The organism is Halodurantibacterium flavum (assembly GCF_042681825.1).
Classification (GTDB): Bacteria; Pseudomonadota; Alphaproteobacteria; order Rhodobacterales; family Rhodobacteraceae; genus Halodurantibacterium; species Halodurantibacterium flavum.
Genome location: NZ_JBHUGH010000005.1, coordinates 331,724 through 388,610, shown reverse-complemented (window position 1 = coordinate 388,610; position 56,887 = coordinate 331,724). Strand labels below are relative to the sequence as shown.

The window sequence follows — 56,887 nt, the reverse complement described above, 5'->3', positions numbered from 1 at the left end:
CCGAGATCGAGGCATTGTGCTTGACCAGCCCGCCGATCGCCGCCGCCGTGAGGAGGAAGTCGCCGACCCGTGCCCGGCTTGCCCCCGGCACATGATCGAGCCAGTACCGGATCACCGCCGGCACCACCCCCGCCGCGCCGTTGGTGGGCGCGGTGACGACCTGACCGCCGGCGGCGTTTTCCTCGTTCACCGCCATGGCATAGACGCTCATCCAGTCGTTGATCGTATGCGGCGGCACAAGGTTCAGCCCGGCCTCGCGCCTGAGCGCCTCATGGATGCCCCTCGCGCGGCGTCGCACCTTGAGGCCGCCGGGAAGGATGCCCTCGGCGGCAAGCCCGCGTTCGATGCAGGCGTCCATCACCGACCAGATCCGGGCCAGCCCGTCCTCCAGCGCCCGGGCGGACCGGACGGCCAGTTCGTTTTCCCGCTTCATGCGGGCGATGGTCTTGCCGCTCTCCTGCGCCATGCGCAGCATCTCGGCCGCGTTCCGGAACGGGTAGGGGACAGGCGCGGCGGGGGTCCCGGCCTCGCCTGCTGCAAGCTCCGCCTCGGTCAGGACAAAGCCGCCGCCGACGGAATAATAGGTTTCCTGCAGGATCACGTCGCCCTGCGCATCGGTCGCCCGCAGGATCAGGCCGTTCGCATGGCCGGGCAGGGGCGGGCCATAGTCGAAGGCAAGGTCAGAGGCGGGATCGAAGGCAAGCTGCGGCAGGCCCGGCGGGGCGATCCGGCGCGTCTCGCGGATGTCCGCAAGCGTGGTCTCGGCGGCCTCTGCATCGAAGGTTTCGGGGCTGAACCCGGCGAGCCCCAGGATCACCGCGCGGTCGGTCGCGTGCCCCACCCCGGTAAAGGCGAGCGACCCGTGCAGCGATGCCCGAAGCCCCACCGGATGAAAGGGCGAGCCGCGCAGCAGGTCGAGAAACCGCGCCGCCGCGACCATCGGGCCCATGGTATGGCTGGACGACGGGCCGATGCCGATCTTGAACATATCGAAGACGGAAAGAAACATCCGCATCCTCCTTTTCCCATCATCTAGGCGCTGCGACGCGCCGCGGCACGTCCGAAAGCGACATCTCGTCCCCGGTATGCGGGGCCGATTCCCCTCGCAGCGGCGGCGCAAACTGCCTATAACCGGCGCGACACGGGATCAGGAACGCAGCATGATCACTGAAAACGGTACCCATACGGGCACAGAAGCAGGAACCGGGCAGCCGGGTCTTTCCCCGGCGGATACCGCCAAGAACGCCGCCGCCTGCCGGGCCGTCGACTTTGTCGAGGACGGGATGCGCGTGGGTCTTGGCACGGGCTCGACCGCGGCCTTCATGGTGCGGCGTCTGGGCCAACTGGTGCGCGAGGCGGGGCTGCGCGTCACGGGCGTTCCGACCTCCAGCCGCACGGCGGCACTTGCGCGGGACGAGGGCATCCATGTCGTGACGCTGGCAGAGGCCGGCTGGCTTGATCTCACCATCGACGGGGCGGACGAATTCGACCCGGCCTTCAACCTCATCAAGGGCGGCGGCGGCGCGCATCTGCAGGAAAAGGTGGTCGCCACCGCCTCGGACCGGATGATCGTCATCGCTGATCCCGACAAGGACGTGGCCCAACTGGGGGCCTTTCCCCTGCCGGTCGAGGTGCTGCAATTCGGCTGGGAGGTGACGCAACGCCTGATCGCCGAACTGCTGGAAGGCCAGGACGTGGCGAGCCGTGGCATCACCCGCCGCATGGGTGCCGAAGGCCCGTTTGTGACGGATGAGGGGAACTTCATCCTCGACCTGCATCTGGGCCGCATCGGCAACCCGCCCGCCCTGGCGCTGGCGCTAAACCAGATCGCGGGGGTGGTTGAAAACGGCCTTTTCATCGACATTTGCGATGTTGTGGTGATCGGGCATCCGGACGGCCATGTCACGGTGCGCGACCGCCATTCGGGGCGCGAGACGTCCCATGGCGCTGTCCCGGACAACGCCTTTTCCGGGCTTGGGGGCTAGGGCAATGGCATTCGATTACGATCTCTTTGTGATCGGCGGCGGTTCGGGCGGGGTCCGTGCCGCGCGCATCGCTGCGGCCGAAGGCGGGGCAAAGGTCGCGCTGGCCGAGGAATACCGCATGGGCGGCACCTGCGTCATCCGCGGCTGCGTTCCCAAAAAGCTGATGGTCTTTGCCTCGTCCTATCCCGAGGCGGTCGAGGATGCCCGCGCCTACGGCTGGGGCGCGCAGCTGGGCGCCTTTGACTGGCCGAAGTTCCGCGACCAGCTTGCCGAGGAACTGACCCGGCTTGAAGGGATCTATCGCCGCAACCTGCAGAATGCCGGCGTCACGATATATGATCAGCGCGCGGTGTTGGCCGATCCGCATACGGTGCGGCTGGCTGACGGGCAGACCTTCACGGCCAAGCATATCCTGATCGCGACCGGCGGACGGCCCTTTGTCCCCGAGATGGATCACGCCGACAAGGTCTTGACTTCCAACGACATCTTCGGACTGGAAAAGTTGCCCGGCTCGATCCTGATCGTCGGCGGGGGCTATATCGCCTCGGAATTCGCCTGCATCCTGCACGGGATGGGCGTCAGGGTGACGCAATATTATCGCGGGGCGCAGATCCTGCGCGGCTTTGACGATGAAGCGCGCGGCATGGTCGCGGAAGGAATGCGCGCGCGCGGCATCGACGTGAGCTGCGGCACCGACGTCCTGTCGCTGGAACCGGCCGAGGGCGGGTTGCGCGTCCGGTCCACCCAGGGGCATGACACCGTCTTCGACCAGGTGCTCTACGCGACCGGCCGGCGCCCCAATACCGAGGGGCTGGGGCTGGAAGAGGCGGGCGTATCACTTGGGCGCAACGGGGAAGTGATCGTCGATGACTGGTCGCAGACCGCTGTTCCGTCTATCTATGCGGTGGGGGATGTGACCGACCGGATCAATCTTACGCCGGTCGCGATCCGCGAGGGTCATGCCTTTGCCGACACCGTATTCCGGGGCGACAAGCGCAAGGCCGATCACGATCTGGTTCCCAGCGCGGTCTTTACGCAGCCCGAGCTTGGAACGGTCGGCCTGACGGAAGAGGCCGCGCGCGAACAGGGACCGATCGAGGTCTACAGCGCCGCCTTCCGCCCGATGCGGACCTTGTTCGCGGGGCGTCAGGACAGGGTGATGATGAAACTCATCGTCTGTCGCGAGACCCGCCGCGTCCTTGGGTGCCATATCGTGGCGCCCGAAGCCGGCGAGATGATTCAGCTTGCCGCCATCGCGATCAAGATGGGGGCGACCAAGGAAGACTTCGACCGGACTGTGGCAGTCCACCCGACGATGGCGGAGGAACTTGTGACATTGCGCACCCCTGTGCGTAGGGACGATTAGCGTATAAACGCACAGGTTGAAGAATGGGCGCGCGATGCCCGCTGTGAGATGATCATGACAAGAGGGGAAAAGAGGTTCGATGGCTGGTAACAACGGCGGACCCTGGGGGAGCGGCGGAGGCGGCGGCGGTGGCGACAATCGCGGCGGCAATCGTGGCAATAACGGGCAGCGGCCCGGCGGCGACGGTTCGCAGATCCCGGAAATCGACGAAATCGTGCGCAAGGGGCAGGAACAGCTCCGGGTGCTGATGGGCGGTCGCGGCGGTCGTGGTCCGCGCGGACCCCGCAGCGGTGGCGGCGGGCCGGCCTTTTCGGGCCGCACGGTCCTTCTGGGCCTGCTCGGGGTGCTCGCGCTCTGGGTCTTTGCGTCCTTCTACACCGTTCGCCCGGAAGAACGGGGCGTCGAGCTGATGTTCGGCAGCTATCACCGCACCACCGGGCCGGGTCTGAACTTTGCGCCCTGGCCGGTCGTGACGGCGGAAATCGTTCAGGTGACGGGCGAACGGGTGACGGATATCGGCACCGGGCGCGGCGGCCGGATGGACAGCGGCCTGATGCTGACCCGCGACGAGGCCGTCGTGGACATCGAATTCCAGGTGGTCTGGAATATCGAGCGTCCGGACGAATTCCTCTTCAACCTGGCCGATGCGGGTGAAACCGTTCGCGCGGTGTCGGACAGCGCGATGCGCGACATCATCGCCCGGTCCGAGCTTTCGCCGATCCTCAACCGGGACCGGGGCGCGATCGCGCAGGACCTGCTGGAGGCCATACAGGCGACGCTGGACACCTATCAAAGCGGGATCAACGTGATCCGCATCAACTTTGACCGCGCCGACCCGCCGGGAGAGGTGATCGACAGCTTCCGCGAAGTTCAGGCGGCGCGCCAGCAGCGCGACCGGCTGGAGCGTGAGGCCGATGCCTATGCCAACCGCGTCCTTGCGGGCGCACGGGGTGAGGCCGCGCAGATCCTGGAACAATCCGAGGGCTATCGCGCGGAGGTCATCAACGCGGCGCAGGGTGAGGCGAGCCGCTTCGTCTCGGTCTATACCGAGTATGTGAATGCGCCGGAGGTGACCCGCCGCCGCATGTATCTGGAAACGATGGAGCGGGTCCTGGGCGGCATGGACAAGGTCATCCTTGACGGCGTCACCGGCGACGATGCCGGGGGCGGGGTGCTTCCCTATCTTCCGCTGAACGAACTGCGTCGGGGGGGCAACTGATGAACCGCACGGCTTTGATACTTCCCGTTCTTTTCGTGGCGCTGGTCGCGGGGCTTTCCTCGGTCTTCATCGTCGACGAACGCGAAAGGGTGCTTGTACTGCAATTCGGCCAGGTGCGGCAGGTCCGCGAAGATCCGGGCCTCGGCTTCAAGATTCCGCTGATCCAGGAGGTCGTCCGCTACGACGCGCGTATCCTCGGGCTGCAGACGCAGCCGTTCGAGGTGACGCCGCTCGACGACCGCCGGCTGGTGGTCGATGCCTTTGCCCGCTGGCGGATCGTCGATGTCGTCCGCTTCCGCGAGGCGGTGGGCGTCGAGGGAATCAATGGCGCGCAGGGCCGGATGGAGCGGATCGTGACACCCGCCATCCGTGAGGTGCTGGGTTCGGTTCCGTCGGGCGCGGTGCTCTCGGACGACCGGACGGCGCTGATGAACCGCATCCGCGATCTGGCGCGGCGCGACGCGGCGACGCTGGGGGTCGAGGTGATCGACGTCCGTCTGACCCGCACCGACCTGCCGGAACAGAACCTTGCGGCGACCTTTGCCCGGATGCGGGCGGAACGCGAACGCGAGGCCGCGGACGAAATCGCCCGGGGTGAAGAGGCCGCGCAGCGCGTCCGTGCCTCGGCCGACCGGACGGTGGTCGAGCTTGTGTCCGAGGCGCGTCGCCAGTCGGAGGTCATTCGCGGTGAGGCCGATGCCGAGCGCAACGTGATCTATGCCGAGGCCTTCGGGCGCGATCCGGAGTTCTTTGCCTTCACCCGGTCGCTCACGTCGTATGAAAGGGCCTTGCGCGGCGAGAATTCGACGATGGTCATGCGGCCGGACAGCGACTTCTTCGCCTACCTGCGGTCGGATCAGGGCCTTGGCGCTGCTGGCGGCGCGGCCCCCGCACCGGGCGCCGAGGATCAGCTGAGCGGTGCGCCTGCGCCCGAGGCGGAGGATGGCCCCGCGACGCCGGAGCAGACGGGCGCCGTGGCTACGCCCGCACCGGAAGCCCCGGCGCTGGCGCTCAACCCCCAGCCCCTGACCGAATGACAGCCGGAGCCGCCCCCAAGGGGCGGCTCTTTTCGATTCAGGGCGCGGGTCATCCGGATGACGCGCCAACCGATTCATCAGGCGAGACGATCACAGCGCCGCGCGCATCGATCCTTGCATTTGCGTTTTCCCGCGCGCGCCATAACTATAGCGGAACGACTGAAGCCGAACGACCGGGGGCAGGGGTGCCCTTGCCGCCGGAACGTGGCAGGCTGTTGATCGCGGCCACATGGCCGGAAGCTTAAAAAGGAGACTGCGTTGAGACCCGTTGCCATCCCCCTCAAGCGTGACGTGCGTGATGCGATGCGCCCCCTTGCCTTGTTCACGGGGCTGGTGCTCGGGCTCATGCTCTTGCTCGCGCAGGCCGTATCGGCGCAGGCGCGGGCGCCTGAAAGCTTTGCCGATCTGGCGGACCGCGTCAGCCCGGCTGTCGTGAACATCACCACCTCGACCACGGTGGCCTCGCCCAGCGGGCCGCAGCCGATCGTGCCCGAAGGATCGCCCTTCGAGGAGTTCTTTCGCGATTTCCTCGATCGCGGGCCGGGCCAGCAGCCCCGGGCACCGCGCCGCAGCCAGGCGCTCGGCTCGGGTTTCGTGATCTCGGAAGACGGCTATATCGTCACGAACAACCACGTGATCGAGGGCGCGGATCAGATCACGGTCGAATTCTTTGCCGGCGGCGAACTGGACGCGCGGGTGATCGGCACCGACCCCAACACCGACATCGCCCTTCTGAAGGTCGAGAGCGACCGGCCGCTGCCCTTTGTCAGCTTTGGCGATTCGGCGACGGCGCGGGTGGGCGACTGGGTCATGGCCATGGGCAACCCGCTCGGCCAGGGTTTTTCGGTCTCCGCCGGGATCGTCTCGGCGCGCGGGCGGGCGCTTTCGGGCAGCTATGACGACTACATCCAGACCGACGCGGCCATCAACCGCGGCAATTCCGGCGGGCCGCTTTTCAACATGAGCGGTGAGGTGATCGGCGTGAACACCGCGATCCTGTCGCCCACCGGCGGCTCGATCGGGATCGGCTTCGCCATGTCCTCGGCCGTGGTGACGCGGGTCGTGGACCAGCTGCGGGAATTCGGCGAGACGCGGCGCGGCTGGCTGGGCGTACGCATCCAGGACGTGACGCCCGAGATCGCCGAGGCGATGGGCCTTGAGCGGGCGGCAGGCGCGCTGGTCACCGACGTGCCCGAAGGCCCGGGGCGCGATGCCGGCATCCAGGCGGGCGACGTGATCCTCAGCTTCGATGGCAATGACGTGGCCGACACGCGCGATCTGGTCCGCAGGGTGGGCGATGCCGAGGTTGGCCGCGCGGTGCGTGTCATGGTGATGCGCGACGGGCGCACCCAGTCGCTGCGCGTGACGCTGGGGCGGCGCGAAACGTCCGAGGGCGGCAGCCCGATGCCCATGCTCGAGGAAGAGGCGCCCGAACCCGAGGCCGCCGCCGCCGATATCCTCGGCATGACGGTCAGCAACCTGAGCCCCACCCTGCGCGAGGAGCTTGGCTTGCCGGGTACCATCGACGGGCTGGTCATCACCGCCATCGACGAGGACAGCGAGGCCTATGAAAAAGGCCTTGCCGTGGGCGATGTGATCGCCGAGGCGGGGCAGCAGCCGGTCTCGACCCTTGCCGATCTGGAGGCCCGGATCGAGGAGGCGCGCGACTCCGGCCGCCGCTCGGTCCTGCTTCTGATCCGCCGCGGTGGAGAGCCGCGCTTTCTGGCGCTCTCGGTCGAATAACGCGGCGGGCAACAGGATAGCTTGCAGGGGGCGCCGCGTGCGCCCCTTTCGTTTTGCCGCATCGGGGGGTCTGGCATCCGCGCCGCGTCTGGCCTATGTGGCGAAAGCGAGGCGAAATGCGGAAGGACCAAATGGCAAAGATCACCTATGTCGAGTTCAGCGGCACCGAGCATGTTGTGGACGTCCCCACCGGGCTGACCGTGATGGAGGGCGCGCGCGACAACGGTATTCCGGGGATCGAGGCGGATTGCGGCGGTGCCTGCGCCTGTTCCACCTGCCATGTCTATGTCGCCCCGGACTGGGTCGACCGGCTTCCCGCGAAGGACCCGATGGAAGAGGACATGCTTGATTTCGCCTATCAGCCGGACCCGGTGCGGTCGCGCCTGACCTGCCAGATCAAGGTCACGGATGCGCTGGACGGTCTGGTCGTGCAGATGCCGGAAAAGCAGATCTGATACTGTGACCTGCGCGGGCTGGCGGGGCCTCTCCCGCCCGTCTTCGACGCTTGCGCGTCTTATCCCGTTGGGCCGTGCCGCGCGCAAGGCGCGCGGTTAAACTGAAAAACGCTCGCGCGCTTTGGGCGTGGTTGATAAGCAAGGGGAACCCGCGCGCTTTGTGCGTGGATGCCGACTAAAATGGAGGCCGCGCCCGAACGCGGCGCCGAGGGAAGGCGGGCACCCCGTTATCGCCTTGCCGGCCAGCCGCCGCAGGAGATTCCTGCAGGAAGGCGCCGGCCCCCCGAAACGGTGCCGCCGGTTCAGAGCGCCCGCCAGCCGATATCGCGGCGGCAGAACCCGTCGGGCCAGTCGATCCGGTCGACCATCCCATAGGCGCGATCCCGTGCCTCGGCGAGCGTGCTTCCCCGGGCTGTGACGTTCAGCACCCGCCCGCCTGCCGAGACCAGCCGCCCGTTATCCTCGGCGGTTCCGGCGTGGAAGGTCATGTGGAAACTGTCCTTCGGCAGGCCATCGATCCCGGTGATGATGCTGCCCTTGTCATAGGCGCCGGGATAGCCCCGCGCCGCCATGACCACCGTCAGCGCATGGTCATCGGCCCAGTCCACCCGCATCCCGGCCAGCCGCCCCTCGGCGCAGGCGAGCATCAGGTCCAGCGCCTGCGCGCCAAGCCGCATCATCAGCACCTGACATTCCGGATCGCCAAAGCGGCAGTTGTATTCCACCAGCCGAGCACGGCCCTGCTCGATCATCAGCCCGGCATAGAGAACGCCGCGATAGGGCGTGCCGCGCCGGGCCATCTCGGCCATGGTCGGGCGCACGATTTCATCCAGCGCCTGCGCGGCGATGGCCTCGGTCAGGACGGGCGCGGGCGAATAGGCGCCCATCCCGCCGGTATTCGGCCCCTGATCGCCGTCAAAGGCGCGCTTGTGATCCTGCGCCGTGCCGATCGGCAGCACCGTCTCTCCGTCGCACAGAAGGAAAAAGCTCGCCTCCTCGCCGCCCATGAACTCTTCGATCACGACCTCGGCGCCTGCTTCGCCGAAGGCGCCGTCGAACATCTCATCAATCGCGGCAAGCGCGGTGTCATTGTCCATCGCAACGACAACGCCCTTGCCCGCGGCCAGCCCGTCGGCCTTGATGACGATGGGTGCGCCCCGGGCCATCACGTAGTCGCGCGCGGGTCCGGCGCTGTCGAACCGGGCCCATGCGGCGGTGGGCGCGCCGGCCGCGTCACAGATCTCCTTGGTGAAGGCCTTCGACGCCTCCAGCCGCGCCGCCGCGGCCGAGGGGCCGAAGACGAGGATGCCTGCCTCGGCCAGTCGATCTGCCACGCCGGCGGCCAACGGGGCCTCGGGGCCGACGACGACGAAGTCGACGGCGTTCGCCTCGGCGAAATCCACCACTGCGCCACCGTCGAGGATATCGAGCGCCGCACATTCCGCCAGCGCGGCGATGCCTGCATTGCCGGGTGCAACGATCAGCCGGTCGCATTTCGGGTTCTGCTTGATCGCCCAGGCCAGCGCATGTTCGCGCCCGCCGCCGCCCAGCACCAGGATGTTCATTGCCGCCCCTCTCTTGGCCTTCGCTTGCCGGCGTTCTAAGGTGCGCGCGCCCCTGTGACAAGCGAGCGCCAGATGTCCGACCTGTTTGAAGACCCGCAACCGGGCGGCAATGCCCCGGAATTCACCGTCTCGGAAATCTCGGGCGCGGTGAAGCGGGTGATCGAGGGCGAATTCGGTCAGGTCCGCGTGCGCGGCGAGGTGGGGCGCGTGTCCCGTCCGCGGTCGGGGCATATCTATCTCGACCTCAAGGATGACCGGAACGTCCTGGCCTCGGTCATCTGGAAGGGGAACGCCGACCGCCTGCGCACTCCGCCCGAAGAGGGGATGGAGGTGATCGCCACGGGTCGCCTGACGACATTCGGTGGGCAGTCGAAATACCAGATGGTGATCGACGACATCGCCCCCGCGGGCGCCGGCGCGCTGATGGTCATGTTGGAAAAGCGCCGCGCCGCCCTGGCGGCCGAGGGCCTCTTTGACGCCGCCCGCAAGCGCCCTCTGCCCTATCTGCCCGAGGTGATCGGGGTCGTGACCTCGCCCTCGGGCGCGGTGATCCGCGATATCCTGCACCGCCTGCGCGACCGGTTTCCGCGCCGCGTGCTGATCTGGCCGGTAGCCGTGCAGGGCGAACGCTGTGCGCCCGAGGTGGCGGCCGCGATCCGTGGCTTCAATGCCGTGGTGCCGGGCGGCCCGATCCCGCGCCCCGACCTGCTGATCGTTGCCCGGGGCGGCGGCAGTATCGAGGATCTCTGGGGCTTCAACGAGGAAATCGTCGTGCGCGCCGCCGCCGAAAGCACGATCCCGCTGATCTCGGCGGTGGGGCACGAAACCGATACGACCCTGATCGATCACGCCGCCGACCGGCGCGCCCCCACACCCACCGCCGCGGCGGAAATGGCGGTGCCGGTGCGTCTTGAACTGCTCAGCTGGCTTGACGGGCAGGCGGCGCGGCTGGGGCGGTGTTCGGACGCCGCGGTGACGCAGCGGCGCCAGAGACTGCGCGATCTGGCCCGCGCCCTTCCGCGCCCCGAGGCGCTGGTGGGGCAGGCGGCCCAGCGGCTGGATCATTGCGCCGAGCGCCTGCCCTCGGCCTTGCGGGCGGCGACGGGGCGTCGCAGGCTCGCCTTCCACGAGGTGGCGGCGCATCTGCGCCCGCGTCTGCTGGCGGATCGTCTGTCGCGCGGGCGCGATCTGCTGGTGCGGCAGCAGATGCGGCTGGTGGCAGCGCTGCATCGTCCGGTGCAGCGGGACCGGTTGCGCCTCTCGACTGCGGGTTTCAGCCCTGCGCGCCTGACCGAGCGTCTTCGGCGTGACCGCGACACGCTCGGCGCGGCAGAGCGTCGCCTGTCGCTGGCGCTGCAGCGCAGCCTGCGCGACGCCGGGGCCGAACTGGTGCGCGGCCGCGATGCCCTGGCCACCCTTTCCACCCGGCTGGATCAGGCGGGTGCCGCCCGGCTGGCCGCGGCCCGCGACCGGCTGGAGGGTCTGGAACGCCTGCGTCAGACCCTCGGCTATCAGGAAACGCTGCGCCGGGGCTATGCGGTCGTCCGGTCGGAAGGGGCGGTCGTCACTACAAAGGCAGCCGCGGAACAGGCCGCCGCGCTGGAGATCGAGTTTCAGGATGGCCGCCTGTCGATCGGGTCACGCCCGGGCCGGCGGGGCAAGCCGGGCCCCGAGAGGCAGGGCAGCCTGTTCTAGACGCCCACATCCGGGCCGGGGCAACTCAGCGGCTCCGAACTCTGCTCGACCTCGACAAGTTCGGTGCCGGCGCCGGTTCCGTCCTGAAACTGGGCGGACAGCCCCTCTTCCGTTTCGCGGAAGATCCAGCATTGCAGCGCGCCGTCCTTTTCGTAGGTAAAGCAGATCTGCCCGCCGTTATCGAACCACTTTCCACGCCGGCATTCCTGCCCGACAAAGGCCCAGATGACCTCCCGGTTCGGCAGATACTGCTCGATCCCGTAGGGCACGCCGCCGCTGCTGAAGGTTAGCGTGCGGCCCTGCGTATAGGCGTCGAATTCGTCGCCCGTCATCGGGGCCTGGGCCTGCAGGGCGGCAGGCATCGCAACAAGGCAGGCGGCAAGAACAAGGCGCATGGTCACTGATCCGGATGGGGTGCTGGCCAGCCTACAGTGCCAGAGAATGGCGCCCCGATCCAGCGTGCCGGGCGGCGGTCGGCGGACCTGCGCCTTCTGGCTGAGGGATAATGGGGCAGGCGCCTTGCCGATAGCACCCTGCGCTTTGTCCCGGGCCGGGGCTGCCGGGTCTTCCATCCGGGGGGCGGCTGTATTAGCTGGGGGTGGGGCCATGCCGGAGGCGGGAATGTCGTTTTTCAAGAAGCTCAAGGACCGGATGTTCAAATCCTCCTCCCGGCTGGGCGAGGGGCTGGATGCCCTGGTGACCGAGGATGCGCCTGCCGCGACCGCGCCCAACGAGGCAGAACCGGGCGGATCCGGGCCGACCGGATCTGCGCCGTCGGGCGCCCCGGCCGACAGTTCGCCTGCGTCCGCCGGGGGGCAGGCGCCGGCGGCAGGCATGATCGGCCGGATTTTCGGGCGTGAGGACGGCCCCCGCCGCGTCATGGACGACGCGATGCTGGAAGAGCTGGAGGAACTGCTCATCCAGGCCGATATGGGCGTGGATACGGCGCTGCGCGTGGCGGCCAACGTGGCCGAGGGCCGGTTCGGGCGCCGCATGTCGGTTGACGAAATCCGTACCCTTCTGGCGCAGGAAATCGCCCGGATCATGGAGCCCGTGGCGCGACCCCTGCCGCTTTACCCCTCGCGTCCGCAGGTGGTGCTGGTCGTCGGCGTGAACGGGTCGGGCAAGACGACGACGATCGGCAAGCTCGCCAGCCAGTTCCGAGCGGCCGGCAAGTCGGTGGTCATCGCCGCCTGCGACACGTTCCGCGCGGCGGCGGTCGAACAGCTTCAGGTCTGGGGGGAACGCGCGGGCGTGCCCGTCCTGACCGCACCGGAAGGCAGCGATCCGGCCAGTCTTGCCTATGACGCGATGACGCGGGCGCAGGCCGAGGGCGCCGACCTTCTGATGATCGATACGGCGGGCCGGTTGCAGAACCGCGCCGACCTGATGGAAGAACTCGCCAAGATCGTGCGCGTGATCCGCAAGAAGGACCCCGAGGCACCGCATAACACGCTGCTGGTCCTCGATGCGACCACCGGGCAGAACGCGCTGAGCCAGGTCGAGACGTTCCGCAAGCTTGCCGATGTCTCGGGTCTGGTGATGACCAAGCTTGACGGGACAGCGCGCGGCGGCGTCCTTGTCGCGCTTGCCGACCGGTTCGGGCTGCCCATTCACGCCATCGGGGTGGGGGAGCAGATCGACGACCTGCAACCCTTCGACCCGGCGGAATTCGCCCGCGCGTTGACTGGTGCCCCCGAATAGCGAGAGGCGCGGCGCCAGGCGACGGGGCGAAGGAAGTTACTGCGACAGGTCAGCCGCCTTTTCTGCGGATGCGCGAAGTTGCGGACGCGTCTCGCGCGGGGCGGACAGGCCGTGCGCCGGCGAATGTCAGTCATCGTCACGCGATATGACAGGCGGCGAAATAGCTCTGTTCCGCGAGGCCGTCCTTGGCCGGATGAGAGGGGTGAAAGGCGCCTCCGGCAGGTTCTTTCACAAAGCTGCCAGCGCCGGCACGTCGGGACATATGCTGGCCGGCCTGACCGTTACATCCCATGGATGCAGGTCACCACTCCATTGATAACGCGTGATTTTCAGAGGAAGTGGTGGGCGACCCTGGAATCGAACCAGGCATGGGTCTCCCCGGCGGAGTTACAGTCCGCTGCCGCACCTTGCAGCACGTCGCCCGACGTGGGGCGGTGATTATCGGAGGGTCAGGGGGGCGTCAAGACGAAAATCCCGCATTGGATTGCCGATCTCCGTCTTTTCGGTTTGAGCCTTCAGTGCCTTGCGCAGATGCCCCCGGAACGGCATTCTCGCCCGCGCAAGAGGGGCAAGAACATGAAAAAACCGGCATGGGTCATCGACAAGGAGCGCGCCAAACGCGCCGCAGCGGCTGAGACCGTGTGGCTCTTCGGGCTTCATGCGGTGCGTGACGCGCTGCTCAATCCGGCGCGCAAACGCTTGCGCCTCGTGCTCACGCGGAATGCGGCGGATCGCCTGGCGGATGCCGTTGCAGAAAGCGGGATGGAGCCCGAGATCGTCGATCCGCGAAAGTTCGATGTCCCGATCGACCCGGGGTCCGTCCATCAGGGCGCTGCGCTGGAGGTGCGCCCGCTGGACTGGGGGCGGCTGGAAGATCATGCGATCGCGGGTGCGGGCCAGCCCCTGCTCGTGCTGCTCGACCGGGTGACGGACCCCCACAATGTCGGTGCGATCCTGCGCTCGGCCGAGGTGTTCGGCGCGCGTGCGGTCATCGGGCCACTGCATCACGCGGCGCCTGAAACCGGGGCACTGGCCAAGACGGCGAGCGGGGCGCTGGAACGCCAGCCCTATCTGCGTGTCCGCAATCTGGGCGACTCGATGGAGGCATTGCGGGCGATGGGCTATGTGCTGATCGGTCTTGCCGGCGAGGCCGGGATGTCGCTGGAAGAAGGACTTGCAGAAACCGGCCAGCGCCCGCTCGCCCTTGTCCTCGGGGCCGAGGGGCCGGGCCTGCGCGAACGCACGCGGGATCTTTGCGATCATCTTGTCCGCATTCCCTTTGCCGGGGATTTCGGCTCGCTCAATGTATCGAACGCGGCGGCGGTGGCGCTTTATGCGGCCGGTCGCCGGGGCCGCGACGGCGGATGAGGGGGCAGGGCGCCCGCGGCGCACGATACGCTCCGCCCGGTTCACGCTTGCGGGAGGCGGCTTTCCCCGGGCGCTGCTTTGGACCATCTGTGGGACACGCCCACCGACGGAGCCACGCCTTGTCTATCCCCCGCCCGCTGTTCCTGCTGTCCGCCCTTATTCTTGCCCTGTCATTTGCCATCTGCTTTGGCAACGCGGCACTGGCCAAGAGCCGGACGGTATCCGCGACCGATGGGGTCGCGCTGGCGGGATATGACCCGGTCGCCTATTTTCAGGACGGGCAGGCAATGCGGGGCGATCCGGCCCATTCGCTGCGCTGGCGAGGGGCGACCTGGCTTTTCGCCTCTGCAGCGCATCTTTCTGCATTCGAGGCGAACCCGATGGCGTTTTTCCCCGAATTCGGAGGGTATTGCGTGACGGCGTTGGCCGAAGGACGGGCTGTGCCCGGCAACCCGGAAATATGGACCATGCACGAGGGAAAGCTGTATTTCAGCGCCTCGCAGGCTGAACGGGAACGAATGCTCTCAGAACCGGTTCGATTTCTATCTGCCGCTGCTGCGAATTGGCCCGCCGCGGCCCGGAACTAGCTCTCCGGCCAATTCTCAACTCTTTGTTCACAGATTCGCGACAGGGGGCTGTTTTTCTTACAAATCCATCCTACCTTGTAAACAGGAAACGCGAGTACGGAACATTCGTGTTTCATTTCACTGTCCCTCGTTCCGCGACTTGCGCCCGGCCCATTGGTCGGGCGCTTTTTTATCTGCCGCTTTTCCCTTTCCACACCCGTCCAAGCGCGTTACGCCTGTGCCGAGCCAACGAGGGGAGAGCATCATGGACCTGGGTATCCGCGGCAAAAAGGCGCTGGTTTGCGCGTCGAGCAAGGGGCTGGGGCGCGGCTGCGCCGAAGCGCTGGCCGAGGCGGGCGTCGATCTGATCCTCAACGCCCGCAGCGCCGGGCCGCTTGAGGAAACGGCCGAATCGATCCGCAGCCGTTTCGGTGTCAATGTCACGGCCGTTGCCGCCGACATCACGAGCGAAGAGGGCCGCGCCATGGTTCTGGATGCGGCGGGGCAACCGGATATTCTGGTCACGAACGCGGGCGGTCCGCCCCCCGGCATGTGGACCGACTGGGACCGCGAGGACTTCATCCGCGCGCTCGACGCGAACATGCTGACCCCGATTGCCCTGATGAAGGCCTGCCTTCCGCCGATGATGGAGCGGGGCTGGGGGCGCGTCGTGAACATCACCTCTCAGTCGGTCAAATCACCGATTGCCGCGCTCGGTCTGTCGAACTCGGCGCGCGCCGGTCTTACGGGATATGTTGCCGGCACCTCGCGGCAGGTTGCGCCCAGCGGCGTGACGATCAACAACATCCTGCCGGGCATCCATGCGACGGATCGTGCGATCTCGCTCGATACCGGGGTCGCGAAATCGCAGGGGATCGACGTCGATACCGCAAGGGCGCAGCGTGAGGCGACGATCCCAGTGCGGCGCTATGGAACGGCGGCCGAATTCGGCGCGATGTGCGCGTTCCTCTGTTCGCAACATGCGGGGTTCATCGTCGGCCAGAACATCCTGCTGGACGGCGGCGCGGGCAACTCGACACTCTGATCCGGCAGTTGCCGAAAGGTTGCGGGGCGGGGGCAGGGCTGCTATCTCCGTCCCTGACTGTTTTGATCGGAGACCGCAAGACCGGTGCAGGTTCCACGGCTTGAATTGCGCAACCTCACGCGCCGCTTCGGCGGGCGGAATGTGGTGGAGGATGTCACGCTTTCGGTGGCGCCGGGGCAGGTGACCTGCCTTCTGGGGCCTTCGGGTTGCGGGAAATCCACCACGCTGCGGATCGTGGCCGGGGTTGACCGTCAGGACAGCGGCGTGGTTCTGGTCGATGGGGTGCCGGTTTCCGACGGCCGCCACCACACCCCCCCAGAGGCGCGCGGCATCGGGTTGATGTTTCAGGACTTTGCCCTTTTCCCGCATTTAAGCGTCGCCGACAACATCGCCTTTGGTCTGACCGGGACCAAAGCCGACAAGGCGCGCCGCGTCGCCGAGCTGCTGGAGCGGGTGAACCTTTTGACCTTCGGCGAAAAATATCCGCACGAACTTTCGGGCGGAGAGCAGCAGCGCGTGGCCCTGGCGCGGGCCCTTGCCCCGCGCCCGCGCGTCATGCTGATGGACGAGCCCTTTTCCGGACTTGATGAACGGCTGCGCGATGGTATCCGCGACGCGACGCTCGACCTGCTCAAGGAGGCCGGCACGGCCGTTCTTCTGGTGACGCATGAACCCGATGAGGCGATGCGCATGGCCGATGAGATCGCCCTCATGCGCGCGGGCCGCGTGGTACAGCAAGGCGCCCCCTACAATATCTACAACAATCCGGCAGACTTGGCGGCCGCCGCGTTCTTTTCCGATGTGAACGTGATTTGCGGGCAGGTGCAGGGGGCGCTGACCCGGACACCCTTCGGCAAGTTCCTGACACCCGGCCTGCCGGACGGCAGCATGGTCGACATCGCAATCCGGCCACAGCATCTCAAGATCGACTTTGACCGTGCGGGCCGTGGTCCGAACCCGACGCCGCAGGACGGGCAGGCCGCCCGGGGCGTGGTGCAGCGCGCGCGCTACATGGGGCGCGAAAGCCTGGTCGAATTCCGCATGGACTTTGATGGCTCGATCCTGCGGGCGACGGTGCCTGGGGTGTTCCTGCCGCGGGCCGGAACGACGCTGTGGCTGATGCTTCGCCGGGACCGCTGTTTCGTCTTTCCCACCTGTCGGCAGGCTGCGGAATAGGCACAGCGGGCCTCGCCCGAAGAAAACCCGCAAATGTGATGGATAGGGGCTTTGATCCGGCCCGCCTTGATCGTAAATGTGGGGGTGTCATGAAACCGCCCCGCGCAGCGGGCGGGCAAAAGGGAGTGACACATGCTCAACAATATCGGCCTTCCCGGCCTTCTCCTGATCGCCATCGTGGTGCTGGTGCTTTTCGGGCGGGGCAAGATCAGCAGCCTTATGGGCGAGGTCGGCAAGGGGATCACCGCCTTCAAGCGCGGCGTCAAGGATTCCGCCGAGGATGAGGAAAAGAGCCTCGAGGCCCCGCGCGATGTGACCCCGCATGTCGATCCGGCACCCGCCACGGCTGCCCGTGCCGAGGCCGCCAAGGACAAGGTCTGACACGTTCTTCCGCGACGGTGCGGCGCGTCTCTGCGCGCGGCCAAGGGGAAACCGGGGCGACCTGCCCCTGAAGGATAGACCAAATGCTGGACATCGGCTGGACCGAGCTTCTGGTGATCGGGATTGTCGCGCTGATCGTGGTCGGCCCGAAGGATCTGCCGATCATGTTTCGCAAACTCGGGCAGTTCACGGGCAAACTGCGCGGCATGGCGCGTGAATTTCAACGCGCGATGGACAATGCCGCAGATGAGGCGGGGATGCGCGAGGTCACGCGCGACCTGCGGAACATGACCTCGGGCAAGGCGCTTGGGCTCGACAGCGTGAACGACGCGGTGCGCGACCTCAAGGAGGCCGATCCGCGCCGGGCTGCCAAATGGCCCCGCGATCCACAGGACAAGGCGACTGAAAAGTCCGCCGCACCAAAGCCTGCGCAGGGTGAGGCGACGGCCAAGCTCGCGGCGGAACAGGCGGCGGCGCGCGCAGCCCGTGCCGATGCGGCGGCCCGACGGGCAAGCGGCGGCGCCGTGCCCTCGACCGCGCCTGCCGTTGATGAACCGCCGGCGCCCGCACCGGACGCTGCCGCCCCTGAGGGCGAAAAGGACAAGGCATGAAGGGCGACGATATCGACGACAGCAGCGCGCCGCTGATCGAGCATCTTGCCGAGTTGCGCACCCGCCTGATCCGGTCTGTCTTGGCCTTCGCGGTCGGGATGATCCTGTGCTTTCTGGTGGCTGAACCGATCCTGCAGTTCCTGTCAGAGCCGATTGCCGACGTGCTGCGCGCACGGGGCGAGGACCCGAGGCTGATCTTCACCGCGCCGCAGGAAAAGTTCTTCGTCCTTGTGCGCATCTCGTTCATCGGCGGCTTTGCCCTGGCGTTTCCGGTCATCGCGCATCAACTCTGGCGTTTCGTGGCGCCGGGGCTCTACCGTTCGGAAAAGAACGCACTTCTGCCCTTCATCATCGCATCGCCGGTGCTTTTCATGATTGGCGCGGCCTTCGCGCATTACGTCGTGACGCCTATGGCGATGAATTTCTTCATCGGCTTTTCCGACGCGATCCCGGCGCTTGCGACAATACTTGCGGGCGATGACGTGGGCGAGGTGACAGAGGTTGCCGCCCCCGCGCGCGAGATTTCGACGGTCTTCCTTGGATCGGTGCGGGAATCGCTCGATCTCTCGCTCAAGTTCATCTTTGCCTTCGGGATCTGTTTCCAGCTTCCGGTGCTTCTGACATTGATGGGCAAGGCCGGTCTTGTCTCGGCGGCCGGTCTGGGCGAGATGCGCAAATATGCGGTGGTGGGTATTCTTGCCGTGGCGGCAGTGCTGACGCCGCCGGATGTCATCTCGCAGGTGATCCTCTTTACCGTCGTCTATGGGCTTTACGAAATTTCGATCCTCCTCATCAAAAGGGTTGAGCGTAAGCGCAACGACGATCTGCGGGCGCAGGGATTGCTTGATGACGATGAGGCAGGTGCATGAGTGACGACGCGTTGCGCCGTCTGGCCGATGCGCTGGAACGTATCTCGCCGCCGCCACAACCCGCGCCGGATTTCGGCGCTGCCTCGGCCTTTGTGTGGCATGTGGCGCCGGACCGGCTCGACCCGGTGCCCCAGGTGTCGCGGGTCGATCTGTCACTGCTTGTGGGGGTGGACCGGGCGCGCGACACGCTTCTGACCAACACGCTTCAGTTCGCGCGCGGGTTTCCGGCGAACAACGCGCTTTTGTGGGGCGCGCGGGGCATGGGCAAGTCGAGCCTCGTGAAGGCCGTCCATGCCGAGGTTCTGCGCCAAGGGCACCGTCTTGCGATCGTCGAGATGCAGCGCGAGGATCTGCCCAGCGTGGGGCGGCTGCTGAACCTGTTGCGCGGGGCGGATGCGCGGTTTCTTCTGTTCTGCGACGACCTGTCGTTCAGCCATGACGACCAGCATTACAAATCGCTCAAGGCTGTGCTGGATGGCGGGATCGAGGGGCGGCCCGAAAATGTGCTGTTCTACGCGACCTCGAACCGTCGCCACCTGATGCCTCGCGACATGATCGAGAACGAGAGGTCGAGTGCCATTTCCCCGTCAGAGGCGGTGGAAGAGAAAGTGTCGCTCTCGGATCGGTTCGGCCTGTGGCTCGGCTTTCACCCCTGTAGCCAGGACGAATACCTGGAGATGATCCGCGGCTATTGCGCAGCCCACGGGTTGCATATGCCCGAGGATCAGCTGCGAGCCGAGGCGATCGAGTGGCAGGCGACCCGAGGCGCCCGGTCGGGCCGCGTCGCCTGGCAGTTCTTTACCGATCTCGCCGGGCGTCACGGCGTCCGGATCTGACCCTACTGGAGGTAGGGCATCGGATCGACCGCATCAAAGCCGTCACGAACCTCGAAATGCACGAAGGACGGGCTGCCCGCCCGTACCGACGCGATGGCCTGACCGCGGCGGACGGTCTCGCCCCGTTCCACTGCGATATTGTCCACATTGGCATAGACCGTCATCAGGTTGCCGCTATGGCGGATCACCAGGATCGGCACCTGATCGGTATCGCGGGTGATCGCCGCAACGGTCCCGTCATCGGCCGCCTGAACGGTCGTGCCGGCGGCGGCCCCGATATCCACGCCGTCGTTCCGCCGCGGCTCGAACGGGCGGATGATCTGGCCCTGGACCGGCATCGCAAAGCGCGCGCTGCCTGACGCCGCCGTGCGTTGTTCCCCCATATTGGGTGAGGCGGGCGCGGCGGGCGGTGTCGTCGCGGCCGGATCCGGCAAGGGCGCCGAGGCCGAAGGCGGCACGGGGGTCGGCGACCCCTGACCCGGCGCGCTGGTGGGCGCAGGGGCTGCGACCGCGGCCTGGCGGCGGGTATCGTCGGCCACCGGGATCAGCAGAAACTGCCCTTCGCGCACGGCCATGTCGGGGCCCAGCCCGTTCCAGTCCGCCAGCGCGCGAGGCGTGACGTTATAGGTGCGGGCGATGCCATAGGCGGTCTCGCCACGCCGGACCTGATGGCGGACGGGCTCCGGCCCCGAGGCCTGCGCAGGGGCAGCGCTCGCCGCGGCGGGTTGGGCAGTGGGTGTGGCGCGGTCGATCGCGCTGCCGGCAAGGGTGGTGATGTCGATGGCCTCGGTCGCGATGCCGCTGCCGGGCATTGCCTCACCGCCCATCCCGCCGCTTGCGACCTGACGCGGCAGAACCAGAACCTCGTTCTGGCGGAGCACCAGATCGGCATCCAGCCCGTTATGCTGCGCAAGCTCGGCCGGAGGCAGGCCGATGCGGTTCGCCACCGTTGCGACCGTATCGCCCGGGCGCGCGATGGCGACCTGATAGTTCGGATAGGTGATGACGCCGTTCGCATCGGGCTGCGGGCGCGCAAGCGTTGCCTGCGTCGCCGCGTCCGCCGTATTGATCCCGCCGCCGGGCGCGCGCAGGTCCCAGTCGCGCGGACCGCTGATCGTGTTGCCCCCGCAGGCGGCAAGCAGCAGTATGGCGGACCCGGCAAAGATCCCGTTCATCAAGCGACGGTTGGCGGTACTCTGCATGACTGTTACCTCGATCCTTTGCCCTTCACCGGGCTATTGGCCGCATCGCGCGGCGGGTGAATTGCGCGCGCAGGGCCGGTGGCAGGATCATTCCTGCCCCAGCCCTTCGAGCAGCGGAACAAAACGCACCGGGCGCATTTCCTCATAGTCCAGCCCGGTCTCGGTTTTCGTCACCTTGATCAGGTGCTGCACCGTATCGGACTGGCCCACGGGAAGCACCATGATACCCCCGATCCGCAGTTGCGCCAAGAGAGGGCTGGGCGGATCCTCGGCGGCGGCAGTCACGATGATGCGGTCGAACGGCGCCTGATCGGGCAGGCCAAAGCTGCCATCGGCGGTCAGCGCCGTGATATTGGCAAGCGAGAGCGCCTGGAACACCTCGCTCGCCTCGCGCACCAGACGGCGGTGGCGATCGACGGTGTAGACCCGGCGCGCAAGCTGCGACAGGATCGCCGCCTGATAGCCGGACCCCGTGCCGATCTCCAGCACCTTGTCGCGGGAATTGACCTGCAGCGCCTGCGTCATCAGCCCCACCACCGAAGGCTGGCTGATCGTCTGGCCGCAGGCGATGGGCAGGGGCATGTCCTCATAGGCGCGTTCGGCAAAGATGCCCCGCACAAATGCGCCGCGGTCGATCCGTTCCATCGCCGTAAGAACCCGCGCATCCGTAACGCCCGCAGACCGCAGACCATAAAGAAAACGCATCGTCCTCTCGGCGGGGTCGGTCATGCGGCGGGTTCCTCCAGCCGCTGGCGCAGCGCGTCGAGCGTATCATGCGCCGTGAGATCCGCCCGCAGCGGCGTGACCGAGATATAGCCGTCCAGATTGACCGCCGCATCCGTGCCGGGTGCCGTCGGCATGTGCTGTGCGCCGCCGGTGATCCAGAGAAACTTGCGCCCTGACGGGGAGATATGCGGCTCCACCCCGAAAAAGCTGTCCTTGCGATAGCCTTGTGGTGCCACGCGCAAACCGCGCACGGCCTCGGCTCCGCAGGGGGGGAAGTTCACGTTGTAGAACAGGCGATAGTCGCCCTGATCCCAGATCCCGTTGTCCAGCAGCTCTCGGACCACACGCGTTCCATGCCGGCGCGCGGCTTCGAACGGGTCGGAAAGCTCGGACGTGGCGGGGCCCATGTATTGCGACAGCGCGATGGCGGGCAGGCCCTGAAGCGCGGCTTCCATCGCGCCGCCCACGGTGCCGGAATACATCACGTTCTCGGCGGAATTGTTGCCCCGGTTGACGCCCGACAGGACAAGATCGGGGCGCGCGCCTTCCAGCACATCGTAAAGCCCGGCAAGGACGCAGTCCGCGGGGCTTCCCTCGGCCGCGAAACGGCGCGTGTCGAGCCGCGCGATCATCATCGGATGGGTATAGCTGATGCAATGCGCGACGCCCGATTGCTCAAAGGCGGGCGCGACGGTCCAGACCTCGCCATCCGGTCCGGCGATGTCATGGGCGATCTCGGCCAGCACGGCGAGCCCGGGTGCATTTATGCCGTCGTCATTGGTGATGAGAATGCGCATGGTGCCCCCTTTGCCTGCCGCCCCTGATTAGTCGCACGGGCGGGGGGCGTAAAGGGTTCGCGGGGCGTTCAGAGCGCGGCGAGTATCTTCTCTGCCTCATCGCGCGGCGCCGAGAGGCTTTCGCGGTCCTCACCGGGGAAAAAGCGGGCACGGGTCGCCGTAGGCATAGGCGCGGGCGCAGCGATCACGACGCGGGGGCCGATCCGGGCGCCTTCGGCCTGCCAGCTGCGGGCCAGCGCCATCTGGGCGGCCTTGGACGCCCCATAGGCGCCAAAGAACTTCTCGCCCGCGCGCGGGTCGTCGAGGAAAAGCGCGGTGCCCCGGTCGGATGCCCGCAGCAGCGGCTCGACCATCGGGATCAGTATGCCGGTCGCGCGGGCGTTGACGGCGATGGACTTGTCCCAGTCCTTGATCGCGACATGCCCGGCGGGCGACAGCGGCGGCGCGTGGATCGCTGCATGGACCCACAGATCGACCCGCCCCCAGCGATCATGCACCGACCGGCAGAGATGGCGCATCGCATCTTCATTCGTGATGTCCATGGGGGCAAGCGTGGCCGACCCGCCGACCGCCTTGATCCGGTCATCGAGCTCTTCCAGCGCGCCCACCGTGCGGGCGACGGCGATGACATGCCAGCCACGGGCGGCGAGGCCTTCGGAAAGGGCTGCGCCGATCCCGCGGGAAGCGCCGGTGACAAGTGCGATCGGGGCGGTAGTGGTCGTGTTCATGGCGCTCTAATGGCACCCCGGGAATGGCTGGGCAAGGCCAAACGCGCGCCGTGCGCCGCCTGCGACATTGACAGCATCCGGGCCGCGCGGAATAACGGTGCAAAGGAATTCAAGCCGGAGGGCCCGACCCCATGAACCGTTCTTCCACACTTTCCGCCGCGCTCGGTGGCCAGAACACGCTTCTTTCGCAGATCATGCTGGTGCTGGGCGGCTCGCTCATCATGGGGCTTTCCGCGCAAGTAAGCGTGCCGATGTTCCCCGTCCCGATGACGCTGCAGACGCTCGCCATCTCGGTGATCGGGCTGACCTACGGGTCGCGGCTGGCGGCGGCAACCATGGTGGCCTACCTGATCGAGGGGGCGATGGGCCTGCCGGTCTTTGCAGGGGGCGGCGCCGGGGCGCATCACCTTGTCGGGCCGACGGGCGGGTTCCTGATGGGCTTCATCGCGATGGCCTGGGCGACCGGCCTGATGGTCGAGCGTGGGTTTGATCGCGGCTTTGCCCGGCTCTTTGTCGCAGCACTGGTGCCGGCGACGCTGCTTTTCGTGCCCGGCATGTTCTGGCTTTACGCCGTGACGCCGCTGTCGCTGGGCGGCGCCTTCGACGCGGCCGTGCTGCCGTTCCTGATCGGTGGCGTGGTGAAATCGGCCATCGCCGCGCTGGCCGTGGCCGGCGGCTGGAAGGCGCTGTCGGCGCGCGGCTGAGACTTTCAACCAAGGCGATCATCGACCCCGCGCCCTGGTGGCGCGGGGTTTTTCATTTTGCCCGGGCGGAATTATCCGTCAGACTGACGGGGCGAGTAGCGACGGGAATAAAGGTGATGCAGGACGACGCGCCCAAACTGCTTTCCAGCGGCAATCCGCAAATCCCGAAGGGCGATGGGGAAGGGCCGGTCCACGCCTATATTGAAGCGATGCCCGGCTGGAAACGTGGCGTGGGTGAACGGCTGGATCGCATCGTCACCCAAAGCTTTCCCGCCGTTCGCAAGGCCGTTCGCTGGAATACGCCGCTTTACGGCAAAGAGGATGGCTGGTTCTTTTCGATCTACTGCTACCGCAATCATGTGCAACTGACCTTCATGCGCGGCACCGACCTTGTGCCGGTGCCCCCGGGTGCCTCGAAGGTGGAAGGGGTGCGGTATCTCAACATCGCAGAAGGGGACGCGCTGGACGAAGATCTGCTGACGGAATGGATCACCCAGTCCGCGCGGCTGCCGGGCGTCAAGCTCTGGTAAAGACGTCGCGGGTCAGGGATCGGCGTGCAAACGCGTCAGCGCAGCCTCGCACATGCCGCCGGCCTGCCAGGCGCAGCCCGCGCAGATGCGGGGCAGATCGCCGGGCGCGACCCGCTCAACGATCCGTCGCTTTGCCTCGCCCCAGGTCACGCGGTCGCCCGGTGCCAGACGCAGCGCGCCTGCATGGGCCATGTCCAGGGCGTCGATCTTTGCCTGCGCCTCGCATCCCGTGCCGCGCCGGCGCGGACAGGGGGCGCAGAGCGTATCGGCGGCGCCCGTGACCTCGATCATCACCTCGCCGCCACCGGGCGCGCGCAGGCGACCCATCACCACCTCGGTCATGTTGCGGGTGAAATCGGGCGAATAGCCCTTGCCCTCATACCCGAGCGCGCAACGGAAATGGTGCGGGCGGAGCCGCACCACCGGTTTGGTCATTCGGCGGCCTTGAGCTGAAAGCCCTTCTCCAGCTGGTCGGACGGCGCGACGGGATAGTCGCCGGAGAAACAGGCGTCGCAATATTGCGGGCTCGCATTGTCGCGGCCTTTTGCCTCGCCCGCCGCCCGATAAAGCCCGTCGAGCGAGATGAACTTGAGGCTGTCGACCCCGATGAAATCGCGCATCTCATCCTCTGTCATGGTCGAGGCGAGCAGTTTTTCCTTTTCCGGCGTGTCGACGCCATAGAAGCACGGCCATGCCGTGGGCGGGGAGGCGATGCGGAAATGCACCTCGGCGGCACCGGCATCGAGGATCATCTCCTTGATCTTCATCGACGTGGTGCCGCGCACCACCGAGTCGTCCACCAGAATGATCCGCTTGCCCTTGATCAGCCCCCGGTTCACATTGAGCTTGAGCCGCACGCCCATGTTGCGGATCTGCTCGGTCGGTTCGATGAAGGTCCGGCCCATATACTGGTTCCGGATGATGCCCATCGCATAGGGAATGCCGGATTCCTGCGAATACCCGATGGCTGCCGGTGTTCCGCTGTCGGGTACCGGGCAGACCAGATCGGCCTCGACCGGGGCTTCCTTGGCAAGCTCGACGCCGATCTGGCGGCGCGTCTCATAGACCGACCGCCCGCCGAGGATCGAGTCGGGCCGAGAGAAATAGACATGCTCGAAGATGCAGAAGCGCGACTTGCGCTGCTCGAAGGGCCGGAAACTCTCGATTCCCTTCGCGTCGATCACGACCATTTCGCCGGGGTCGATTTCCCGGATGAACTCGGCGCCGATGATGTCGAGCCCGCAGGTCTCGGACGAGAGCGCCCAGCCCTCGCCCACACGGCCCAGAACCAGCGGGCGCACGCCCAGCGGGTCGCGTACGCCGATGAGTTTCGTGCGGGTCATCGCGACCACGGAAAACGCCCCCTCGACCCGGCGGAGCGCGTCCTTCATCCGTTCGGGGATGTTCTTCTGGATCGAGCGCGCCATCAGGTGGATGATGCACTCGCTGTCCGAGGAGGATTGAAAGATCGAGCCGCGCTCGATCAGTTCGCGGCGCAGCGCGGCTGCGTTCGTGATGTTGCCGTTATGGGCGATGGCGCAGCCGCCCATGGAAAACTCACCGAAAAAGGGCTGCACGTCGCGGATCGCGGTGTTCCCCTTGGACCCGGCGGTGGAGTATCGGACATGGCCGATGCCGATCGGGCCCGGCAGCGTCTCCATCAGGCTGGCCTTGGTGAAGTTGTCGCGCACATAGCCGAACCGTCGAGCCGAGTTGAAGCCCTCGACCGGATCATGCGCGACGATGCCGCCGGCCTCTTGTCCCCGGTGCTGAAGGGCGTGCATCCCGAGCGCCACGAAATTGGCCGCGTCGGCGACGCCGATCACGCCAAAGACGCCGCATTCTTCCTTGAGCTTGTCGTCGTCGAACGGATGGCTGCGGAACGGTTGGGCTGGCAGTTGACGCATTGCGTCTGTCCTCCGAATCCTCTGGGGTCAGGCTCGCTCCATGTAGTGGTTCATCCGCCCGCTGTCACCCGGGAACGTCGCAACCCTGTCATGCACTTGGCCGTGAACGGGCCGTTACCGGGTGCAGTTGCCCATCAGTTGTTCATAACGCACGACGATCCAGCCGGGCGCGTCGTCCGGAATGCTCTGGTCGAGGTTCTGGCGGAAGCCGGCAAAGATCTGCGCGCTCTGGCTGTTGTCGATCGCCGGGATCGAGGCCTGCGCCATCGCGCGGTCGTAGACCAGCAGCGCGACCGCCACCAGCAGGACACCGCGCGCCACGCCAAAGAGAAAGCCGAGCCCCTGATCGACGCCGCCAAGCGCGCTGCGCTGGATGGCCGAGGAAAAGAGCGGCGTGAAGAGCGACACGACCACAAGCGCCAGCGCGAACACGCCCGCAAAGGCCGCGATCATGCTGAGCTCGCAGCTTTCGCCCAGAAACCGCCCGAGACCGGGGATCTCACGCACAAGGGGTTCGACCGCGGGTGCGAACATGAAGGCGAGGATCGCGGCCGCGACCCAGCCCGCGATGGCCATGACCTCGCGCACGAGCCCGCGCGAATAGGCGAGGATCGCCGAGATGACGATGATGCCGGCAACGACGCCGTCCACGATGGTGAAACCGTCCATCCGTTATTCTCCTGACCGCGGGATCAGCCCGCCCCGAACATATCGCCCACGAAAGTCGTCAGATCCGTCATTTCCCGGATCGTCAGCCCCTCACCGCCGCCGGTCTTGCTGCGACCGGGCACAATTGCCTGCGTGAAACCAAGTTTTTGCGCCTCTTTCAACCTGTTTTCCGTCTGGCCCACCGGGCGCAGCGCGCCGGATAGCGAAATCTCACCGAAAACGACGGTATCCGCGGGCAGTGCAACATCCTCGCGCGCGGACAGAAGCGCGGCCGCAACAGCAAGGTCGGCGGCGGGTTCGTTGATGCGCAGCCCGCCCGCCACGTTGAGATAGACGTCGAGCCCGGCAAACGGGATGCCGCAGCGGGATTCCAGCACCGCCAGGATCATGGCAAGCCGCCCGCCGTCCCAGCCCACCACCGTGCGCCGGGGCGTGCCCAGCGGCGAGGGCGCGACAAGGGCCTGAAACTCAACCAGCACAGGGCGCGTGCCCTCGATACCGGCAAAGACGACCGACCCGGCACTCGGCTGATCGCGTTCCGACAGGAACAGCGCCGAGGGGTTGGTGACCTGCGCCAGCCCGCCGCCCGTCATCTCGAAAACCCCGATCTCATCCGCCGGGCCGAAACGGTTCTTGACCGCGCGCAGGATACGGAACTGATGGCCGCGCTCGCCCTCGAAATAGAGCACCGTGTCGACCATGTGTTCGACCACGCGGGGGCCGGCGATCTGGCCTTCCTTGGTGACATGGCCGACGATGATGACCGAAACGCCGCGCCGCTTGGCAAAGGTCACAAGCTCGTGCGCGGCCTGACGGACCTGCGCGACCGAGCCCGGCGCGCTCTCTACATGATCGGCCCACATGGTCTGGATGGAATCGATGATGGCAAGGGCCGGGCGCTCGGTATCCAGCGTCGTGAGAATATCGCGCAGGTTGGTTTCGGCACCCAGCTGGACGGGTGCATCGACCAGACCGAGGCGCTGCGCCCGCATCCGCACCTGCGCGCTGGCTTCCTCGCCCGAGATATAAAGACATTTCAGCCCCGCGCGCGCAAAGCTCGCCGCCGCTTGAAGCAGGAGCGTCGATTTCCCGATCCCCGGATCGCCCCCCACAAGGATCGCCGAGGCGGGCACAAGGCCGCCCCCCAGCACGCGGTCCAGTTCCTCAAGCCCCGAGGTGGTGCGGGGGGGCGGAGGTTCCTCGGTCGCGAGGTCGGTCAACGGCACCTGACGGCCCCGCGCGGCCCCGAGGCTTTTCGACCCGGCGGACAGCGGTGCCTCCTCGACGATGGTGTTCCATGCGCCGCAGGCGTCGCAGCGCCCGGCCCATTTCTTGTGGACCGCGCCGCAGGCGGTGCAGGTAAAGGTTGAACTCTTTGCCATCAGGCCCCTCGTCTTGCGCTGAGCACCGATAGCAGAAGCGACATGAGGATGCAGCCCGTGAAAAGGTAAAGCCACGGCTGAACCTCGATCCGCCCCGGTCGCCCTCAGGATGGTGCTTCGCGACCTTGGCGGCCACGCCGCACTGTGGTGTGTCGCCGTCTAGCAGGCTGCGACTGTGTTCGAGGCTGCTACTGCCAAGGGCTGCAGCGAGAAGGTCGATCGCGACTTTCGCCTTGTTTTGGCGGAGACAAGCTCGGCTCGCTGATGGCGATCGAGGTTGCGGGAGATGAGCTGACCGGCGCTGACCTGCCAACGGTTTCCCGGTGGCGGCGCTGACGGGCAGGGACCGGCGGATCAGCGGAGCGCTCAGATCCCGCGGCGTCGACTGGACTGCAGATAATCGATCAATGCCGCAAGGGCCGCGGACTTCTGATTTCGTCCCGGGTAGTACAGATGATAGCCGGACCAGAGCGGGCAGAACTCCTCCAGACAGGTCTCCAGCCGGCCTGCTGCCAAATGTTCGGAGACAAACGGCTCGAACATGTAGCTCAGCCCGTTCCCCGCAAGGGCGGCCTCGATCATCACATGCGCATCATTGGTGACAAGCGGCCCCTTGACCGCCATTTCGACCCGGCGTTCGCCCTGGAGAAACGACCACCGGAACAGGTTGCCGTGGCTTGGCATCCGGTAGTTCAGGCAGGAATGGTCAGCGAGGTCCTCCAACCGCTTCGGCTTGCCGCGTCGGGCAAAGTAATCCGGTGACGCGATCACCGTCGCCCGCACGTCAGGGCCGAGCGGGACCACCGCCATATCCTGTTCCAGATGCGCGCCCAGCCGAATCCCGGCATCAAACCCGGCGCCGACGATGTCGGTCAATCGGTCGCTGACATGCAGATCCACGGTTACGTTCGGATACCGTTCCAGAAAACCAGTCAGTAGCGGGATCATGATTGCCCTCGCCGGGTACTCGACGGCCGTCAGGCGCAGGGCGCCTACCACGCCGCTGCGTGCCTCTTTCAGCTCGGTCAACCCCTCTTCGATCAGCCGCAGACCGGGCGACAGCGATCTCAGCAGGCGCTGCCCGGCCTCGGTCGGGCGTACGCTCCTGGTGGTGCGCGCCAGCAGCGGCACCCCGATGCGCCGCTCCAGGGCGCCGATCGCCTGGCTTATTGCGGATTGCGACCGTCCAAGCCTCAGGGCGGCGCGGGTAAAATTCCCTTCTTCGGCCACGATCTGGAACAACAACAGATCTGACAGGTCGCGACGATCCATTCATAAGCCTCGCTAATATGGTCAATCATATTAATCGGAATACCGCGTCCATCCGGCAAAGACTATCTGGCAAATACAACCCACAACGCAACCAGCGAATGGACCAACCCCCTCATGCCCAACCTAAAAACACTCCTGATTTCCGGGGCCGTGGCTCTTGGGGCCATGACGGCCCAGCCGGGCGCCTTGCTCGCCGATGTGAACAACATCGTTCTGGTGCATGGCGCGAATATCGACGGCACGACGTGGCGCAAGGTATATGACAGCCTTGCCGATGACGAGTATTCCGTCACGGTGGTGCAATTGCCCATGACCTCGGTCGAGGACGACATTGCAGCGGTCCGGCGGATCATCGGCATTCAGGAAGGGCCGATGATCCTGGTCGGCCATTCCTATGGCGGGCTTGTCATCGGCGAAGCCGGCGACGACCCGAATGTCAGAGGCCTCGTCTATGTCGCGGCGTTCCAGCCCGATGTCGGCGAAAGCACCGGCGCGCTGTCAGCCTCCATGCCGACCGGTTTCACGGGTGACACGATCCGGATCTTCGAGGATGGCCATTACCTTGTGAACGAGGACGCCTGGCTCTCTTTCGTTGCCAATGGTCTTTCCGATGAAGAAGCGCTCTTCACGGCAAGGTCTCAGGCTGCGTCCAACCTGTCGATCTTTGCGTATGAGAGCACGACGGCGGCCTGGAACGACAAGCCGAGCTGGTCGGCCATCGCGACAGACGACGGGGTCATCGCCCCCGACTTGCAGCGGCAGATGGCAGAGCGGGCCGGTTCGACGGTTGTCGAGATCGAGAATGGTCACATGCTGCCGATGACCAGCCCCGACGAAGTCGCCGATGTGATCCGGCAGGCTGCCTCGGCGGTTGAATGACGTTTCCTTGCCGCGCGGGTCCGGGAAAGCCGGTCCGCGCGGCATCCCGGAGCGCCAGCGACATTTGGCGTAAAGGCCTGGCAGGTGCCGCGAGCGGCGGCGCCGGGATCGGGGTCGGACCGGATCAGCCGCGACCCTGCGCCCGTCCGAGGATCACGTGCACCGCCTCGGAATCGGCCTCGTTCCGCCGCCAGGCGACGATCTGATCGCGGTGGACCTAGCCAAAATCCGTCTCGTATAGATCGACGGCTTCGGGGCAATCCCGCAGGTCGACGATCGTCAACCAAATGTCCGTGGCTTGCGCGATAGGCCCCGATGGTGGTAATGGTGTCATCGCTGCCGCCGAGGCGCAGCAAGGACCCTTCGAACCCCGGCCTGTCGAACCCCGGCCTCTCGAACAGCGAGCAATCGTTCTGTCGCCAGACGGGGTGCCCGGCCGCCGGGCTTCGCGGCGGGAACATAGGCTGACGGCGCGTGCGGCGGGGCGGGGTTCCGGCATCAATCACATCCGAGCCGGGATACCGGGCACCGAAGGTGAAACCGCGTATATGAAATTCCTGAGCGGCGTGACGTTCCAGATAATGCCCTGCGCGCCGCCTTCTCCGGCCGGGCCCGCCTGGGCCATCGCTGGCGAGGGACGCTAAAGGCCGACACCGGCCGCGAGTGCCAGCGCAAAGCGCGTATTGCGCAGCGCCACGGGACGACGTTCGGGCTCGTCGCTGTCCGGCAACCTACCGCCACCCTGTCCGTAAGAATGGCTGCCAGCTTCCATCCGGTGTCCACGGTATCCTCGACGGCGGTATTGCAGCCCATGCCCCGGTGGGGGTGCAGCCAAGGGCTGCTGTGGACAGGCCTTTGGCGATCAGGGGGAAAGGCAAAGCCCCTGCGTTCGTGGTCCTGCTGGTGGGCGCTGCAAGGGGCGCATCGGTCCTCGCCCGAGCGGCGTCCGCGTCCGCATATTTCGGCGGAAGCGGACGGCTCTGTCATCCACTCTCAACAGAACGCGGTGTTGCTCCTGGTGGCTTTCATGTCCCCGTGCGGGCCGGGCGGAAGGGCGCCTCTGTCGCTGGCGCGAGCGGCATGACCTGTCCGCGTTGGCCGCCTGAAACCCGAAACCCCGACAGAGCCTCGGTCAGCTGATCGGCCTCATTGAGAAGTGAGTGTGCGGCGGCTGTCGATTCCTCGGCCACGGCGGCGTTCTGCTGCGTGACCGTGTCGATCTGGTTAACGCCAGTGTTGATCTCACCCAGTCCCCGCGCCTGTTCCCGCGCCATGCCCGCGATTTCCGAGACGAGGGCCGACACTTCGGAGACCCGGCGCAGGATGTCCCCCAGACTCTCACCCGTCTTGCCGACCAAGGCGCTGCCCTCGGCGACCTGCTGCGAGCTTTCGGAGATCAGGGCCTTGATCTCCTTGGCGGAATCCGAGGCGCGCTGCGCGAGCGCCCGCACCTCGGAGGCGACGACGGCAAAGCCGCGCCCGGCCTCACCGGCCCGTGCGGCCTCGACGCCTGCGTTCAGCGCCAGAAGGTTGGTCTGGAAGCTGATATCGTCGATCACGCCGATGATGCGGGTGATCTGGGCCGAGGATTTTTCGATCTTGCGCATGGCATCGACCGCTTCGCGCACCACGGCGCCGCCTGCCTCTGCCTCGCGCTTGTTTTCCAGCGTCGCGCGGTCGGCCTGCGCGGCCTTGTCGGCGGTCGAGCGGACGCTTGCCGTCACCTCGCCCAGGGCTGCCGCCGACTGTTCCAGCGTGGCCGCCTGTGTTTCCGCGCGGGAGGAGAGATCCTGCGCGACCTGGCTGACCTCGCTGGCGCCGCTGCGCACGCCGCTGGCGCTTTCGGTGATCGACGTGATGATCTCCGACAGGCTGCGGACAAGTTCGTTGAAGGTCGCGCGCAGGGCCTCGTATTCCTGCGGGAACGGGTCAGAGGGCGGGCTGTCGATGGGGCTGGTCAGATCGCCCTGTGCCAGACGCTCCAACCCGGCGGTCAGATCACGGACGACCCGCTCCTGCTCCTGCTGTCGGCGACGCTGCACGGTCTGCTGTTGTTCGGACTCGGCCAGGCGATCGCGGAAATCCGTGAGGTTGCGGGCGATCGTGCCGATTTCATCCTTCGACGTCGTGCCCGGAACGGGGGTATCATAGCGTTGGCGGCCGATCTCGGCGATCGCGTGCGAAATCCCCACCACGCCGCGCGAGATGCGATGCCCGAGGATCGTGCCGATGGTGAGCCCGGCCAGCAGACAGGCGGCGCTGATCGCGAGGACGAGAGAAATCGTCGCTGCGGACTGTTCCACGCCAAGCGCGCCCAGCCTGTCGCGGCTGTTGTCAGCGCTGGTCGCCAAGTCGGTGAAGATCTCGTTCAGTTGCGGACCGAGCGGAACCAGTTCCCGGGCAAAGATCAGTTCCCGCTCTTGCAGCGCTTCGGAATAGGCGGTCAGCCACTGGCCATAGCTGTCGAGGGCCGTGCTGAATTCCGCCGAGAGCGCGCGGGTCTCCGCCGTCAGCGCGCGACCGCCGATTTCGCGGTTCAGCGCGCGGGCCTCTTCCACGGCAGTCTGGACCAGGCCGACCTGATCGGGCTGGATGTCGCGGGTAAAATCATAGGTCCGGATGCGGATTTCGAGCGCCTTTTCGACCAGCATACCCGCCGCCATCGCCTGACGCGCATCGTCGGGCGCGGCGGAAATCATCCGGGTCGCGGCGTTGCGCAGCCCGGTCTGCAGGGTCGCAAGCTGCGCCATGGCGGCGCCGGCGCGGGCATGTTCCCGGATCATCCCGTCCATTCCGGCGGCATAGTTGTTCACAAGCTGGTCGATTTCCGTCAGCCGCTGCTGGACCGCGGGATCGGGCAGCACCGACTTCGCCGTCGCATTCGTGTCCATGAGCTGCTGATATTGTTCCTTGAACGCCGCCGCCTGCGAGGGCGCGCGCGTCACCATCCAGTAGACCAGCCGGAACCGCATCTGCGTCAGCGCAAGCGACATTTCCTTGGCGAGCGCCGACTGGCGCGCCGCCCCGCGATAATCCTGAAAAGTCTCGGTAATCCGGTTGACGCCGCCAAAAGAGGTGACCGCGAGAACGAGGATTAGCACGAGCATCGACGCAAAACCGCCGAGTATCTTGAAGCGTATCGAGTGGAATTTCATCGCGCACCGACCCATGAGGCATGAAGACATTCATCCCATAGGGCGCGCCCGTTAAGATCCCCTTACTGAAATCGTTTTCGTTGTCCCGTTTCCGCCGAACCCGGTGTCAGGCCATGCGGGCCGCCGGGATGATCTCGCGGTCGATCAGCCGCATCAGATCGCCGAAATAGCCGCCGCTTGTCGCGGGGCGGGTGGGGTCCGAGGTGATGGCAAAGCTCAGTTCCAGCTCGGGTGCGAAGCCGATGATCTGGCCGCCATAGCCGCGCGCAAGCGCGATCTGCGCCCCCTGCGAGCGCCCCAGAAACCACCCGTAGCCATAGTCGAGCCCCGAAAAGGGCGAGCTGGTCCGGCGCGAGAGCGAGGCGCGGACCCAGCCGTTGCTGAGGACGCCCGCGCCGTCGCGGCGATACATCTCGGCAAAGCGGATCATCGCGTCGGGCGTCAGCGCCATCTCGTTTCCACCAAGGTAATAGCCCTGCGGATCGCGGGTCCAGGCGGGAACCTCGATGCCCAGGGGGCGGCCGATCCAGTCGCGCGTCATGGCCAGAAGGCTTTCGCCCGAGGCCACCGACAGCGCCGCGCCCAACACATGCACGCTGCCCGTGGAATAGAGCATCCGGCTGCCCGGCGCCGCCACCATGGGCCGCGACAGCGCGTTCGCCACCCAGTTGCGGCTGGACACCCAGGACCCGTAATTGCTGCCCGATGTCCGCTCCAACCCCGCCTGCATGGTGCAAAGGTCACCCAGCGTGATGTCGCGCACCCGCGCATCGGCCCCCGATGGGATCAGCGAGGGGGCGACGTCGCCCAGCCGCGCGTCGACCCCCGGCGCCACCCCCCGGTCGAGCGCCGCCCCGAGCACCGCTGCGACAATCGTCTTGGACACCGACTTCACGTTCACCGCACGGTCGAGCGCCGGGCCGCGGACCCGCTCGGCCAGCACGGTCTCGCCGCGATGCGAGATAACCAGCGCGTGGAACTGGTCGAACCCGCGCGCCATGTCCACCGCACCGCCCCAGCCGGTGGCCGTCTGGGCAAAGAGAGGCCGGCCGGCAACGCTGGCGGCTGCGGCTGTCATGGCAAGAAAGCCGCGGCGCGTCGGCAGACCGGTGGTCGATGGCATCACTGTTCCCTTGTTCGCATGGAATGTCGGCCACGCCGGGATGCGACAGGCAATCGGCGCGTGCGGGTTCTACTTGGTCGGCGGCGCCGCGATCTGACAACTGATAATTGCGTGAGCGCTGTCAGCTCGCCACGGCCGGTGACGCTGCGACGCAAAAAGATACCCGCTGCCGCCCGGGGCGTGCCGGAACTTTTGCCCCGGGCGCCTGTTGATCAAGGCATGCTGCAGCAAGGGGGACCGCCGGTGTCCGCAGGCAATCCAGAACTTCATTCAGACACCACGACCAACGCCGACGCGAAGAAAAAGAGACGAAGCGCGAGCGCCGAGGTCGCCGGCACAGCCGGCGCGAAACGATCCGCGCGCGCGGGCATGAGCGCCGGCAGCGCGCCGGCCATGCAGGCTGCGGTCGGCGACCCGACGCTGCAAAGCCTTGCTGCCGACCGGCTGGCGATCGAGGGTGTTTCGCATGAAATCGACGGTGGCCGCTTTGCCGCCAAGGTCGTCGCCGGCGAGCCGGTGGAGATCGAAGCCGACATCTTTTCCGACGGCCATGACGAAATCGACGCCGCGTTCCTGTGGCGCCCCCGGGGTGCGCCCGAATTCTCGGAACTGCCGATGACCTTCCTGGTCAACGACCGCTGGTCCGTCACGGCGCGCTTCCCCGAGCCGGGCGATTACGAGATCAGCTTTGTCGCGTGGCGCGATCTTTATGCGACCTGGCGCAAGGAGGTGACGAAAAAGCACGCCGCCGGCCAGCCCATCGCGCTGGAGCTTGAAGAGGGCCGCCAGCTGATCGAGGCCGCCATGGGCGTCGAGGGGCGCGCGGGCCGCGAGGACAAGCAGCGCCTGAAGGACCTGTTGAAAGAGGACAAGGCCCTCGCCAAGGATACCGGCGCCGATGCCGAGGCCGCGCGCTTTGCCCGTCTTGGCGCGCCCGAGGTTCTGGACCTGATGCAGGCTGTCGGGCCGCGCACGAACCTGACGCCCTACAAGGTGCTGCCGCTGCATGTGGACCGCCGCGCCGCCGCCTTCAGCGCCTGGTATGAGATCATGCCACGCTCGCAGTCGGGCGACGTGAACCGCCACGGGACCTTCGACGATGTGATCGCGCGGCTGCCCTATGTGCGGGATCTGGGCTTTGACGTGCTTTATTTCCCGCCGATCCACCCCATCGGCAAGACGAACCGCAAGGGCCGCAACAACAGTCTGACCGCGCAAGAGGGTGAGCCGGGCAGCCCCTATGCCATCGGCGCGCCCGAGGGCGGGCACGACGCGCTGCATCCCGAGCTTGGGACATTCGACGATTTCCGCCGGCTGATGGATGCCGCACGCGACCACGGGCTGGAAATCGCGCTCGACTTTGCGATCCAGTGCTCGCCGGATCATCCCTGGATCAGGGAACATCCCGAATGGTTCGACTGGCGCCCGGACGGGTCGATCAAGTTCGCCGAGAACCCGCCCAAGAAATACGAGGATATCGTCAACGTACATTTCTATCGCGATGCCCTGCCGGGCCTCTGGTATGCGCTGCGCGATGTCGTGCTGTTCTGGGTCGGCCACGGCGTGCGGATTTTCCGCGTTGACAACCCGCACACCAAGCCGTTTCCGTTCTGGGAATGGATGATCGCCGAGGTGCGGAACGCGCATCCCGACGTGATCTTCCTGGCCGAGGCCTTTACCCGGCCCAAGGTGATGAAGCGTCTGGCGAAAATCGGCTTTGCCCAGTCCTATTCCTATTTCACCTGGCGAAACGAGAAGGCCGAGATCACCGAATACCTGACCGAGCTGACGCAGGAAGAATGCCGCCACTACATGCGGCCGAACTTTTTCGTCAACACGCCCGACATCAACCCGAAATTCCTGCAGACCAGCGGGCGGCCCGGCTTTCGCACCCGGCTGGTGCTGGCGGCGACGCTGGGCGGCAATTACGGCGTCTATAACGGCTATGAGATCTGCGAGGCCGCGCCCGTCCCGGGCAAGGAGGAATACCTCAATTCCGAGAAATACGAGATCCGGGTCTGGGACATGGACCAGCCCGGTCATATCAAGGACGATATCCGCCTGATGAACCGCCTGCGCGCCGAACACCCGGCATTGCAGGGCTTTGACAACCTCTCGTTCTACCACGCGGGGAACGATCAGGTTCTGGCCTATGGCAAGCAGGCGGGCGACGATTTCGTGCTGATCCATGTGAACCTCGATCCCCACAACGTGCAGAGCTTTCAATTCGAGGTGCCGCTGTGGGAATTCGGCCTGCCCGATGACGCCTCGGTCGAGGTGCGCGACCTGATCCACGGCAACAGCTTTACCTGGCACGGCAAATACCAGTGGCTCGAGCTTGACCCCGAAACCCGTCCCTATGCCATCTGGCAGATTTTCGCGCCCGGAGTGCCGCGCTGATGAACCTTCCCCTCACGAAAAAAGACAATGCCAGCTTTGCGGTGCGGTCCGGCGATTTCGACCGCAGCCAGTCCGACTGGTACAAGGACGCGGTCATCTATCAGCTGCACATCAAGGCGTTCCAGGACAGCAACGGCGACGGTATCGGCGATTTCGCCGGGCTGATGCAGCGGCTGGACTATGTGCAGGAACTTGGCGTCACCGCGATCTGGGTGCTGCCCTTCTATCCCTCGCCGCTGCGCGATGATGGCTATGACATCTCGGACTATCGCTCGATCAACCCGTCCTACGGCAACATGAAGGACTTCAAGGCCTTCGTGAGCGAGGCGCACCGCCGCGGCATCCGGGTCATCACCGAACTGGTCATCAACCACACCTCCGACCAGCACCCGTGGTTCCAGAAGGCGCGGCGGGCCAAGCCGGGCTCGGCGGCGCGCGACTGGTATGTCTGGTCGGACACGGATGAGAAATGGCCCGAAACCCGGATCATCTTTCTCGATACGGAAAAGTCGAACTGGACCTGGGACCCGGTGGCCGGCGCCTATTACTGGCACCGCTTCTATTCGCACCAGCCCGACCTGAACTTCGACAATCCCCGCGTGCTGGAAGAAGTGCTGAAGGTCATGCGCATGTGGCTCGACATGGGAGTGGACGGGCTGCGGCTCGATGCGATCCCCTATCTGGTCGAACGCGACGGCACCAACAACGAGAACCTGCCCGAAACCCATGACGTCCTGAAAAGGATCCGCGCCGATCTGGACGCGCATTTCCCCGACCGGATGCTGCTGGCCGAGGCGAACCAGTGGCCCGAGGACACGCGTCCCTATTTCGGCGAGGGCGACGAGTGTCACATGGGCTTTCACTTCCCGCTGATGCCGCGGATGTACATGGCGCTGGCACAGGCCGACCGGCACCCGATCACCGACATCATCCGCCAGACGCCCGAGATCCCCGAGAACTGCCAGTGGGGCATCTTCCTGCGCAACCATGACGAGCTGACGCTGGAAATGGTCACGTCCGAGGAACGCGACTACCTCTGGCAGACCTATGCCGCCGACACACGCGCGCGCATCAACCTCGGCATCCGCCGCCGGCTTGCGCCGCTGATGCAGAACGACCGCCGCAAGATCGAATTGATGAACTCGATGCTGCTGTCGATGCCGGGCACCCCGATCATCTATTACGGCGATGAAATCGGCATGGGTGACAACTATTACCTGGGCGACCGCGACGGGGTGCGCACGCCTATGCAGTGGTCCGGCGACCGCAATGCCGGCTTTTCCCGCGCCAAGCCGCAGGAGCTTTACCTGCCCGTCATCATCGACGCGGTCTATGGCCATCAGGTGATAAACGTCGAGGCGCAGGCGGACGATCCTTCCTCGCTGCTGAACTGGATGCGGCGGATGATTACCGTCCGCAAGCAGCATCCGGCCTTTGGCCGGGGGACGATGACGCTGCTTTACCCGCGCAACCGCAAGGTTCTGGCCTATGTGCGCGAACATGAGGGACGTGCCTATCTCTGCGTCGCGAACCTGTCGGACAGCGCGCAGGCGGTGGAACTCGATCTCGCGCGGTACCGCGATACGGTTCCGGTTGAGCTTACGGGCCGGTCCGCCTTTCCGCCGGTGGGCGATCTGCCCTACATGCTGACGCTTCCGGCCTATGGGTTCTACTGGTTCGCGCTCAGCCAGGATGAGGAAACGCCAAGCTGGCACGAGGTGCTGCCCGATATCCTGCCCGAGTTCATGACGCTGACGGCCCGCGACGGGCGCGTGCAGACGGCGCTGAAAGGGCGCGAGGGCACGCAGTTCCAGAATGACGTGCTGCCGCAATGGCTGCCCCTGCAACGCTGGTTTGCCGCCAAGGGCGACACCATCGGCGCGGTGCGCCTGACACCCCTGGGGGAACTGGGGCAGGGGGAACATGCGCTCGTCTCGGTCGACGTCTCGCTGGGCGCCGAAGAGCAGAGCTACTTCCTGCCCATCACCGCGCGCTGGGGTGACGAGAACCTGCGCCCCGGTGCCCCGAAACTGTCCTACACGCTGGCCAAGATCCGGCATACGGCGCGGGTGGGGGCGCTGATCGACGGCGCCTATGACGAACGGCTGCCGCAGGTCCTTCTGGACTGCATGAAGGAGGGCGCGACCCGCGGGTCCCTGCGCTTCGAAGGCACGGACGCGCTGCGCGACATCGCCGAGCCCGGCGATCCGCGTCAATTGGGGGCGGAACAGTCGAACCTCTCGATAGCCTTCAGCGACAAGATCATCCTCAAGCTCTATCGCCGCCTGCGGGCCGGGGAACAGCCGGATGTAGAGGTCGCGCGCTTTCTGACCGAGGTGGCGGGCTTTGAACACACCCCCCGCTATCTGGGGCAGGTCGCGCATCAGGGCGAGGGCGCGACGACGCTTGCCGCGGCCTTTGCCTTTGTCGCGAACCGGGGCGATGCCTGGACCGGAATTTTCGACGCACTCATGCTGGAACTGAACGAGCATGAGACCTGGTCCTCGACCAGCGACGTGCCGTCCGAAACGCCCGCTTTCGATTTTCCGCTGGGCATCGGCGCCCTCCTGGGTCAGCGCACGGCGGAACTGCACAAGGCCCTTGCCACCGACACCGAGGACGCGGCCTTTGCGCTTGAGGACCTGACGCAGGATCACCTGCGCCAGTGGGCCGAAGGGGCGGAGGCCGAGGCCCGGGCGCTGTTGGACCGGCTGGAGCAGGCGCAACTGCCCGACGATGCCGCACCGCTGGCGGCGGCGCTGCTCGATCAGCGGGAAGCGCTGCTCGGGCGGTTGCGCGCGGTGGGCCAGATGCGCCCCTCGGGCAAGCTGTCGCGCATCCACGGAGATTATCACCTGGGGCAGGTGCTGCTGGCGCAGAACGACGTGGCCATCATCGACTTCGAGGGCGAACCCGCGCGCAGTCTGGAAGAGCGGCGGGCCAAGTCCTCTCCGCTGCGGGACGTGGCGGGGATGCTGCGGTCCTTCGACTATGCGGCGCTTTCGGTGATCACGCGGCACCGGGCAAGCTTTGGCGCCACGGCGGACCGCGCGCTCGACCGGATCGAGGAATGGCGGCAGCAGGTGGGGCGCGAATTCCTGAACGCCTATCGTGACCACGCCGAAGGGGCGCCCAGCCTGCCCGACAGTGCAGAGGCGACGCAGGCGCTGCTTGACCTCTTCCTGCTGCAAAAGGCGGTCTACGAGACCGCATATGAACTCGGCAACAGGCCGACATGGGTGGGCATTCCGCTGAGCGGAATTCTCGACCTGTTGGCGCGGGAGACACCATGACCAAAGTTGCGACTTTCCCCGAAACCCTGCCCGAAGGGCTGAACGCGGCGGAGGTAGAGGCAATCGTGCGCGGCACGCATCACGATCCCTTTGCGATCCTCGGTCCCCATCACGGGCAGGTGCGGGTCTTTGCCCCGCAGGCCGCCGAGGTCGCGGTCGTGACCGAGGCGGGGCGCAGCCCCCTGTCGCGTCTCCACCCCGAGGGGTTTTTCGCGGGCGACGCGCCGCCCGGGGCCTATCACCTCGCCATGAAGGCCGGGGACCATGAATGGGAGATGGGAGATCCCTATCGCTTTGGGCCCGTCCTGGGCGAGATGGACGAATACCTGCTGGCCGAGGGTCGGCATCACCGCCTTTACGAACGGCTCGGCGCCCGCCCGGTAACGCATGAGGGCGTGGCCGGCGTGGCCTTTGCCGTCTGGGCGCCCAATGCGCGGCGCGTCAGTGTCGTGGGGCATTTCAACGCCTGGGACGGGCGCCGCCACGCGATGCGCAAACGTCTTGGTCCGGGGATATGGGAACTTTTCATCCCCGGTCTGGTCCCCGGCGAGATCTACAAGTACGAGATCATCAGCGCCCATGGCGAAAGGCTGCCCCTGAAAACCGACCCGGTCGGGTTCGCGCAGGAAAAGCCCCCGGAAACCGCCTCGATCATTCACGGGATGCCGGATCACGACTGGCATGACAGCGGCTGGATGGCCGCGCGCGCCGAACGTCAGGACCGCCGCGCCCCGATCTCGATCTATGAGGTGCATCTGGGCTCGTGGCGGCGCGGCGGGCAGAACGAGCTGCTGGACTACGACGCGCTTGCCGATCTTCTGGTGCCCTACGTGGTCGAGATGGGGTTCACCCATGTCGAGTTCCTGCCGGTCAGCGAGCATCCCTTTACCGGGTCCTGGGGCTATCAGCCCATCGGGCTTTTCGCGCCGACGAGCCGCTACGGCTCGCCCGAGGCCTTTGCGCGGCTGGTGGACCGCCTGCATGAGGCCGGGATCGGCGTGATCCTCGACTGGGTGCCGGCGCATTTCCCGTCGGACGCGCACGGATTGGCGCGGTTCGACGGCACGGCGCTTTACGAACACGAGGATCCGCGGCAGGGCTTTCATCAGGACTGGAACACGCTGATCTACAATTTCGGCCGGCGTGAGGTGGCGAACTTCCTGCAGTCGAGCGCGCTTTACTGGCTCGACCGGTTCCATATCGACGCGCTGCGGGTCGATGCGGTGGCCTCGATGCTCTACCTCGACTATTCCCGGCAGGAAGGGCAGTGGATCCCGAACCAGTATGGGGGCCGCGAGAATCTGGAGGCGATTTCCTTCCTGCGAGAGGTGAACGAGCGCGTGCAGCAGGACCACCCCGGCGCGATCACCATCGCCGAGGAATCCACCGCCTTTCCCAAGGTCAGCCGCCCGGTGTCCGATGGCGGGCTTGGTTTCGGGTTCAAGTGGAACATGGGCTGGATGCATGACACGCTGGGCTATTTCCGGCGCGACCCGATCCATCGCCGCCATCACCAGCATGACCTCACCTTCGGCCTCGTCTACGCCTTTTCCGAGGATTTCGTCCTGCCGCTGAGCCATGACGAGGTGGTGCATGGCAAGGGGTCGCTGATCCGGCAGATGGCCGGGGACCGCTGGCAGAAATTCGCGAACCTGCGGGCCTATTTCGGCTTCATGTGGACCCATCCGGGCAAGAAGCTCCTGTTCATGGGCGGCGAGTTCGCGCAGGACCGCGAGTGGAACCACGACCAGTCGCTGGACTGGCACCTGCTGGACGATCCGCTGCACAAGGGCGTGCAGTCGCTGGTGGCCGACCTGAACCGTGCCTATCGCGATCATCCGGCGCTGCACCGGCTGGATTGCGACCCCGAGGGGTTCGAATGGATCGACGCGAGCGATTCCGAACAAAGCGTGCTGGTCTACATGCGGAAATCGGATGCCACCTCTGACGGGGACGCACCGCCGGTGGTCATCGCCTGCAACCTGACGCCGATCCCGCGCTATGACTACCGCATCGGTGTGCCGCGCCCCGGCGGCTGGCGCGAAATTCTCAATACAGACGCGGACCGTTACGGCGGCTCGAATGTCGGCAATCACGGGCTCATGCAGGCGGATGAAACGCCTTGGCATGGCCGCGACCAATCGCTTCGACTGACCCTTCCACCCCTGGCCACGATTGTGATCACCCCGGCATGAGCAAACATGAATTCACCGTCCTGGAAGGGACGCCTGCCACCCTTGGGGCCTCCTGGGATGGGTCGGGGACGAATTTCGCGATCTTTTCCGCCCATGCGACCAAGGTGGAACTGTGCCTGTTCGACAGCCGGGGCCGGCGCGAAACCGCGCGCATCCCGTTGCCGGAATACACTGATGAGGTCTGGCACGGATACCTGCCCGAGATCCGGCCCGGCCAGCTTTATGGCTATCGTGTCCACGGACCCTACGACCCGGCGAACGGGCATCGCTTCAACCCGAACAAGCTGGTGCTCGACCCCTATGCGCTGGAACTGCGCGACGAAATCCGGTGGCATGACGCGGTCTTTGGCTATCGGATCGGCCACAGCCGGGCGGACCTGTCGTTCGACCGGCGCGACAGCGCCTTTGTCATGCCGAAATGCGTGGTGGTGGACCCCGCCGTGACATGGGGGCCGGACATCCGCCCCAATGTGCCCTGGGCCGACACGATCATCTATGAGGCGCATGTCAAGGGCATGACCGTGCGGCACCCCGGCGTCCCCGACAACCTGCGCGGCAGCTTCGGCGGGCTGGCCGACCCGCATGCGATCGACCATCTGGTCAAGCTGGGCGTGACGGCGATCGAGCTTATGCCCACGCAGGCCTTTTTCGACGACCGCTACCTGATCGAAAAAGGGCTGACGAATTACTGGGGCTACAACACCGTCGGCTTCTTCGCGCCCGCGACCCGCTATATCTCGCCCGGTGCGAACCTGCACGAATTCAAGCTGATGGTGCGCCGCCTGCATGAGGCCGGGATCGAGGTGATCCTCGACGTGGTTTATAACCACACGGCCGAGGGCAACCAGATGGGCCCCACGCTGTCCTTCCGCGGGATCGACAATGCGAGCTACTATATCCTCGCCGACGACCCGCGCTATTACTTCGATACCACGGGAACCGGAAACACGGTCAACATGACCCATCCGCGCGTCCTGCAGATGGTCATGGACAGCCTGCGCTACTGGGTAGAGAGCTGTCACGTCGACGGGTTCCGCTTCGACCTGGCGTCTTCGCTGGGGCGCGACCGCGACCAGTTCAGCCCCAACGCGACCTTCCTTGATGCGGTGCGACAGGACCCCGTCCTTTCCAAGGTCAAACTGATCGCCGAGCCCTGGGATACCGGCGTCAACGGCTACCAGGTCGGGAACTTCCCGCCCGGCTGGGCCGAGTGGAACGACCAGTATCGCGACACCGTCCGGTCCTATTGGAAGGGCGACCAGTCGATGCTGCCGGCGCTGGCCTCGCGGCTTACGGGCACGGCGGAACGGTTCGACCGGCGCGGCCGGAGGCCCTGGGCAAGCGTGAATTTCGTCACCGCCCATGACGGTTTCACGCTGATGGATACGGTCAGCTACAACGACAAGCACAATGAGGCGAACCAGGAAGACAACCGCGACGGCCATTCCGACAACCGCAGCTGGAACTGCGGCGTCGAGGGGCCGACGGACGATCCCGATATTCTGGCGCTGCGCGACAAGCTGCGTCGGGCGATGATGGCGACGCTGCTTTTGTCGCAGGGGACGCCGATGATCCTGATGGGCGACGAGATCGGCCGCAGCCAGGGCGGCAACAACAACGCCTATTGCCAGGACAACGAGATGAACTGGCTCGACCTCGCCGATATCGAGCCGCGAAACGCGGCTTTCGCAGAGTTCCTGCGGGGTCTGATCGCGCTGCGCCGGTCGCGGCCGCTGCTGTCGCAGCCCGCGTTCCTGCACAAGGGGAACGGACGGGTGGATGTCGCCTGGCTGCGCCCGGACGGAACCGCGATGACCGAGGGCGACTGGCACAACCCGGACGCCCGCACATTGGGGATGCGGCTCCAGAACACGACACAGGGGCTTCTGGCGCTCTTCAACAGCCATTTCGAACCGGTCGCCTTCAGCCTGCCGCAGCCGGCCTATGGGGCGAACTGGTTCTGCCTGGTGGACAGCGATGCGGGCAGCCTGCATCTGCGCCGCGCCCCCACGATCGAGGGCGGCCAGATCGAGGTGCCGCCGCGCAGCCTGCTCGTGCTGGAGGATACCGAGGAATGAAGCGCGTCTTTCGCAAGAGCTGGGGGTCGGAACTGACCGAGACCGGCACAAGGTTCCGCATCTGGGCCCCGGGCGAGGGGCAGGTCAAACTGCGGGTGTCGGGCGTCGATCATCCCATGCACGCCGAGGGCGACGGCTGGTTCGACCTGACGCTGCCGGGTGTGGGGGCGGGGGCGGATTACGCCTATGTGCTGACGAACGGCATGGTCGTGCCCGACCCGGCGTCGCGTGCGCAAAAGGGCGATGTGCATGGACCCTCGCTTGTCACCGATCCGCAGGCCTTCGACTGGTCGCCATGGGACGGCCGCCCCTGGGAAGAGGCCGTGATCATGGAAATCCATATCGGCACCTTTACCACCAAGGGAACGTTCCGTTCCGCCATCGAGAAACTGCCGCATCTGGTAGAAACCGGCGTCACCGCGGTCGAAATCATGCCGGTCGCGCAATTCGCGGGCAACCGGGGTTGGGGCTATGACGGGGTTCTGCCCTATGCGCCGCACCCCGCCTATGGCAGCCCCGACGACATGAAGGCCTTTGTCGACGCCTGTCACCGGCACGGGCTGATGGTGCTGCTCGACGTGGTCTATAACCACTTCGGCCCCGAGGGGAATTACCTCGGCGCCTATGCCCCCGACTTCTTTGACCCCGACCGCCAGACGCCCTGGGGCAATGCCATCGCCTATGACCGCGACCCGGTGCGGCGGTTCTTCATCGAAAACGCCCTTTACTGGATGGAGGAGTTTCATCTGGACGGGCTGCGGCTCGATGCGGTGGATCATGTGCGCGACCCGTCCGACCCGGAAATCCTGGCCGAGATCGCCCTGCGCGTGCGGGAAAAGTTCCCGAACGCCCATCTGACGACCGAGGATAACCGCAACATCACCCGCCTGCATGAACGCGACGGAATGGGGCGGCCCCGGCTCTATTCCGGCGAATGGAACGACGATTTCCACAACGTCGCACATGTGATCGCGACCGGAGAGACCGAGGGCTATTACGCCGATTTCGCCGAGGATCACTGGACCAAATTCGCCCGCGCCCTGGCCGAGGGGTTCATCTGGCAGGGGGAATATTCCGCCCATGCGGATGCAGCGCGCGGCGCGCCCTCGGCCCATCTGCCGCCGACCGCCTTCGTGGATTTCCTGCAGAACCATGACCAGACGGGCAACCGGGCCTTCGGAGAACGGCTGCTGGTGCTGTCGTCGCGGCCCATGGTGCGGGCGCTGATGGCAATCCATCTTCTGTCGCCGCATATCCCGCTTCTGTTCATGGGCGAGGAATGGGGCGAGGTGCGGCCCTTTGCCTTCTTTACCGATTTCCACGGCGATCTGGCCGAGGCGGTGCGCGAGGGGCGGCGGCGCGAGTTTGCCTCTTTCGCCGAGTTCCAGAACGCAGAGCTTCGCAGCATGATCCCCGACCCGAACGCGCTGACCACCTTCGAGGCGTCGCGCATCGACTGGGGGCGGGCAGGCGCGGCGGATGGGCGCGACTGGCTGTCCTTTACACAAGGCCTGCTGCATCTGCGCCGCACCCGGATCGTGCCGCATCTGGCGGGCGCGCCGGGGAACGGCGGGCGCATTCTGCTCGCCGAGGACGGGTTGATCGCGGTGGACTGGCAGTTGCAGGGGGCCATCCTGCGGCTGCGCGCGAACCTCTCGGACAGTGCCGCCATCCTTCCCGACGCGGGCGGAGAGCGGATCTTCGGACCCGAGGGCGAGCTTGGCCCCTGCGCCGTCGCCGTCTTTCTGGACGTCCCGGCATGACGGTCGAAAAGCGCGCGCGCGCCTATGGCATCCAGCCGGAATATGAGGGGATCGGCGGCAAGATGCACCGCCCGCCCCGGGCGACGCTGGAAAAGCTGCTCGATGCCTTTGGCGCGGATCGCCTGCCGCCGCTGGAGCGGGAACCTGAACTGGCCGCCCCGGCGGACGCGCTGTGTCATGTGCCGGGCGAGGGGCGATACTGGGGCATCGCCCTGCAGCTTTATCAGCTGCGCAGCGCCCGGAACTGGGGCATCGGCGACTTTGGCGATCTGCAAGCGGTCGTGCGCCTTGCCGCCGCCGCAGGGGCCGATTTCGTGGGCCTCAACCCGCTGCATGCGATGTTTCTGGCGAACCCCGCGCAATGCAGCCCGTTCTCGCCCTCGAACCGCCGCTTTCTGAACCCGCTTTATATTGCCGTCGACCGGGTCGAAGGCTTTGACGCCGCGATGGTCGACCCCGACGCTCTGGCGGCGCTGCGCGATGCTGAGCTGGTCGATTACGCGGGCGTGGCAAAGGCCAAGATCGCCGCGCTGCGCCGGATCTGGGATGCGGGCGCCGCGATCCCCGACGCGTTCCTGGCGGAAGGCGGGCCTGACCTGCGGCGCCATGCCTGTTTCGAGGCGCTGTCGGCACATATGGTCGCCGAAGGCCACGGGGCGGGATGGCTGTCTTGGCCCGAACGCTGGCGCGACGCGGATGGCGAGGCGGTGCGCGCCTTTGCCGAGGCGGAGGGCGACGAGATCCGCTTTCACCTCTGGCTTCAGTATCTGGCTGCGCAACAGTTGCAGCAGACGCGCGATCTTTGCGACCGGCTGGGGATGCGGATCGGCCTTTACCTCGACTTCGCGGTGGGTGAGGCCGCCGACGGGTCCGGCAGTTGGGGAAGCCCGATCGTGCTGCCGGATGTGCGGATCGGCGCGCCGCCCGACTATTTCAACGAACAGGGGCAGGACTGGGGCCTTGCGCCGCTGTCTCCGGTCGCGATGGCGGCCGAACGCGCGGCCCCCTTCCGCAGCCTGATCGAACAGGCGACCCGGCAGGCCGGCGCGCTCCGGATCGACCACGCGATGGGGCTCTGGCAGCTTTTCCTCATGCCGCAGGGGGCAGGGGCCGAGGACGGGACCTATGCGCGCTATCCGCTGGCCGACATGCTGACGGCGCTGGCGGGGGCCTCGCGCGCCAACCGCACCGTCATCATCGGCGAGGATCTGGGCAATGTGCCCCCCGGATTCCGCGAGGTGATGGAGGCCTGCCGCATCCTCTCCTACCGCATCCTGCTCTTTGAGCGGACCGAGGACGGATTCATCCCGCCCGAGGATTATCCGCGCGAGGCGCTTGTCTGCCTCTCGACCCATGACCTGCCGACCTTCCGCGGCTGGTGGCGGGGCGATGACGTGACCCTGCGCGCGGGCTTCGGCTTCATCAGCCCCGAGGCGGCAGAGGAACAGGAGGCCTCGCGCCGTGCGGAACGGGCCGACCTGCTGGCCGACCTGACCGCCGCTGGGCTGCTGACCGAAGGCGAGGCGCATCAGGCCACCCCCGACGACGCGCCGGCGGCCCTGATCGTCGCGGTGCACCGGCACCTTGCGCGCGCGCCCTCGCGCCTCTTTGCCGTGCGGCTGGAGGATCTGGCGGGCGAGTTGCAGCCCGTGAACGTGCCCTCGACCGTCGATGAATATCCGAACTGGCGGCGCAAGCTGGGCCTCGATCTGGCGGCACTGGCCGAAACGCCCCTTTACCGCAACGTCACCGCGGCGCTGGCCGCCGAACGCCCGAAAGACCCCGCATGATCCCGCTTCGCGCGACCTACCGCCTGCAATTCACGGCGGACTTCACCTTTGCCGATGGGGCGGCGCTCGCGCCCTATCTCGCGCAGCTTGGGGTCAGCCATGTCTATGCCTCGCCGGTCTTTGCGGCGCGGCCCGGCAGCACGCATGGCTATGACGTGACGGATTACAACCGTATCAATCCCGAACTGGGGACCGAGGCCGATTTCCGCGCCATGGCGCAGGTGTTCCGCGAACGGGGGCTGGGGCTGATCCTCGACTTCGTGCCGAACCATATGGGGATCGGCGGCGACGCGAACGCATTCTGGCAAAGCGTGCTGGAATGGGGCCCCGACAGCCCCTGGGCGCACTGGTTCGACATCGACTGGAACGCGCCCGGGTTTCCCGGCAAGGTGCTCTTTCCCTTCCTCGGCGCCCCCTATGGTGTGGTGCTGCGCGATGGCGGGCTGGACCTGCGGCTGGACGAGGGCGGGCGGATCGCCGTCTGGGCCCATGACAGCCACCGCCTGCCCGTCTGCTCGCGTGACTATGCCGAGGTGCTGCGCCGCGCAGGCTCTTCCCTGGCCGGCGATTTCGAGGCGATGACCGGCGCCGCGCCCGATGATCCGCGCTGGCCCGCCCTGCACGAACGGCTGTGGCAGGAACGCCCCGATCTGTCGGTCTGGCGCGACCCGGGGTTGCTTGACGGTCTGGTCCGGCGGCAGCACTGGCGCGCGGCCAAGTTCAACCTCGACGGCGACGCGATCAACTATCGCCGCTTTTTCACGATCAGCGATCTGGCCGGGGTGCGGGTCGAACGCGCCGAGGTGTTCGAGGAAACCCATGCCCTGATGCTTTCGCTGCTGCGCGAGGGCGTGGCGGACGGCATCCGGATCGACCATATCGACGGGCTGCGCGACCCCAAGGCCTATTGCCTGCGCCTGCGGCAGGCCGTGGGGCGGCCCTTTCCGCTCTATGTCGAAAAGATCCTTGGCCCCGATGAACATCTGCCCCCGGCTTGGGAGGCTGACGGAACCACCGGATATGAGTTCGCCAATGAGGTCGTGACGCTGCTGGCCGATCCCGCGGGAACGGCGACGCTGGGCGAGATCTACAGCGGCTTCACCGGCCAGACCCTGCCGCCCGCCGAGATCGTGCACGAGGCCAAGCTGCGTGTCGTGCAAGGCCCGATGCTGGCCGAGGCCGAGGCCGTGACGACGCATGTGATGGGGCTGGCCGGGCAGGTGCCGGACTGGGCCGATCTGGGCCGGGGGGCGGTGCGCAGCGCCCTGGGCGAGGTGATCGCGAGCCTCGACATCTATCGCAGCTATGCCGATGCCGACGGGATCGCGCCCGAGGGGCGGGCGCGTGTCCTTTCCGCCATTGAGCGCGCGCGCCTGCGGGCGCCCGAGATCGACCCCGCCGCCTGGGACCTGATCGCGTCGGTGCTGACCATCGAGCTGGGCGACCGGCTGCCGGACCAGCGTGATGCGGTGATCGAGGCGGCGATGCGGTTTCAGCAGCTTTCCGGCCCCGTCATGGCCAAAGGCCTGGAGGACCGCTCGCTCTACCGCTTCAACCGCCTGATCGCGCTGAACGAGGTCGGGTCCGAGCCCGGGCATTTCAACCTTGCCATTGCGAGCTTTCATCTGGCGCAGGCGGACCGGCTGCGGCTCGCGCCGCGCAACATGCTGGGCACCTCATCCCACGATACCAAGCGGGGCGAGGATGCGCGGATGCGGATCGTGGCCATTTCCAGCCATACGGGCCTCTGGCAACAGAAGGTGGCGGAATGGCGTGCGCTGCTGGCGGATGCGTCGGCCCCTGTGGACCCGAATGAGGAATATTTCTTCTATCAGCTCCTGATCGGCGTCTGGCCCGACGATGAGGCCGACCGAGACGACCTGATCCCCCGCGTGACCGAGGCGATGCTGAAATCGGTGCGCGAGGCCGGGGTGAACAGCCGCTGGGTCTTTGGCGACGAGGCTTATGAGGGCAACATCCGCGCGCTTGTCGAGCGGGCCCTCGGATCGCGGGATTTTGTCGCCTCCTTCACCGATTTCCTGCGCCGCATCCGCCCGGATGCCGAGGCGAACAGCCTGATCCAGACCGCGCTCAAGCTGACGGTGCCGGGGGTGCCCGACATCTATCAGGGGGCCGAGATGTGGGATCAGAGCCTTGTGGACCCTGACAACCGCCGCCCGGTGGATTTCGCGCGCCGGGCGGCGCTGTTGCCGCAACTGGGCGCGGGGCCGGTCCATGTGGCGGGGCGCGCGGGAGATGAAACCAAGCTCGCCCTTGTGGCACGGCTTCTGGCGCTGCGGGCCGAACTGCCGGATCTCTTTGCCCGGGGCAGCTACGAACCGCTTGCCGCCGAAGGGCCGGCGGCTGACGGGCTTCTTGGTTTTCTGCGCAGATGGGGGGATGAGATGCTGCTGGTGGCGGCGGCGCTGCATCCCGCCAGCCATGACGCCCGCCGCTGGGAAGAAACGCGCATCGTGCTGCCGCAGGGCGCGCCGGCACGCTGGCAGAACCTGATCGACGGGCAAGAGGTCGATCCGACATGGCCCGCGCCGATGTTCCGGGGGATGCCGCTGGCCATCCTGCGGCCCGGAGGGGCGTGAAGGGCGGAAGTTGCAATACATGAAAAACGCCCCGCGCATCGGCGGGGCGTTTTTCGTTTGGCGCGGGCGCGTCAGGCGTTTTGGGTCAGAGCAGCTTGTCCGGCGTGATCGGCAGCGAGCCCACCCGCCGCCCCGTTGCGTGGAACACGGCATTGGCGATGGCCGCCGCTGTTCCCACCACGCCGATTTCCCCCACGCCCTTGATGCCGAGCGCGTTGACCTCCGGGTCCTCTTCCGGGACAAAGATCACGTCGATCTCGGGGATATCGGCGTTTACGGGGATATGATACTCGGCGAAGTTGTGGTTCATGAACCGGCCCAGCCGTTCGTCCAGCAGCCCCTCTTCGTGCAGGGCCTTGCCGATGCCCCAGACGATCCCGCCGGAAACCTGACTGGCGGCGGTCTTGGGGTTCAGGATGCGCCCGGCCGCGACCGCCCCCACCACGCGGGTGACGCGGATCTGTCCCAGTTCCTCGTCCACGCGGACCTCGGCCATCACGGCGGAATGGCTGTAACGGGAATAGCGCATCTGGCTCGCGGTCGAGGGGCCCGTGTCGGCCCGGGCCTCTTGCGCGCCACAGGTGGCGATCAGGTCGGCGAGCGGAAGCTCGGCGCTGCCATCTTCGGCGCGGATTGTGCCGCCCTCGAACTGCAGGGGCACGTTGCCCTTGCCCGCAAGGGGGCTTTGCGGCAGCGCGACCGCCAGCCGCGACAGCGTTTCGCGCAACGTCTCGCAGGCCGCCTTGACCGCGCTGCCGAATGTCGCGGCCCCGGCCGATCCGCCTTGTAACGGAGCCTTGGGCAGGTCGCTGTCGGCGATCCGGACATCGACCTCGGACGGGTCGACCCCCATCGTCTCGGCGGCGATCTGCGCGAGGATCGTGTAGGTGCCCGTGCCGATATCCGAGGCCGCAAGTTCCACCATGAGCCCCTCGGGCCCCATCACCGCGCGGGCGCTGCAATTCATCTGCATCGCCTCCCACACGCCGGTGGCGACGCCCCAGCCGATCAGTTCGCGCCCTTCGCGCATCGACCGGGGCAGGGGCTTGCGGGCCGACCAGCCGAACCGTTCCGCCGCAGTGGCATAGCAGGCGCGCAACTGCTTGGAGGTGAAGGCCATGCCGGTGGTCTGGTCGCGTTCGGCGTAGTTGATCAGCCGGAATTCCAGCGGGTCGATCCCGGCCTCATGCGCCATGGCGTCGATCGCCTGCTCGAACGCGTTGACGCCCGTGGCGGCCCCCGGCGCGCGGGTGTCGAGGGGCGTGTAAAGGTCAAGTTCGGCCAGACGATACTTCATTGTCACATTGGGGCATTGATAGATCAGCCCGCTCCACGGCACGATGTTTTCCTGATATTCCTCCAGCCGGGACGTGTTCTGCACCGCATCGTGCCGGATCGCGGTCAGATGCCCGTTCGCGTCGGCGCCAAGCGCGATCTGTTGCAGCGCCAGCGGGCGATAGCCGAAGGTGAACATCTGTTCCCGAGACAGCACCACCCGGACCGACCGGCCCAGCACCTGCGCCGCCATCACCGCCATGAACAGCTGATACTGCGGCCGCAGCCCTGACCCGAAGGCGCCGCCGACATAGGGCGAGCGCACCCGCACCTGATCGGGTTTCAGCCCGAAGATGCGGCAGACGTAATCGCGCGAATTCACGACGCTCTGGGTCTTGTCCCAGATTTCCAGCGCCCCGTCCCGCCAGAGCACGGTCGAGGCGTGCATCTCCATCGGGTTGTGGAACTGATAGCCGAAGGTATAATCGCCCTCGACCCGCAGGGCGGCCTCGGCCATTGCCAGATCGGCGCGGCCGCGCGACGACGGGTTGATCGAGGACCTCTGGCGCGGCACATGGGCATTGCCCGCCGCGCGGTAAAGATCAGCCTCATGCGGCTCGCTCTCATAGGTCACGCCGATCATGCCCGCCGCGTGGCGCGCGGTCTCGAAATCCTCGGCGACGACCAGGGCGATGGGCTGGCCGCTCCAATGGACGCGGTCGTCGTAAAGCGGCCGGAAATGGGTTCCGGGCGGGGCGTCGTCATCCTCATAGGCGCTGTTGAACCATGCCAGATCGGGACGGTTGAGATGGGAAAAGACCTCGACCACGCCGGGGATGCGCAGGGCAGGTGCGATATCCAGCGCGACGATCCGCCCGCGCGGGATGGTCGCGTTCACCACCATGCCGTAAAGCAGCCCCTTTTCGGCGATATCCCCGGCGTAGACGGCGCGGCCCGTCACCTTGTCGGGGCCGTCGATCCGGTCGAGCGGCTGGCCGGTCGCGCGGGCAGTGGCGCCGGGCGGGATGCCGGGTTTCGCTGTGTCGAGCGGGGGCATTGCGGTCTCCTCAGCGGATACGTTTGTCGGTCTGGGACTGGGGCGTGCCGGCGGTGGCCTGCTCCATCGCGCGGATGATGGCCCGGCGCGCCATCTCGATCTTGAAGTCGTTGTCGCCCTGTCCGCGCGCCTCCTGCAAAAGATCATCCGCCGCGCGGGAAAAGGCGGCGCGGTCAGGACCGGCACCCACGAGGCTCCGTTCCGTTTCCAGATCACGCCAGGGCTTGTGCGCGACCCCGCCGAGCGCGATGCGCGCCTCGGCGATGAACCCGTTTTCCACCCGCAGCGCCGCCGCGACCGACACCAGCGCAAAGGAATAGGACAGCCGGTCGCGCAGCTTGAGATAGGTGTAGTTGCCGGCAAACCCCTCGGGCAGCAGTTCCACCGCCGTTACCAGTTCGGCCGGCGCAAGGGTCGTGTCCTTTTCCGGGCTGGCCCCGGGAAGGCGGTGAAACTCGCTGAAGGGGATCACGCGCTCGCCCTCCGGGCCAGTCACATGCACCAGCGCCCCGAGGGCCGCCAGCGCCACGCACATGTCGGAAGGGTGCGTCGCGATGCACCTGTCGCTCGCCCCCAGGATCGCATGTATCCGGTTACGGCCGCCGATGGCCGTGCAGCCTGTGCCGGGGTCGCGTTTGTTGCAGGCCGTACCCCGGTCGTAGAAATAGTAGCACCGCGTGCGTTGCAGCAGGTTACCGCCCGTGGTCGCCATGTTGCGCAACTGCGGCGAGGCGCCGGCAAGGATCGCGCTGGCAAGGAGAGGGTATCGCGCCTGCACCCGGGTGTCGTCGGCGGTCGCGGCGTTGGTGACCAGCGCGCCGATGCGCAAGCCCCCGGCCTCGGTCTCCTCGATCCGGTCAAGCGGCAGGCCGGTGATGTCCACCAGCCGCTGGGGCCGTTCGACCTGCTCTTTCATCAGATCGACAAGGTTCGTGCCCCCCGCGATGAACCGGGCGCGCGGGTGCTCCGTCGCGGCCTCGACCGCCTTGCCCACGTCGCCGGGGCGGGTCAGGGTAAAGGGGATCATCGCGCGTCCCCCGCATCCTCGCCGCCTGCGGCGAGCGTTTCGGCCAGCGCCTCTTCCACGGCAGCGATGATATTCGGATAGGCGCCGCACCGGCAGAGGTTCCCGCTCATGAACTCGCGGATTTCGTCGCGGCTGCGGGCGCGACCCTCGCCCATCAGCGCGAGCGCCGACATGATCTGGCCGGGGGTGCAATAGCCGCATTGAAAAGCGTCGTGGCGGATGAAGGCCCTTTGCAGCCGCGCCAGCGCCGCGCCCTCGGCGCCCTTCGGCCCGGCCTCGATCGTGGTGATCTGCGCGCCGTCCTTCATGGCCGCCAGGATCAGGCAGGAATTCACCCGCATCCCGTCCAGCATGACCGTGCAGGCGCCGCACTGCCCGTGGTCGCAGCCCTTTTTCGTCCCGGTGAGGTTCAGCCGCTCGCGCAGCGCGTCAAGCAGCGTGACCCAGGGCGCCACGTTCAGAACATGGGCGACCCCGTTCACATGCAGCGTGATTTCCTGTTCTGGCGGGGGTGGCAGCGCGTCGCTGCGGTCGGGGTTCTGCTGCAGGTTCACCTGGGTCCCTCCATCGGCCTGAGTACCGTTCCAACCCCCGCCCGCGTTCATTGTTCCTGCACCGCCAGCATGTCGATGGCGGCCAGAACCTCCTCCGGGATCAGGTGATGCGCCATATGACCGATGCCGTCAAAACAGCGGAACTCGGCCTGCGGCAGCACCTCGGCAAGACGGGCGCTGTGCTGGGCGGTGTTCACAAAGGCATCCTGCCGCCCGGCGATGATCACCGTCGGTTGCCGTATCAGCGGATAGCGCGGCGCAAGCCGGGCAGCACCCGCCAGAATACCCGCCATCTCGGCCGAGGCGGCGCCGAGCGCGCGCGGATGGAACAAGAGCCAGGGCGAAAGCCGCCAGGCGTTGCGCGGCACCGGGGCCGGCGCAAAGATCATCCGCGCCATCAGGGGCCATGCCGCCACATGGATCAGCGGCGAGATCGTGTGCCGCAGCAGATCGCCCAGGCCCGGCACTGCGTTCGGTGCCCGCATCAGGATGTCGGATCGGGGGCGGGGATAGAAATACCCGGCCTCAAGCACCAGCCCCCGCACCGTCTGCGGAAAATCGAGCGCGAGGGCGGCCGCGACCATCGCCCCCCAGCTGTGGCCAAGAACGATGGCATTCTCGACGCCGACCTGTTTCAGCGCCCCATGGATCAGATGCGCCTGCGCCTCGGGTCCCCAGCCATGGGCGCGGCGCGGGCGGGTGCTGTAGCCATAGCCGGGACGGTCCACGACGATGACGCGGTAGCGCGCGGCCGCCATCCGGGCGAGCCCGCTGACAAGGAAATCCTCGCCCATCGAGGAATTCCCGTGCAGGAGCACAAGCGTTTCCGGCCCGCTGCCCATCTCGACCAGATGCAGCCGTGCGCCGTCGATATGCACAAAGCGGCCGATGGGGGGATGGGCGGCCTCGGCCTGCGCGACGCGCTTGCGGACGAGGGCGGCCGAACCTGCCCCAAGGGCGGCAAGGGCAATGAGCGGCAAGGCGCGGCGGGCGGCGGATCGGGCGGTTCGATATGTCACGACGGTTCCCCTGGCTGAGCATCCTGCGATGTGCTGGCCACAGAACCGCTGCGCGCGGGCATCGTTCCCGGACGCCCCGTCCTCCAAAAAGGAAACGCCCGCGAAATGATCGCGGGCGCCCTCCGGATTTTGCCGTTGCTGGCTGTGTCAGCCTGCCGCCTTGGCCTGCCGCTTGCGTTCATGCGGGTCAAGGAACCGCTTGCGCAGGCGGATCGACTTGGGCGTCACCTCGACCAGTTCGTCATCGTCGATATAGGCGATGGCCTCTTCCAGGCTGAACCGCACCGGGGTCGTCAGCCGCACCGCCTCATCCGTGCCGGAGGCGCGGATGTTCGTGAGCTTCTTGCCCTTGAGCGGGTTCACCTCAAGGTCATTGTCGCGGGAATGTTCGCCGATGATCATCCCCTCATAGACCTGTTCCTGCGCGCCGATGAAGAGCTTGCCGCGTTCCTCGAGGTTCCAGAGCGCGTAGCCCACCGAAACGCCGTTCTCCATCGAGATCAGGACACCCTGGCGGCGGCCCTGGATCGGCCCCTTGTGCGGCGCCCATTCGTGGAAGACGCGGTTCAGGACGCCGGTGCCGCGCGTGTCGGTCAGGAATTCACCGTGATAGCCGATCAGCCCGCGCGAGGGCACATGGGCGATGATCCGGGTCTTGCCGGCGCCCGCGGGCTTCATCTCGACCAGATCGCCCTTGCGCGCACCGGTCAGTTTCTCGATGACCGCGCCGGAATATTCGTCGTCGACGTCGATGGTGACTTCCTCGATGGGTTCCAGCCGCTGGCCGTCTTCCTCGCGGAACAGAACGCGCGGGCGCGAGATCGACAGCTCGAACCCTTCGCGGCGCATGTTCTCGATCAGCACGCCCATCTGCAATTCACCGCGGCCCGCGACCTCGAAGGCCTCACCGCCGGGGGTGTCGCTGATCTTGATCGCGACGTTGACCTCGGCTTCCTTCATCAGGCGGTCGCGGATGACGCGCGACTGCACCTTGCTGCCATCCTTGCCGGCCAGGGGCGAATCGTTGATGCCGAAGGTGACAGAGATGGTCGGCGGGTCGATCGGCTGCGCCGGCAGCGGCACGTCGATCTCGGGCGCGCAGAGCGTGTCGGCCACGGTCGCCTTGCTCATGCCGGCGATG

At 66.6% G+C, this 56,887-nt stretch carries 46 protein-coding genes and 1 tRNA gene (2 of these 47 cut by a window edge); 26 read left to right on the top strand and 21 right to left on the bottom strand.

Features of this window, described 5'->3' with window-relative positions:
• A protein-coding gene (locus ACFSGJ_RS08450; protein ID WP_390260709.1) for an L-serine ammonia-lyase crosses the window boundary here: on the bottom strand, positions 1–1,009 show its 5' portion. The gene continues 365 nt to the left of window position 1, outside the view; 1,009 of the gene's 1,374 nt are visible here — the first part of the coding sequence; its start codon is at positions 1,007–1,009; the stop codon falls past the left edge of the window.
• Positions 1,010–1,160: 151 nt separating this feature from the next.
• Here ACFSGJ_RS08450 and rpiA point away from each other — a divergent pair, with 151 nt between their 5' ends.
• The 6 genes from rpiA (at position 1,161) to ACFSGJ_RS08420 (ending at position 7,805) form a co-directional block, all read left to right on the top strand.
• A complete protein-coding gene (gene rpiA, locus ACFSGJ_RS08445) occupies positions 1,161–1,985 on the top strand; it encodes a ribose-5-phosphate isomerase RpiA (protein WP_390260707.1) in 825 nt (274 codons plus the stop codon).
• A gap of 4 nt (positions 1,986–1,989) precedes the next feature.
• Complete coding sequence (gor, locus tag ACFSGJ_RS08440) at positions 1,990–3,351, top strand: glutathione-disulfide reductase (RefSeq protein ID WP_390260705.1); 1,362 nt, start codon at positions 1,990–1,992, stop codon at positions 3,349–3,351.
• A 79-nt stretch (positions 3,352–3,430) separates the two neighbouring features.
• Entirely contained in the window at positions 3,431–4,570 is a 1,140-nt protein-coding gene (gene hflK, locus ACFSGJ_RS08435) for an FtsH protease activity modulator HflK (RefSeq protein WP_390260703.1), read from the top strand.
• Positions 4,570–5,607 carry a protease modulator HflC gene (gene hflC, locus ACFSGJ_RS08430; protein ID WP_390260701.1) on the top strand — a complete coding sequence of 346 codons (1,038 nt, stop codon included), beginning with the start codon at positions 4,570–4,572 and terminating at the stop codon, positions 5,605–5,607. Before hflK ends, hflC begins: the two co-directional genes overlap by 1 nt.
• Before the next feature lie 303 nt (positions 5,608–5,910).
• Complete coding sequence (locus ACFSGJ_RS08425) at positions 5,911–7,350, top strand: DegQ family serine endoprotease (protein WP_390260761.1); 1,440 nt, start codon at positions 5,911–5,913, stop codon at positions 7,348–7,350.
• A gap of 131 nt (positions 7,351–7,481) precedes the next feature.
• Entirely contained in the window at positions 7,482–7,805 is a 324-nt protein-coding gene (locus tag ACFSGJ_RS08420) for a 2Fe-2S iron-sulfur cluster-binding protein (protein WP_390260699.1), read from the top strand.
• A gap of 302 nt (positions 7,806–8,107) precedes the next feature.
• Here ACFSGJ_RS08420 and purD read toward each other — a convergent pair whose 3' ends face one another.
• Complete coding sequence (gene purD, locus ACFSGJ_RS08415) at positions 8,108–9,370, bottom strand: phosphoribosylamine--glycine ligase (RefSeq protein ID WP_390260697.1); 1,263 nt, start codon at positions 9,368–9,370, stop codon at positions 8,108–8,110.
• 72 nt (positions 9,371–9,442) lie between these two features.
• On the opposite strand from purD, the gene xseA reads away from it, so the two are divergent.
• Positions 9,443–11,065 carry an exodeoxyribonuclease VII large subunit gene (gene xseA, locus ACFSGJ_RS08410; RefSeq protein WP_390260695.1) on the top strand — a complete coding sequence of 541 codons (1,623 nt, stop codon included), beginning with the start codon at positions 9,443–9,445 and terminating at the stop codon, positions 11,063–11,065.
• Here xseA and ACFSGJ_RS08405 read toward each other — a convergent pair.
• Positions 11,062–11,460, bottom strand: a complete 399-nt coding sequence (locus ACFSGJ_RS08405; protein ID WP_390260693.1) for a hypothetical protein — start codon at positions 11,458–11,460, stop codon at positions 11,062–11,064. The two genes, xseA and ACFSGJ_RS08405, sit on opposite strands and share 4 nt — an antisense overlap.
• 226 nt (positions 11,461–11,686) lie before the next feature.
• Here ACFSGJ_RS08405 and ftsY point away from each other — a divergent pair, with 226 nt between their 5' ends.
• The gene (gene ftsY / locus ACFSGJ_RS08400; RefSeq protein ID WP_390260691.1) at positions 11,687–12,769 is read left to right on the top strand and encodes a signal recognition particle-docking protein FtsY; all 1,083 of its coding nucleotides are present in this window, start codon (positions 11,687–11,689) and stop codon (positions 12,767–12,769) included.
• A 339-nt stretch (positions 12,770–13,108) separates the two neighbouring features.
• Here ftsY and ACFSGJ_RS08395 read toward each other — a convergent pair.
• Positions 13,109–13,192, bottom strand: a tRNA-Tyr gene (locus ACFSGJ_RS08395).
• 153 nt (positions 13,193–13,345) lie between these two features.
• On the opposite strand from ACFSGJ_RS08395, the gene rlmB reads away from it, so the two are divergent.
• The 8 genes from rlmB to ACFSGJ_RS08355 all read left to right on the top strand — a co-directional run bounded on the left by rlmB (position 13,346) and on the right by ACFSGJ_RS08355 (position 19,621).
• Complete coding sequence (gene rlmB, locus ACFSGJ_RS08390) at positions 13,346–14,137, top strand: 23S rRNA (guanosine(2251)-2'-O)-methyltransferase RlmB (protein WP_390260689.1); 792 nt, start codon at positions 13,346–13,348, stop codon at positions 14,135–14,137.
• Positions 14,138–14,256: 119 nt separating this feature from the next.
• Positions 14,257–14,724, top strand: coding sequence for a YHS domain-containing (seleno)protein (locus ACFSGJ_RS08385; RefSeq protein WP_390260687.1), 468 nt, complete (start codon positions 14,257–14,259; stop codon positions 14,722–14,724).
• Between the two features lie 244 nt (positions 14,725–14,968).
• A complete protein-coding gene (locus tag ACFSGJ_RS08380; protein ID WP_390260685.1) occupies positions 14,969–15,748 on the top strand; it encodes an SDR family oxidoreductase in 780 nt (259 codons plus the stop codon).
• Between the two features lie 84 nt (positions 15,749–15,832).
• The gene (locus tag ACFSGJ_RS08375) at positions 15,833–16,924 is read left to right on the top strand and encodes an ABC transporter ATP-binding protein (protein WP_390260683.1); all 1,092 of its coding nucleotides are present in this window, start codon (positions 15,833–15,835) and stop codon (positions 16,922–16,924) included.
• A 132-nt stretch (positions 16,925–17,056) separates the two neighbouring features.
• On the top strand, positions 17,057–17,305 hold the full coding sequence (locus tag ACFSGJ_RS08370) for a twin-arginine translocase TatA/TatE family subunit (protein ID WP_390260682.1): 249 nt from the start codon (positions 17,057–17,059) through the stop codon (positions 17,303–17,305).
• Positions 17,306–17,388: 83 nt separating this feature from the next.
• Entirely contained in the window at positions 17,389–17,916 is a 528-nt protein-coding gene (gene tatB / locus ACFSGJ_RS08365) for a Sec-independent protein translocase protein TatB (protein WP_390260680.1), read from the top strand.
• Entirely contained in the window at positions 17,913–18,785 is an 873-nt protein-coding gene (tatC, locus tag ACFSGJ_RS08360) for a twin-arginine translocase subunit TatC (protein ID WP_390260679.1), read from the top strand. Before tatB ends, tatC begins: the two co-directional genes overlap by 4 nt.
• Positions 18,782–19,621, top strand: coding sequence for an ATP-binding protein (locus ACFSGJ_RS08355; protein ID WP_390260677.1), 840 nt, complete (start codon positions 18,782–18,784; stop codon positions 19,619–19,621). Before tatC ends, ACFSGJ_RS08355 begins: the two co-directional genes overlap by 4 nt.
• Positions 19,622–19,623: 2 nt before the next feature.
• Here ACFSGJ_RS08355 and ACFSGJ_RS08350 read toward each other — a convergent pair whose 3' ends face one another.
• The 4 genes from ACFSGJ_RS08350 to ACFSGJ_RS08335 form a co-directional block, all read right to left on the bottom strand.
• Entirely contained in the window at positions 19,624–20,823 is a 1,200-nt protein-coding gene (locus ACFSGJ_RS08350; protein ID WP_390260675.1) for a peptidoglycan DD-metalloendopeptidase family protein, read from the bottom strand.
• Between the two features lie 87 nt (positions 20,824–20,910).
• On the bottom strand, positions 20,911–21,552 hold the full coding sequence (locus tag ACFSGJ_RS08345; protein ID WP_390260673.1) for a protein-L-isoaspartate(D-aspartate) O-methyltransferase: 642 nt from the start codon (positions 21,550–21,552) through the stop codon (positions 20,911–20,913).
• Positions 21,549–22,346, bottom strand: a complete 798-nt coding sequence (surE, locus tag ACFSGJ_RS08340; protein ID WP_390260671.1) for a 5'/3'-nucleotidase SurE — start codon at positions 22,344–22,346, stop codon at positions 21,549–21,551. The genes ACFSGJ_RS08345 and surE overlap by 4 nt, the downstream gene beginning before the upstream one ends.
• Before the next feature lie 68 nt (positions 22,347–22,414).
• Positions 22,415–23,074: an SDR family NAD(P)-dependent oxidoreductase gene (locus ACFSGJ_RS08335; RefSeq protein WP_390260669.1), complete on the bottom strand. Its 660-nt coding sequence runs from the start codon at positions 23,072–23,074 to the stop codon at positions 22,415–22,417.
• 131 nt (positions 23,075–23,205) lie between these two features.
• Here ACFSGJ_RS08335 and ACFSGJ_RS08330 point away from each other — a divergent pair, with 131 nt between their 5' ends.
• Together ACFSGJ_RS08330 and ACFSGJ_RS08325 are read left to right on the top strand one after the other, a co-directional pair.
• Entirely contained in the window at positions 23,206–23,778 is a 573-nt protein-coding gene (locus tag ACFSGJ_RS08330) for a biotin transporter BioY (protein ID WP_390260667.1), read from the top strand.
• A gap of 116 nt (positions 23,779–23,894) precedes the next feature.
• Complete coding sequence (locus ACFSGJ_RS08325) at positions 23,895–24,308, top strand: DUF1801 domain-containing protein (protein ID WP_390260666.1); 414 nt, start codon at positions 23,895–23,897, stop codon at positions 24,306–24,308.
• 12 nt (positions 24,309–24,320) lie between these two features.
• On the opposite strand, the gene ACFSGJ_RS08320 is transcribed toward ACFSGJ_RS08325, so the two are convergent.
• The 5 genes from ACFSGJ_RS08320 to ACFSGJ_RS08300 form a co-directional block, all read right to left on the bottom strand.
• Positions 24,321–24,743, bottom strand: a complete 423-nt coding sequence (locus ACFSGJ_RS08320) for a DUF1284 domain-containing protein (RefSeq protein ID WP_390260664.1) — start codon at positions 24,741–24,743, stop codon at positions 24,321–24,323.
• Complete coding sequence (gene purF, locus ACFSGJ_RS08315; protein WP_390260662.1) at positions 24,740–26,215, bottom strand: amidophosphoribosyltransferase; 1,476 nt, start codon at positions 26,213–26,215, stop codon at positions 24,740–24,742. The genes ACFSGJ_RS08320 and purF overlap by 4 nt, the downstream gene beginning before the upstream one ends.
• Before the next feature lie 114 nt (positions 26,216–26,329).
• Complete coding sequence (locus ACFSGJ_RS08310) at positions 26,330–26,884, bottom strand: CvpA family protein (RefSeq protein WP_390260660.1); 555 nt, start codon at positions 26,882–26,884, stop codon at positions 26,330–26,332.
• A 23-nt stretch (positions 26,885–26,907) separates the two neighbouring features.
• Positions 26,908–28,266 carry a DNA repair protein RadA gene (gene radA / locus ACFSGJ_RS08305; protein ID WP_390260658.1) on the bottom strand — a complete coding sequence of 453 codons (1,359 nt, stop codon included), beginning with the start codon at positions 28,264–28,266 and terminating at the stop codon, positions 26,908–26,910.
• Positions 28,267–28,632: 366 nt separating this feature from the next.
• Positions 28,633–29,538 (bottom strand): LysR family transcriptional regulator, encoded by a 906-nt coding sequence (locus ACFSGJ_RS08300; RefSeq protein ID WP_390260657.1) that lies wholly within the window; start codon positions 29,536–29,538, stop codon positions 28,633–28,635.
• 114 nt (positions 29,539–29,652) lie between these two features.
• Between ACFSGJ_RS08300 and ACFSGJ_RS08295 the strand changes: the two genes are divergently transcribed.
• Complete coding sequence (locus ACFSGJ_RS08295) at positions 29,653–30,417, top strand: alpha/beta fold hydrolase (RefSeq protein WP_390260655.1); 765 nt, start codon at positions 29,653–29,655, stop codon at positions 30,415–30,417.
• Between the two features lie 1,025 nt (positions 30,418–31,442).
• On the opposite strand, the gene ACFSGJ_RS08290 is transcribed toward ACFSGJ_RS08295, so the two are convergent.
• The 3 genes from ACFSGJ_RS08290 to ACFSGJ_RS08280 form a co-directional block, all read right to left on the bottom strand.
• Entirely contained in the window at positions 31,443–33,572 is a 2,130-nt protein-coding gene (locus tag ACFSGJ_RS08290) for a methyl-accepting chemotaxis protein (protein ID WP_390260653.1), read from the bottom strand.
• Between the two features lie 106 nt (positions 33,573–33,678).
• Positions 33,679–34,695 carry a serine hydrolase domain-containing protein gene (locus ACFSGJ_RS08285; protein ID WP_390260651.1) on the bottom strand — a complete coding sequence of 339 codons (1,017 nt, stop codon included), beginning with the start codon at positions 34,693–34,695 and terminating at the stop codon, positions 33,679–33,681.
• A 266-nt stretch (positions 34,696–34,961) separates the two neighbouring features.
• A complete protein-coding gene (locus ACFSGJ_RS08280; RefSeq protein ID WP_390260650.1) occupies positions 34,962–35,090 on the bottom strand; it encodes a hypothetical protein in 129 nt (42 codons plus the stop codon).
• Here ACFSGJ_RS08280 and ACFSGJ_RS08275 point away from each other — a divergent pair.
• From ACFSGJ_RS08275 to treY, 7 genes are read left to right on the top strand one after another with little or no spacing between them, the layout of a single operon-like run.
• Positions 35,089–37,095 carry an alpha-1,4-glucan--maltose-1-phosphate maltosyltransferase gene (locus ACFSGJ_RS08275; RefSeq protein ID WP_390260648.1) on the top strand — a complete coding sequence of 669 codons (2,007 nt, stop codon included), beginning with the start codon at positions 35,089–35,091 and terminating at the stop codon, positions 37,093–37,095. The genes ACFSGJ_RS08280 and ACFSGJ_RS08275 overlap by 2 nt on opposite strands.
• Positions 37,095–40,388: a maltose alpha-D-glucosyltransferase gene (treS, locus tag ACFSGJ_RS08270; RefSeq protein WP_390260646.1), complete on the top strand. Its 3,294-nt coding sequence runs from the start codon at positions 37,095–37,097 to the stop codon at positions 40,386–40,388. Before ACFSGJ_RS08275 ends, treS begins: the two co-directional genes overlap by 1 nt.
• On the top strand, positions 40,385–42,583 hold the full coding sequence (gene glgB / locus ACFSGJ_RS08265; RefSeq protein WP_390260644.1) for a 1,4-alpha-glucan branching protein GlgB: 2,199 nt from the start codon (positions 40,385–40,387) through the stop codon (positions 42,581–42,583). The genes treS and glgB overlap by 4 nt, the downstream gene beginning before the upstream one ends.
• On the top strand, positions 42,580–44,661 hold the full coding sequence (glgX, locus tag ACFSGJ_RS08260) for a glycogen debranching protein GlgX (protein WP_390260642.1): 2,082 nt from the start codon (positions 42,580–42,582) through the stop codon (positions 44,659–44,661). The genes glgB and glgX overlap by 4 nt, the downstream gene beginning before the upstream one ends.
• Positions 44,658–46,424 carry a malto-oligosyltrehalose trehalohydrolase gene (treZ, locus tag ACFSGJ_RS08255; RefSeq protein WP_390260640.1) on the top strand — a complete coding sequence of 589 codons (1,767 nt, stop codon included), beginning with the start codon at positions 44,658–44,660 and terminating at the stop codon, positions 46,422–46,424. Before glgX ends, treZ begins: the two co-directional genes overlap by 4 nt.
• Positions 46,421–48,214, top strand: a complete 1,794-nt coding sequence (gene malQ, locus ACFSGJ_RS08250; protein WP_390260638.1) for a 4-alpha-glucanotransferase — start codon at positions 46,421–46,423, stop codon at positions 48,212–48,214. The genes treZ and malQ overlap by 4 nt, the downstream gene beginning before the upstream one ends.
• Positions 48,211–50,814, top strand: a complete 2,604-nt coding sequence (gene treY / locus ACFSGJ_RS08245; protein WP_390260636.1) for a malto-oligosyltrehalose synthase — start codon at positions 48,211–48,213, stop codon at positions 50,812–50,814. The genes malQ and treY overlap by 4 nt, the downstream gene beginning before the upstream one ends.
• Before the next feature lie 85 nt (positions 50,815–50,899).
• Here the strand turns inward: treY and ACFSGJ_RS08240 are convergent, their stop codons facing one another.
• The 5 genes from ACFSGJ_RS08240 to typA form a co-directional block, all read right to left on the bottom strand.
• The gene (locus ACFSGJ_RS08240) at positions 50,900–53,146 is read right to left on the bottom strand and encodes a xanthine dehydrogenase family protein molybdopterin-binding subunit (RefSeq protein ID WP_390260634.1); all 2,247 of its coding nucleotides are present in this window, start codon (positions 53,144–53,146) and stop codon (positions 50,900–50,902) included.
• Positions 53,147–53,156: 10 nt separating this feature from the next.
• Positions 53,157–54,173, bottom strand: a complete 1,017-nt coding sequence (locus ACFSGJ_RS08235; protein WP_390260632.1) for an FAD binding domain-containing protein — start codon at positions 54,171–54,173, stop codon at positions 53,157–53,159.
• Positions 54,170–54,727 (bottom strand): (2Fe-2S)-binding protein, encoded by a 558-nt coding sequence (locus ACFSGJ_RS08230; protein ID WP_390260630.1) that lies wholly within the window; start codon positions 54,725–54,727, stop codon positions 54,170–54,172. Before ACFSGJ_RS08230 ends, ACFSGJ_RS08235 begins: the two co-directional genes overlap by 4 nt.
• Positions 54,728–54,774: 47 nt before the next feature.
• Positions 54,775–55,746 (bottom strand): alpha/beta fold hydrolase, encoded by a 972-nt coding sequence (locus ACFSGJ_RS08225; protein ID WP_390260629.1) that lies wholly within the window; start codon positions 55,744–55,746, stop codon positions 54,775–54,777.
• A gap of 147 nt (positions 55,747–55,893) precedes the next feature.
• Positions 55,894–56,887 carry the 3' portion of a translational GTPase TypA gene (gene typA / locus ACFSGJ_RS08220; RefSeq protein WP_390260627.1) on the bottom strand. The gene runs 827 nt beyond the window's last position, so 994 of the gene's 1,821 nt are visible here — the last part of the coding sequence; its start codon lies off the right edge, out of view; the stop codon is at positions 55,894–55,896.

What these genes read in the sequence shown, in the direction of transcription:
- ACFSGJ_RS08370 (WP_390260682.1), top strand. Translation starts at nt 17,057, where the DNA reads ATGCTCAACAATATCGGCCTTCCCGGCCTTCTCCTGATCGCCATCGTG.
- surE (WP_390260671.1), bottom strand. Translation starts at nt 22,346, where the DNA reads ATGCGCATTCTCATCACCAATGACGACGGCATAAATGCACCCGGGCTC.
- ftsY (WP_390260691.1), top strand. Translation starts at nt 11,687, where the DNA reads ATGTCGTTTTTCAAGAAGCTCAAGGACCGGATGTTCAAATCCTCCTCC.
- radA (WP_390260658.1), bottom strand. Translation starts at nt 28,266, where the DNA reads ATGGCAAAGAGTTCAACCTTTACCTGCACCGCCTGCGGCGCGGTCCAC.
- purD (WP_390260697.1), bottom strand. Translation starts at nt 9,370, where the DNA reads ATGAACATCCTGGTGCTGGGCGGCGGCGGGCGCGAACATGCGCTGGCC.
- malQ (WP_390260638.1), top strand. Translation starts at nt 46,421, where the DNA reads ATGACGGTCGAAAAGCGCGCGCGCGCCTATGGCATCCAGCCGGAATAT.
- tatB (WP_390260680.1), top strand. Translation starts at nt 17,389, where the DNA reads ATGCTGGACATCGGCTGGACCGAGCTTCTGGTGATCGGGATTGTCGCG.
- rpiA (WP_390260707.1), top strand. Translation starts at nt 1,161, where the DNA reads ATGATCACTGAAAACGGTACCCATACGGGCACAGAAGCAGGAACCGGG.
- ACFSGJ_RS08320 (WP_390260664.1), bottom strand. Translation starts at nt 24,743, where the DNA reads ATGACCAAACCGGTGGTGCGGCTCCGCCCGCACCATTTCCGTTGCGCG.
- ACFSGJ_RS08420 (WP_390260699.1), top strand. Translation starts at nt 7,482, where the DNA reads ATGGCAAAGATCACCTATGTCGAGTTCAGCGGCACCGAGCATGTTGTG.
- ACFSGJ_RS08285 (WP_390260651.1), bottom strand. Translation starts at nt 34,695, where the DNA reads ATGCCATCGACCACCGGTCTGCCGACGCGCCGCGGCTTTCTTGCCATG.
- ACFSGJ_RS08345 (WP_390260673.1), bottom strand. Translation starts at nt 21,552, where the DNA reads ATGACCGACCCCGCCGAGAGGACGATGCGTTTTCTTTATGGTCTGCGG.
- ACFSGJ_RS08330 (WP_390260667.1), top strand. Translation starts at nt 23,206, where the DNA reads ATGAACCGTTCTTCCACACTTTCCGCCGCGCTCGGTGGCCAGAACACG.
- rlmB (WP_390260689.1), top strand. Translation starts at nt 13,346, where the DNA reads ATGAAAAAACCGGCATGGGTCATCGACAAGGAGCGCGCCAAACGCGCC.
- gor (WP_390260705.1), top strand. Translation starts at nt 1,990, where the DNA reads ATGGCATTCGATTACGATCTCTTTGTGATCGGCGGCGGTTCGGGCGGG.
- ACFSGJ_RS08350 (WP_390260675.1), bottom strand. Translation starts at nt 20,823, where the DNA reads ATGCAGAGTACCGCCAACCGTCGCTTGATGAACGGGATCTTTGCCGGG.
- treS (WP_390260646.1), top strand. Translation starts at nt 37,095, where the DNA reads ATGAACCTTCCCCTCACGAAAAAAGACAATGCCAGCTTTGCGGTGCGG.
- hflK (WP_390260703.1), top strand. Translation starts at nt 3,431, where the DNA reads ATGGCTGGTAACAACGGCGGACCCTGGGGGAGCGGCGGAGGCGGCGGC.
- ACFSGJ_RS08310 (WP_390260660.1), bottom strand. Translation starts at nt 26,884, where the DNA reads ATGGACGGTTTCACCATCGTGGACGGCGTCGTTGCCGGCATCATCGTC.
- glgB (WP_390260644.1), top strand. Translation starts at nt 40,385, where the DNA reads ATGACCAAAGTTGCGACTTTCCCCGAAACCCTGCCCGAAGGGCTGAAC.
- xseA (WP_390260695.1), top strand. Translation starts at nt 9,443, where the DNA reads ATGTCCGACCTGTTTGAAGACCCGCAACCGGGCGGCAATGCCCCGGAA.
- ACFSGJ_RS08380 (WP_390260685.1), top strand. Translation starts at nt 14,969, where the DNA reads ATGGACCTGGGTATCCGCGGCAAAAAGGCGCTGGTTTGCGCGTCGAGC.
- treZ (WP_390260640.1), top strand. Translation starts at nt 44,658, where the DNA reads ATGAAGCGCGTCTTTCGCAAGAGCTGGGGGTCGGAACTGACCGAGACC.
- ACFSGJ_RS08300 (WP_390260657.1), bottom strand. Translation starts at nt 29,538, where the DNA reads ATGGATCGTCGCGACCTGTCAGATCTGTTGTTGTTCCAGATCGTGGCC.
- hflC (WP_390260701.1), top strand. Translation starts at nt 4,570, where the DNA reads ATGAACCGCACGGCTTTGATACTTCCCGTTCTTTTCGTGGCGCTGGTC.
- ACFSGJ_RS08280 (WP_390260650.1), bottom strand. Translation starts at nt 35,090, where the DNA reads ATGGCCGGCGCGCTGCCGGCGCTCATGCCCGCGCGCGCGGATCGTTTC.
- ACFSGJ_RS08355 (WP_390260677.1), top strand. Translation starts at nt 18,782, where the DNA reads ATGAGTGACGACGCGTTGCGCCGTCTGGCCGATGCGCTGGAACGTATC.
- ACFSGJ_RS08335 (WP_390260669.1), bottom strand. Translation starts at nt 23,074, where the DNA reads ATGAACACGACCACTACCGCCCCGATCGCACTTGTCACCGGCGCTTCC.
- glgX (WP_390260642.1), top strand. Translation starts at nt 42,580, where the DNA reads ATGAGCAAACATGAATTCACCGTCCTGGAAGGGACGCCTGCCACCCTT.
- ACFSGJ_RS08240 (WP_390260634.1), bottom strand. Translation starts at nt 53,146, where the DNA reads ATGCCCCCGCTCGACACAGCGAAACCCGGCATCCCGCCCGGCGCCACT.
- ACFSGJ_RS08325 (WP_390260666.1), top strand. Translation starts at nt 23,895, where the DNA reads ATGCAGGACGACGCGCCCAAACTGCTTTCCAGCGGCAATCCGCAAATC.
- purF (WP_390260662.1), bottom strand. Translation starts at nt 26,215, where the DNA reads ATGCGTCAACTGCCAGCCCAACCGTTCCGCAGCCATCCGTTCGACGAC.
- ACFSGJ_RS08275 (WP_390260648.1), top strand. Translation starts at nt 35,089, where the DNA reads ATGCAGGCTGCGGTCGGCGACCCGACGCTGCAAAGCCTTGCTGCCGAC.
- ACFSGJ_RS08290 (WP_390260653.1), bottom strand. Translation starts at nt 33,572, where the DNA reads ATGAAATTCCACTCGATACGCTTCAAGATACTCGGCGGTTTTGCGTCG.
- ACFSGJ_RS08235 (WP_390260632.1), bottom strand. Translation starts at nt 54,173, where the DNA reads ATGATCCCCTTTACCCTGACCCGCCCCGGCGACGTGGGCAAGGCGGTC.
- ACFSGJ_RS08295 (WP_390260655.1), top strand. Translation starts at nt 29,653, where the DNA reads ATGCCCAACCTAAAAACACTCCTGATTTCCGGGGCCGTGGCTCTTGGG.
- ACFSGJ_RS08425 (WP_390260761.1), top strand. Translation starts at nt 5,911, where the DNA reads ATGCGCCCCCTTGCCTTGTTCACGGGGCTGGTGCTCGGGCTCATGCTC.
- tatC (WP_390260679.1), top strand. Translation starts at nt 17,913, where the DNA reads ATGAAGGGCGACGATATCGACGACAGCAGCGCGCCGCTGATCGAGCAT.
- treY (WP_390260636.1), top strand. Translation starts at nt 48,211, where the DNA reads ATGATCCCGCTTCGCGCGACCTACCGCCTGCAATTCACGGCGGACTTC.
- ACFSGJ_RS08405 (WP_390260693.1), bottom strand. Translation starts at nt 11,460, where the DNA reads ATGCGCCTTGTTCTTGCCGCCTGCCTTGTTGCGATGCCTGCCGCCCTG.